Source organism: Methanoculleus sp., from assembly GCF_035363275.1.
Classification (GTDB): domain Archaea; phylum Halobacteriota; class Methanomicrobia; order Methanomicrobiales; family Methanoculleaceae; genus Methanoculleus.
This window is the reverse complement of record NZ_DAOSET010000012.1, coordinates 1-44,331: the sequence shown is the minus strand read 5'-3', so window position 1 is coordinate 44,331 and position 44,331 is coordinate 1. Positions and strand designations below refer to the sequence as shown.

The following is a 44,331-nucleotide window of genomic DNA, read 5'->3' as shown; positions in this document are numbered from 1 at the left end:
TTCGAAAATATTCGTAGGTTACGCAAACCTGATACCCCCGCGCGTGCATCATCCTTCAACGGAAGGTGATGACTATGGGGAACTGGAAACCGGCGACGGTAGTCGCCATCGGCTGCCTGGTGATCGCCGCGATCATCGGGACCGCCTTCGCGTCGGAGGACGCGGGGAGAGAAGCCTACGGAGATTTACAGAAGTTTGCATCGAACGAGGAGATAGAAGCGTTCCTGAAAGAACACGCACAGGGAGGGTGGAACGGCAGCGGCTACCCCCGGACCACCGGGGGCGTCATGCCTGAAAGCGATTACGCACCGGCACCGATGGCGACGTCCGCCCCGACCTCCTCAGCCGGCGACTACTCCACGACGAACGTGCAGGTGAAGGGCGTGGACGAGGCCGACTTCCTGAAGAACGACGGGAAGTACATCTACATCATCTCGGGCGAGAGGCTCGTGATCATCGAGGCCTTCCCTCCGGAGGATGCGAAGACCATCTCCGAGACCCGGATCGACGGGAGCCCGAAGGCGCTCTTCCTCGCCGGCGACCGCCTGGTGGTCTTTGCCACGACGACGGATGAGGAGATGACCGCCGTGGAAGGGAGCGTAACGCCGGTCCCGGTCTGGCGGACGGTGACGCATGCCTACGTCTACGACATCAGCGACCGAAAAGACCCGGAGCGGGTCCGCGACGTGACCTTCACCGGGAACTACTATGACGCCCGGATGGTCGGGGACTACGTCTACACCATCACACAGGAGCCCCCGGTCTGGGTGCGGGACAGGATCGCCCTTCCCGAGGTGAGGGGCGGCAGCGGCGAGCCGATCCAGCCCGACGTCTACCGTCCGATAAGTCCCCTGCAGAACTACGTCTTCTACACCGCAGGCGGCTTCTCGGTCCGGAACGACACGGGCGCTCCCGACGCCGAGACCTTCCTCCTCGGCTACGACACCACCCTCTTTGCGTCGCAGGAGAACCTCTACATCGGGTACCGGAACATGGGGCCGGTCTCCAGCGACGTAGTCTTCGAGGCGCCGCCGGACGGCACCGGCACCCGTGACCGGACGATCATCCACCGGTTCGCGATCGAGCGGGGAGCGATCGACTACCGGGCGATGGGCGAGGTCCCCGGGCACCTCTTAAACCAGTTCTCGCTCGACGAGTACGAGGGGAACCTCCGTGTGGCAACGACCGTCGAGGGATGGACGCGGGAAGGGTCGGTCCAGTACAACAACGTCTATGTCCTCGATCCCGCGATGAGGACCATCGGGACACTCGAACATATCGCGCCGGACGAGCGGATCTACGCCGCCCGGTTCGCCGGCGACCGGCTCTACCTGGTGACGTTCAAGCAGATCGACCCCCTCTTCGTCATCGACCTCTCGGACCCGAAGCACCCGGGCATCCTCGGTGAGCTCAAGATCCCGGGCTACTCCGACTACCTCCACCCCATTGGGACCGACCACATCATCGGTGTCGGGAAGGAGACGAGCGAGAACCAGTGGGGCGGCGTCTCGGTCGCGGGCCTCAAGGTTGCCCTCTTCGACGTCTCGGACGTGAACAAACCGGTTCAGGTCGACAGCGTCGTGATCGGGGAGGCCGGGACGGACTCTCTCGCGCTTCGCGATCACAAGGCCTTCCTCTTTATCGAGGAGAAGGGGCTCCTCGTCCTCCCGGTGAGCGAGGTCAAAAGGATCGAGAATCCCTCGTCACGGTATCCGGGCTCATATGCCACCACAACCTGGCAGGGGGCCTACATCTACCGGGTGAGCCCTGAGGAGGGGCTCACTCTCGTGGGCACGGTCGCCCATGCCGAGAGGGACGCCTCCTACGCCTGGAACTCACCCGACGCGGTAGAGCGGTCGCTCTTCATGGACGAGACCCTCTACACGATCTCAAAGAGGAGCGTCATCATGACCGATCTTGCCGACGGCAGCCGGGTGGGCGAGGTCCTCCTCCCCTACCGGTGGGAGGTCTATCCGACCCCGTACCCGGTCTGGTGACCTGGAGGGCGGTGTTCCCTCACCGCCTTGAAGATCTCCATCACGACCACGACGAGAGAGGCGAGGCCGAGCAACGTGAGCCACTCAAGCAGGGAGACCGGCTGCAACTGGAGCACGTCCTGGAGGATGGGCACATAGAGCGCGAGAATGTGGATGCCCTGTGCGGCGACGACACCGGCGATCAGGAAGTAGTTGCGGCTTATCGGGACACGGAAAGCTGAGAGGTACTCCGACCGGCAGTTGAAGACATGGAAGTTCTCAAGGAGGACCATCAGCAGGACGATCAGGTTCCGGGCCGCAAACTCGTCCCACCCGTATGAAAGAAACCAATACCAGGCACCGAGCGCGATGAGAGCGATCACCGTACCGGAGAGAAGCGTCTCCTCCAGCATCAACCGGTTGAAGATCCCCTCCTCCGGCCTCCGTGGCGGCCGGTTCATGACGCCGGGCTCGCCTCCCTCGAACGCCAGCGCTACCCCCTGAATACCGTTCGTCACCAGGTTCAGCCAGAGGAGCTGGACCGCGAGCAGCGGTAACGGCAGACCGATGAGGAGAGCGACCAGAAAGAGGAGCACCTCCGCGAATCCGGTCGAGACCAGGAGATAGACGACCTTCCGGACGTTGTCGTAGGCGTACCGGCCCTCCTCGATCCCGGCGACGATCGAGGCGAAGTCGTCGTCGGTGATGATCAGCGACGCCGTATCCTTGGCGACATCGGTCCCCGAACCCATCGCGACCCCGATGTTCGCGCTCCGGAGCGCCGGCGCGTCGTTGACCCCGTCCCCGGTGACCGCGACGAAGGCCCCGCTCTCCCGGTAGGCCTCGACGATCCGGAGTTTCTGCAGCGGCGTCACCCGGGCAAAGACCCGGGCACCCTGCACCCGGTCGACGAACTCAGAGAATGTCGCGATCTCGCCGTCTCCCAGTTCTGCGCCGGTGATCACCTCGTCGGGAGAGGCCGCGATAGCAAGCTCCCGGGCGATGGCGAGGGCCGTCGCGGGGTGGTCACCCGTCACCATCACCACATCGACCCCGGCGTCACGGCACCGCCGGATGGCATCGGGGACGTCGGGCCGGATCGGATCGATGAACCCGACCAGGCCGAGGAGTTCGAGGGGAGGCAGCTCGGGGTTCTCCGCAGAGACCGGTCCCTCTGCACGGCCACGGGCCACGGCGAGCACCCGGTATCCCCGGGAGGTGAGGCTGTCGAGGTCCTCCTGCACGCGGCCAGGGTCGAGGGGGACATTCCCTTCCTCCCCCGTGGCCATGGTCCGGCAGAACGGGAGGACCGTCTCGACAGCCCCCTTGACCGCCACCATGACTTCTTCACCCTCAGGATACCAGACGGCGGCATACCGCCGTTCGGACTCGAAGGGGATCTCGACAATGGGAGGTGCGCTCTCGCGGATATGAGCCGGATCGAGCCCCAGCTTGTAGGTGAGCGCGAGGAACGCCACGTCGATCGCGTCGCCCCGGTGAGCCCAGTCTCCTTCATCGGTCTGCTCCAGGGCGGCCTCGTTGGTTATCGTCGCAGCCCGGGCCAGACGCTCCAGGCGGCTACGGGCAGCGCCGGCTACCGGGGCGCCGTGGGTATCGAGGACCTCCCCCTCACCCACATACCCGGCGCCCATGACAGAGACCTCCTCACCCGTGGGCAGGACGACCAGACGGGCGGTCTGCTGGTTCACGGTGAGGGTGCCGGTCTTGTCGCTTGCGATCAGTGTACAGCTCCCGAGGCTCTCCACGGCCGCAAGGAACCGGACAATGACGTTCCGCCCCGCCATCCGTGACGTAGCGATCGAGAGCGCGACCGTCAGGGCGACCGGAAGCCCTTCGGGGATCGCCGAGACCGCGAGCGCGACGGCGAGGAAGAAGACCTCAAGGGGAGGGACCCCCTGGCCGAGGACGATGATCGCGAGCAGTCCGGTGGCAGCAAGGACGGCGATGCTGATCTTCCGGGAGAAATCCTCCATGCGGAGGACGAGCGGTGGTTTGCCCGTCTCCGATGCTGTGACCGTCTCGGCGATCTGCCCGATCTCGGTGTGCTGGCCCGTCGCGACCACGACCCCCCTACCGCGGCCGGTCATGACGGTGCTGCCGGCATAAAGCATACCCAGCCGGTCGCCGGGAGGGAGGGCTGCATTCACGGGATCAGGGTTCTTCCTGACCGCGTGGGACTCACCGGTCAGGAGCGATTCGTCGACGGTGAGCGATCGTGCCGTGAGGATGCGGATGTCGGCGGGGACCCGGTCGCCCGATTCCAGGGAAACGCGGTCGCCGGGGACCAGGTCCTCCGCCGGGACCGTCGCCTCGCGGCCGCCCCGCTTCACCCGTGCGTAGATCCTGAGCATCTGCTGGAGGGCCGTTGCGCTCCTCTCCGCCTTCACTTCCTGAAACGTACCAATGACGGCGTTAATCAGGATGACGATGAATATGAAGACCGCATCGGTGAAGTCGGCGAAGAGGATGGAAATGATCCCGGCCGCAAGGAGGACGTAGATGAGCGGGCTCATGAACTGGCGAAGGAAGACCTCAAAGACCGTCGGCGGCCGCTTCTGCGGGAGGGCATTCTCCCCGAAGATCTCCCGTCGCCGGGCGGCCTCGATGTCGGAGAGGCCTTCCGAAGGCGAAGCGAACCGCCCGGCCACATCATCTGTCGGGAGAGCGTGCCACGCCGTCGTCCTCGACTCGTCGGGAGAGATAGAGGGAGCCATCATTGCCGTGTTGTCACGCGTGGCCATAAAAACCATGCATCGATGCCAGCAGAATGAGATCCCCCTGCCTCACCGCAGCCCTTCCCGGGGGATGCCTGCCGGCGCGTGCTCCGGGACCCACCGCCCTTCTGCATGCGCGAGGTACAGGGCGCTGTTGACGAGGCCGATGTGGGTGTAGGCCTGCGGGAAGTTGCCGAGGAACTCCCCGGTCTCGGGGTCGAACTCTTCGGGGAAAAGGCCTACGGTGTTTGCCCGGGCCACGATCCCATCAAAGATCTCCCTCGCTTCCTCCACCCTCCCCGACAGGGCCAGCACGTCCACCAGCCAGCAGGTGCAGAGGCCGAAGGCTCCCTCCCCGCCGGGGAGGCCGTCGTCGGTGAGGTAACGGTAGACGAGGCCGTTCTTCGTCAGGTATTCGAGTGTTGCATCGATCGTCCCCTGCACGCGCTCGTCGTCGAAGGGGAGAAACTCCACGAGTGGGATGCGGAGATTGGCCGCATCCAGCGCTTTCGACCCGAACGCCTGCACGAACGAACCCACCTCGGGATCGTATCCCTCGGTGAGCACCCGTTCCCGGATGGTCTCCCGGGCCTTCTTCCACCGGTCCACGTCGCCGGAGAGGCCGTGGTGCTCCGCGAGGTAGATCGCCCGGTCGAGAGCGACCCAGACCATCACCTTCGAGTAGACGAAATGCTGTGGCGGGCCCCGGATCTCCCAGATCCCCTGGTCGGGCTCCTTCCACCTCCTGCAGGCGTAATCGGCGACGGCAGAGAGGAACCGGAGGGCTTCGGGTCCCAGGTTCACGCCCCGGCGAGCGAGCTCGTAGCCGGTTGAGACGAGCTCCCCGAAGATCTCAAGCTGCAACTGGTAGGCGGCGGCGTTCCCTACCCGGACCGGGCGCGAGCCCCGGTAGCCCTCCAGGTGCTCAAGTTCGATCTCCGTGAGATCGGCCGTTGCATCGTGCAACGCAAAAAGCACCTGCGGCTGCCGCGCTCCGGTGTGCGCCTCGGCCGTCCGCTCCATCCACTGAAGGAACTCAATCGCCTCCCGGGGGTGGCCGAGGGAGACCAGGGCCTGGGCCGTCATCGAGGCGTCGCGGACCCACGCGTAGCGGTAATCCCAGTTCCGGACCCCGCCGATCTCCTCGGGAAGGGATGTCGTGGGCGCGGCGGCGATCGCTCCCGTGTCGGCCATGGTCAGGAGTTTCAGGGTCAGTTCGGACCGGGTGACATAGGGGAGCCACTCCCCGGCCCAGCGCGGTGTCTGCGCCAGATCCTCGTAGTGCGCCCAGGTCCGCCAGACCTGGACCGTCCCGGCAAGCGCCGCTTCGGCGCGGGTGGGATCGCAGGTCATGTCCTCAAGACCCCAGCGGGTCTGAAGGAGCCTCCGGTCGCCCTTCCGCATCGTAAACCGGGCGCGAAGGGTGGCATCCCGCCTGCTCGCGTCGCTCTCGTCGCTCTCAAGACCGCAGAGAAACAGCGCCTCGCCGCCGCCGGTGGCAAGCCACCCGCCCGGGACCTCTTCTATCCACGTCTGGATCCGGGCGTAGTCGAACCGCGGCGACCATTCGACCGCCACATCCACGACACCCTCCTCGCACTCGAGGATGCGGATGATCACCGGCGGGGCATGCGACCCGCCGCGGCCGGCGATCTCTCCTGCAAGCGGCATCAGGTCGGTCACGGCAAGTCTCCCGGTGTCCGTTGTGAACCGGGTGATCAGGACGTTGGTGTCTTCGATATACCCCTGCTCGCCGGAACTTGCTCCCACGGCCGAGACTGAGAAGCGCCCGCCGCGCCCGGTATCGAGGATGGCGGCAAAGACGCTCGGGCTGTCGAGGTACGGGAAGCAGCACCAGTCGATCGAGCCGTTCCGTCCGACGAGCGCCGCCGTCCTGAGGTTGCCGATGATTCCGTAGTCTGATATGGGCAGGTAGCCGGCAGGTGCCGGACCTCCCACCGGGCGAGGTTCTCGTGGAGTGCGCATGGGGGGAGACGGGTCACCAACCTATAAAAACCTGAAGGCAGTGACCTGCAACGGCGCAGGTCACGCGTGGATCATCGTCAGCATCATCTTGAACCGCGTAACGGCGTGGACCGCGTGGGGAATCTTTGCCGGCATGATGATCAGGTCGCCCGCCTTCATGGGATACTCCCTGTCCGCGATGGTGACGAGGGTCTCCCCGTCGAGGACCTGGAGGACGGCATCGTAAGGTGCGGTATGCTCCGAGAGGCCTTCACCCGCATCGAAGGCGAAGACCGTGATGGTGCCGGCCTTCGTGTAGACGAGCATCCGGCTGACGATCGAGCCCGGCTGGTAGGCGACGAGGTCACGGGGGTCGATGACCTGTTCGGCGAGGTTTTCTTTTGCTTCAGACATACGAGTCGGTTTCTCCTGTGGTGTATTCTTTTTTGCGGCCGGTGGCAACGAACAGGCATACAGTGATTTAACCCGGAGATAACCAGGAGGTAGAATCTGCTTAATCTGCTTGCCGCTCGAACTTCTGTGAGAAGAATAATATAAAGAGCAAATGAACTGTTAATTATTGGAGGTGACATGATTGACAAAGGTACGGTTAACCATCCTGATCTGGGAAGAAGAAGGGGCGTATGTCTCCAGGTGCCAGGAACTTGAGGTCGCCAGTTGCGGCGATACGCCGGAGGAAGCTCTGGACAACATCCGTGAAGCGATCGAACTCTACCTTGAGAATGCAAAAGAACTCGGGATATTGCAGGATCTTGAGCCGATACTGAAATCACCCCGTAAGTTCACCTCGGTCATCGAGGTTGAGGCATGACAAAACTGCCTCTGATCTCTTCCGACGACGTCATAAAGAAACCGAAGGCAGCCGGATTCGACTACGCCCCCCCGTCGAGGAAAGGGAAGTCATGTAGCCCTCTATAAGATCGGGGGAGACGGAAACAAGCTGCTTGTTATCGTTCCCCGACGCGACCCTATCCCGCGAGGGACACTCCTCTCAATCCTGAAGCAGGCCCACCTTACGAAAGATGAGTTTCTTGATCTGTGAAGACCCATGAGCGCCGGGTCGTTCTCAAACGTCGAATCTATACTATCCGATATGGTAAGCCGGAAACCAGCGGAGAGGGGGCCTAGATCCCCACATTTTTTTCGCCCGGCGGCCCAAATAGTACGAGACCACCCGTGTACTATCATCTCATCCTGACCGACAACTGCAACCTCTGCTGCACCTACTGCCGGGGGAAGGCGTTCACCGTCGACCCCCCGGAGACGTGCGACATCGCCGTCGACGAAGATCTCCCGGTCGACCTCGATATCGACCTTGCCGATCTCTACCGGTTCCTTGCAAAGGACCCCGATGCCGTGCTGACCTTCTACGGCGGGGAACCTCTCCTCGCCGTCGAGCGCGTCCGCGAGATCGCCCGCGATGCCCCGGTCTCGGCCCTGATCCTCCACACGAACGGGACCCTCCTCGACCGCCTCGAGCCCGCGACCGCAAACCGGTTCGACACCATCCTGGTCTCGATCGACGGCCCCGAGGGGCTCACCGACGCTCACCGCGGGGAGGGGACGTTTGGTCGGATCACGAGAAACCTGCGGGTTCTCGCGGCAGGCGGATTTGCCGGCGAGGTGATCGCCCGGATGACCGTGACCGAGGATACCGATATCGTGGAAGCCGTCCGCTACCTCACGGCAAACGACCGTTTCCCGTTCCCGGCCGTCCACTGGCAGATGGACGCGAACTTCTGGAACGACTACCACCTGCGGGACTACGCCGCATGGGTGAAGGAGAGTTATAACCCCGGCATCCGGTCGCTCGTCGCGTTCTGGGTCGAGACGATGCGCACAGAGGGCCGGGTGCTCCGGTGGTACCCCTTCATGGACCCGGTGCAGGACATGCTGCTATCCCGGCCGAGCATGCTCCGGTGCGGGTGCGGCCACGCGAACTACAGCATCATGACCGACGGGCATATCGCCCCCTGCCCCATCATGGTCGGGATGAAGGACTATTATGTCGGACATATTGCGACCGCCGATCCCCTCCACCTCCCGGTGACGACCGTCGGAGGTCCCTGCACGGCATGCGGCATCCTCGACTTCTGCGGCGGCCGGTGCCTCTACTCGAACATCACCCGCCCCTGGCCCGACGAGGGGCGGCGGGTCGTCTGCGGGACGGTGGAGAACCTCTATTCTGCCCTCTTGGCAGCACTCCCGGAGATCCGCCGTCTCATCGACGCGGGGAGGATCCGGATGGAGGACTTCGACCACCGGAAGTACAACAGCTGCGAGATCATCCCGTGAGGGGGAGGGACGAGGAGGCCCCGGAGCGGCCGGGCCTCACTCGTTCCCGAGGTTCGCGAGAAGTTCCTCTGCCCCCTCCACCATGGCGCGGGCGGCCTTCACCTTTGCCTTCACGACGGCGTGGTTGCCCTCTTCGAGTGCCGCTTCCGCCTCCCCGTAGAGGACCTCGGCCCGGTCCGTCCGCGCCCGGGGTTTTTTGACGTCCTGCCCCTCGGCGGCCGCAATCTCGACCTCCTCCTGGACAGCGAGCAGGTCGCCGTAGAGCTCCTCCAGGAGTTCGCGCAGTTCCTCCGTCCGGGCGAGATCCTCCTCCCGTTTCTGCCGGCCGCGCTCGCGGAGAGCCTCCCGCGCCTCCTCCTGCCCCTCGATGATCGCCTGGAGCTCGTTCTCGACGTCCCTGACCGCTTCCGCGAGCACTTCCGCAAACGCCGTCCGTTCCTCATGGGATGACTCGTAGCCGTCGTATGCCCCGTAGGCCCCACCGGCCGCCGCACCGCCGATGGCGTCGCCGAGGTCCCGCTCGCCTCGCATGACGCTGCCGAGGATGCTGCCTATGCCCGCCCCGGCGATGGCGCCCATGAGCCCTTTCTTGATCTCCTTGCGTTGACGCTCGACGGTATAACTCACCCGGACGTTCTCCCGGTCGACCGCGATCTCCATACGCCCCTCCTCACCGGTATGCCGGACATCCATCATCGACGATGTATCCCCGATACTCTGGTGCGTGATCTCCGTTCCCCTGAGCGCGAGCTGCGACATCAGCCGTTCCACAAAGTCCTGGTAAAGGGACGACACTCCCTGGCCGTAGTAGACAAACGCCATAACTACCTCCGTGCAATTGTAGTCAATCTCACAGTCTGGCATAAAAACCTTACCAGATGCAGAGATAGGAAAAACCGGCATGGAACTCGCCTGCCCCGGGACGAAGGGCAACATTCATGCAGCCAGAAGGGGACAACGTTGAGAGAACCATGACGACCATCAGCCTCATCCTCTGCAGGATCGGGCTCCACCGCTGGGGCAGGAAGCGGGGATACGACGAGTACTCCTCGAACGTCATCGAGTGGGAGCAGCGGTGCGAACGGTGCGGGAAGCGGAAGCGGTGGGTCGAGACGAAGCGGGACCGGCGGCGGTGAGGGTTCAGCGGTCGGCCGGGACACCGGCATCCCGGAACCGCCAGTGACCCCCGGAGACCAGCATCTCGAACCGTGCGCCCTGCCCGGCCTCTCCTGTCTCGCGGACGACGATCCCGGTCATCGCAAGGATCTCACGCACGAGGAAGAGCCCGAGACCGGTGTTCTTCCCGAAACCTTGCAGGAATATCCTCTCTTTCTCGCCTGCCGGTATACCGGGACCGTCGTCCTCGACGGAGATGACGAGGCTCTCCTCCCGGCAGGAGCAATGGACCCTGACCGCCGGGGCCGGCCCGGCGTACCGGACCGCGTTCTCAAAGAGGTTGTAGAAGACCTTCTCGAACATGGGATCGGCGTAGACCTCAACCCCGTCCACCCCGGTCATGAGGGTGAGAACGGAGTGGAGGTTCGCGGCCGCCCGGGCCACGCACTCGCCGACGTCCTGGTACTCCGGGCCCCGGTCCCCCAGACCCGAGTAGTCCTGGGCAAATGCAATCTGGCGCTGGATAAACCCGATAGCCGTCTTCTGCCGGTCCAGGTAATCCAGGAGAACAGGATCGGTTGCCTGGTCCCGTGCCAGCCCCAGGTAGCCCTGGAGGATGGTCAGCTGGTTGAGGATATCGTGCCGGGTGATGCTGGAGAGGAGGTGCATCTTCCGGTTCACACCAATCAGAGCAGCCTCCATCAGTTTCCGGGCGGTGACGTCCCGGACGATCGCCTGGAGGCGGGGCGGGCCTTTCACGTCAACGCGGCTCACGCTCATCTCCGTATCGTAGACCTTCCCGCTTGGCGCAGTGATCCGCCACGCGAAGAACTGCGGCTGTCCCGCATACGCCGCCTTCATCTTCTCGACAGCGCTTGCCAGCGCCGGAACACCATCCGGCTGAATGGGGTTTGAGAGATCCCAGGGCCTCTTCCCGATGAGAAACTCCCGGGTGCACCGGAAAACATTGAGGGCCTTTGAATTACAGTCGGCGAACCGGTCGCCCTCAAAGATGAATATCGGGTCGTTTGCCCCCTCAAAGAGGGCGCGATAGCGTTCTTCCGAGTCTCGCAAGGCCCGGATGGCCCGCCGGCCCTCCACCGCCTGCACGATCCGGTGCTCGAGCTCGACAAACTGTGATTCAGGGTCGCCCCCTTTCTGGATGTAACCGTCGGCACCGCGGTTGAGCGCTTCCACGACAATCTCCTCGCGGCCGCGCCCGGTAAAGAGGATGAATGGAAGGTCCCCAAAACGCTGCCGGACCTCCTTCAAGAGCTCGATGCCGTCCATCTCCGGCATCAGGTAGTCGGAGACGACCGCGTCACAGGCCACCTCGTCCAGCCGGGCCAGCGCCTCCCGGCCGGAGGGCACGGTCTCGACGCTGAGCGTACCCGAATGCTCAAGAAACACCTTACTGATATCAAGGAGGGCCGGTTCGTCATCAACGTAGAGCAGGGTATATTGGCCCGTTGGCAACACCACTGGATCAATCTATACATCAAAACAACTATAAGAGTCTATTGAAACCGCATGGTTTTACAAAAAAAGGGCAATATCGAAATTCAGGGTAAATTTAGGGGTAATTCCAAGAGCGGATACCGGAGAAGTTACCGGAGCATCTCCTTCCCCGCCGAGAAAGCCTTCGCGAGCACGCCGCCGAACTCGTAGTACTCCTGCCGCATCGAGTCGTAGGCGAACGGTCTGACCTTCGCGATATCCGGCTTGCCGTCTTCACCAAGGACGCTCTCGTCCACCTTCACGTCCAGGATCTCCCCGATGAACTGGGTATGCACACCGATCTCGACCGTCTGGAGGAGCCGGCACTCGAGAACGACCGGGAACTCCCCGACGTACGGGGCGTTCACGAGATCGCCCTTCACCGGCGTCAGATTGGTCGCCGCGAACTTGTCCGTATCCCGGCCGGAGACGATGCCGAAGCAGTCCGCCTCCTTCACGTAGTCCGCCGAGGGTATGCTGATCGTGAACTCGCGCTGCTCGATGAGGTTCGCGTAGGTCTGCCGGGCTTTCTGGACCGAGACCGCGACTGCCGGGGGGCGGGACGAGCAGATGCCGCCCCATGCAGCAACCATGGCGTCCGGCCGGCCGTCGGCACCGTAGGTCCCGATGATCAGGACCGGGTGGGGATAGAGGAGTGTCCGTGGGCCGATTGATCGCTTCGTCATGGACTACGTTTCGTCTCTTGACCCGGATATACTTTTTCGGGCGGCCTGAGAGGTTGCAGGGCAACAGCCGGAATCCCGGTCACGCAACGCCCGCTGCCCCCTTCTTCTGTTCCTGCACCGAGCGGTAGAGGAAGTAGCCGACGATGCCGAACGTCGCTATCGGCGAGAGCCAGGCGGGGATGTGGAACCCGAAACTGTCCGCGAGCATGATCGTCCCCAGCACCAGGATGGAGTACATCGCTCCGTTCTTGAGGAAACAGTAACTCCGGATCTTATCGACGCCACGGACGGTCAGTTCCCTGACGACGACAGCCCCGATACCGTTCCCGATCAGGATGAGGGGGACCGAGAGGGTGAAGGCGAACGCCCCGATGACGCCATCGATCGAGAATGTCGCGTCGAGGACCTCCAGATAGGCGATCTTCGAGAGGTCCGACATCCCGGGCTGCCGGAGCCTGGCTTCCTGCACCTCGGCGTTCTGCCGGAATCCGTGGACGATGAAGAAGGCGGTCGAACCGAGCACGGCCGCAAACCCCATCATGACGTTGATCTGGAGGGCGAACCAGACGATTGCGGCAAGCAGGATCGAGACGACCGCGTAGAACCAGACGGCCTGGCGGGAGAAGATGGCCTCGCTCCGGAGCCCCCAGGTCTTCTCCTCGACAAAGAGCCAGTGGAAGAAGAGGAAGACCAGGAACGTCCCCCCGAATATCAGGAGGATCGGGGCCGATTCTTCGATCGCGGCTGTTACCGCCGGATCGCTTGAGAACGTCGCGAGCAGGGATCCGACAGGCCCAAGCGACGGGGTGGTTGCCCAGACGATCAGCCACGGCAGGAGCCCCCGGACCACGAAGACCGCAACGATCAGGCCCCATAGGAGGAACCACCTGCGGGCCTTCTCCCCCATCGTCACGAGAACGTCGGCGTTGATGATGGCATTATCGATGCTCGAGACGATCTCAAAGACTGAAAGGCCCGCTACGGTCAGAATAATCAGTAGCCAGTCCATCTCTGTGATGGAGGATCTTCTCGCCGATCGTATTTAAGGAGGAGGCCCGGCCGCCGGCACGGGTTATGTTCATATACCATACCGGCATGAGTCAGACGCCGTCAACGGAGGTTATGTTATGGGAATCGTGAAGTGCTGCCGTGAGCAGGTCGTCGCCGTCTCGCCGGATACGCCGGCGGTGGAGGTGGCGAGGATTATGGGAGAGAGGAATGTCGGAAGCGTCGTCATTGTCACCGGCGATAACCGGCCTGCCGGCATACTCACCGATCGCGACCTTGCAATCCGGGTCATGGCACAGGAGAAGAATCCCGGCGAGGTCCGGGCAGGGGATATCGTGACCCGGGACGTGGTCACGTTCCATGACAACATGGGGATCTACGAGGCCATCCAGAAGATGACCGCGGAGGGCATCCGGAGGATGCCGATCACCGACGACGCCGGGAAGTTGATCGGGATCGTCACCATGGACGATATCGTCCGCATGCTGGGCGAGGAGATGGCTTCCATCGCAAAGAACATCGAGAAGCAGAGCCCGCCCATGCAGAAAGAGAGCCCGCCCATGCCCATGTAAGGGAGGGCACCGGCATCTTTTCTTCTCCGGCCGGGGGCTCGGCGCCCCCACGCCTGTTGCCCTTTACCCGGTGGCGAAGACGATGACCTCCCCGGTCTGGTTCATCGACCCTTCCATCGCCCGGACCAGTTCCTCCCAGGTCGCGCCGGGCTCAAGACCGAGATCGAGGTCGAGCGCGTAGACCCGGAAGAGGTAGGCCTCAGTTTTTCCGGCCTCCGGGCAGGGGCCCCGGTAACCGATGGTGCCGAAGTCGTTTGTGCCCTGTACGGCGCGAACCGGCGTTTCCACAACCTTATCGGCCGTGAACCCTTCAGGGATCAGCGGGACGGCGGGGAGGTTCCAGAAGACCCACGCCACCCTTGACGGGCCTTCCTCGGGGCTCGTCGTCGCGAGGACCGCGAGCGACTTGATGTTCGGCAGGATCCCCTCGACCCGGATTGCGGGCGACCGGTTCGCTCCCCTGCAGGTGTGCTCCGGCGGGAACTCTTCAAAATCCAGTGTGACAACCAGGTTCGGCATTGTACCAGACTCCGTCGATAGCCTCTTTCGGGAAGAGAAGTATAAAAAGGGTTTGTGCGGTCACCGGGAGTACATGGCGGCGGTGTCGCCGAACTGGAGGACGTGCCCCTGCATCGCGGCGATGAGATCGTGCTTGCCCGCGCCGGGGGCGAGATCGAGCATGGCGTCGAGCCCGTAGACCTTGAAGTGATACCGGTGCGTCTCTCCCGGGGGCGGGCAGGGGCCGCGCCAGCCGATGATACCGTAATCGTTCGTCCCCTGGACGGCGTTCACCGGAGCGGTCACGATACCCTGCGGCGGAATACCCTCCGGGATCACCGGTGCCGGGGAGAGATTCCAGACGATCCAGGTCGTAAACGAGCACCCGGGTTCGAAGGGGTTCAGTGCAAAGACCGCCATCGACTGCGTCTCCGGGGCGAGTCCCCGGATCCTCAACCCGGGAGAACGGTCGGGACCGTCGCAGGTGTTCCAGATAGGGAACTCTGCAGAGTGAAGAGAGACTATCAGTTTGGTGACTTCTGCGCCCATACAGGGACTCTAGGCGGGTCCCGATAAAAAGGTTGCGAGACCGGGGATGCCTTCAGGTCCGGGTTCCGGCTCCGGGCGGGGACTCGGGCACCGTTCTCCGCCTGTAGACCGCCATCGTCTCACCGTAGCCGGTCGCGGCGCCGGCAAGTGCGTCCAGAAGCCAGGTCCTGCCGGAGCCCGGCGGGAGGTCGAGTTCCTGCGCGAGGCTCCAGACCCGGATGAAGAAGCGGTGCGACGCACCCCTCGGGGAGCAGGGGCCGGCGTAACCGGTCTTCCGGAAGTCGTTCGTCCCCTGGACGGCCGGGACCGGATGGAAGACCCGGGGCTCCGGGGGGATGCCTGCGGGAATCTCGCCGGTCGACGGGATATTCCAGGCAAGCCAGTGGGTGAACGTGCCCCGCGGTGCATCCGGGTCGTCCATGATGACCGCAAGGTAAGGTGCATCCGACCCGAGCACCCGTATCCGCGGAGAGATGTCCTCTCCGTCACAGGTGTGCTCCCGGGGAAACCGGTCGAAGTCGACCTCTATCGTCAGGTTCTGCATACCCGTCACCCCCATGGAAAGGGGTGCATAAATCTGTTGCGGCGGGCGGGATTGGACCTAGCACCGGGGCGGTCCCGTTTCGGCCGCCCTCCCGTATGCCGCCATCGCCTCCCCGGACTCCTGGATCGCGTCCATCATGGCGCGCCCGAGGTCGACTCGACTGGATCCGGGCGCGAGATCGATCGGCCCGGCGAGCCCGTAGACCCGGAAGAGGTAGCGGTGCGACTCGCCGCGCAACGGGCAGGGGCCCCGGTAACCGATGGTGCCGTAATCGTTCGTCCCCTGCATCGCACCAGCCGGTTCCTGGAGTTCTCCCGCGGCAGGCAGGTCCGGGGGGACTTCCTCTGTAGCAGGGATGTTCCAGATGAGCCAGTGGGTGAAGGTGCCCTCCGGAGCATCGATATCCTCCATGATTATCGCGAGGTAGGGCGTCCTCGCGCCGAGGATCGTGATTGCCGGCGAGGTGTCGTCACCGTCACAGGTGTGCTCCGGGGGAAAGACGCCAAACCCCAGTATCACGACGAGGGGATCCACCGCCATGCCCCCGCCCGCATCAGAAGAGCCCCATATCCCGGGCCTGGACCAGCAGTTCCTGCACCTCCTGGTCGGTGAGGTCGTGCCACCGCTCGTAGGCCTGCGCCACCGCGAAGGTGGGGCTGGTCCTGATGTTTGGGCAGACGACGAGGTCCGCCCTCCGGGCGATGAAGTTGACAGCGTGGAGGGAGCCGGTGGGGACCGCCACGACGACCTTCCGGGGCAACTCAGCCCGGGCCGCCTCGACGGCGGCGAGCATCGTATACCCGGTCGCGAGGCCGTCGTCGATCAGGATCGCGGTCCGGCCTTCAAGCCCCGGCTCCTGCCGCCCGCCGGAGAACTTCTCCAGCCGCTCCGCCACGTTCGCTTTGGCCTTCGCTATCGCGGCGCTCACCTCGGCATCCGAGAGGTGGAGCCCGGCCATGAGGCCCCGGTTCAGGAAGACCCGCCCGTCCCAGGTCACGGCGCCGAACCCGGCCTCCGGGTTCCAGGGAATCTGCACCTTGCGCACCACCGCCATCCGGAGCGGGGCCTTGAGCGCCCGGGCCACCTCAACACCCGGCGGCACCCCCCCGGCGGGGATGGCGCAGACCACCGGCCCGGCGAGCGTCTCCATCGGCGAGAGGGTCGCGGCGAGGCGCCGCCCGGCATCGGTCCGGTCCTCAAAGACGCCCAGTCGGTCCCGCATCGCTCTATCTTCACTGATCCGGCTCGACTCAAGCATAGGTCCGCCCTTACAGCGCCGGGGTATTAACGTCTTGTGGTGGACGCTCCCCCTCTCCGGGGAGCGATACCAATAACTCTCTACAGATCGATGATTAGCCGGCAGATGATGCGAAGAGAGAGTGACCGGAGGAGGCACCGGCGATGGCAACCGACGCCGTGACACTGTATACCGACGGCGCGTCACGGGGAAACCCCGGAGACGCCGCCTGGGCGTACGTGATCGTGCGGGACGGTTCCGTCGTGGCCGGCCGTTCTGAATGTATCGGAACTGCGACCAACAATGTGGCCGAGTATCACGCTGTCATCAACGGTCTTGACGCCGCCCGGGAGTTCACCGCCGGCAGGCTGACCGTCAGGTCGGACTCGGAACTGGTCGTCCGCCAGCTCACCGGCCGGTACCGCATCACCAAAGAGCACCTTGCAGCCCTTGCGGACGAAGTCCGGGGACTGATGCGCAACTTTGCGGAGGTCAGGTTCGAGAGCGTCCCGCGAGAGCACCCCTGCATCCAGGTCGCGGACCGTCTCTGCAACGAAACGCTCGATGCAAGGAGGCCGGGGCGGTAACGGTATGGCGACGATAGAATGCATCCCCATCGGCGTCGTCCGGTCGCCCTACCGGGCCCGGGGCGACGCCCCCCGCCAGGGGCGCCTCGCGGATACCGTCGCGGAGATCCGCGTCCTCGAAACCTACGCCCCGGGGCTCGAGGGGATCGAACGGAGCAGCCACCTTATCGTGCTCTACTGGCTCGACCGGGCGGAACGCGGGCTGCTCTATGCAAAGCCGCCGGGTGAGACCCGGGAACGCGGGGTCTTCTCGACGCGCTCGCCCGCCCGCCCGAACCCGATCGGGTTCGGGATCGTCGACCTGGTCCGGCGGGAGGGCGGTGTCCTGACCGTCCGGGGGCTCGACGCCCTGGACGGCACCCCGGTCCTGGACATCAAGCCCTACTCGCCCGAGATCGACTGCATCCCGGAAGCGACGGGCGGCTGGCACATCAAAAAGTAGATCGGGTCACGGGACAGGGACCGCCGCCTCCCCGATGCCGAGTTCGCGGAGTTTCTCCGGCGTCGGGCGGCCTTCCCGGTCCCATCCCCGGGCCTCGTAGTAGTCGTCGAGAAGGGGCTCTCGCTCCCAGACCTGGCCTTTCGGAGCGCCTTCAGTGAGCGGCTCCTCAAGGAGGCGCGGCGGCAGGGTGTCATCCTCCCGGGTACATCCGGCTCTCAGGTTGAAGATCTTCTGCATGTTCCAGATCCGCTCGCCGATCCGGAGCACCTCAGCGCCATCGATATCGTAGCCGGTGACCGCCGAGACCATCGCCCCGTAGTCCGCGGCGCCGAGCGGGAACGAGGTGAAGAGGCAGGCCCCCGACGAGTCGATGAAGGCCGTGAGGTCCTGGAAGATCTTCGTCCAGACCGCCTTCCCCTCACTCAAGTAGGGGTCGAGTTTCTCCGGCGACCCGAGCACCTCGGGGGCGATCATGTAGCCGTAGACATGGTCGCCGCCCCGGACCGATGTGGCGTAGGCAAGACCGTGCCCCTGCAATCCCCGGGGGTCGTAGGCAGGGAGTTCCTGGCGCTTGACGCTCATCGAGAGTTCGGGGTGCCCGTGCTTCCGGGCGAAGCGGAAGGAACCCTCGGCAAGTTCGTCGCCGATGCCGTCACGATAGGCGATCCGCCGGACCAGGTCGAGCATCCGTTCTGCGTCACCGAACCGGACTTCTTCGTCGATGTAGCCCTTCTCCGAGAGTTCCATGGCGCAGGCGATCGTCGACCCGGCAGAGATCGTATCGAGGCCGAGGTCGTTGCAGAGACTGTTCGCCTCCGAGACGGCGGCAAGGTCGTCGATCCCGCAGTCGGGACCGAAAGCCCAGATCGTCTCGTACTCCGGTCCTGCCGTCCGCTTCCCCTCGATCTCGATGTCGCGGCCGCACTGGATGACGCAGGTCTGGCACCCCATCTTACCGGAGAGGATGGTGTCGGCCATTCGCTCCCCCGAGACGTTCTCCGCTGCAGGAAAGTGAGCGGTCTGGAAATTCCGGGTCGGGAGGATGTAGTTCTCGTTGATGATGTTCACGAGGACGGCCGTCCCGAACCGGGGCAGCCCTCCGCCCGAGATGGCGTTCTCCCGGATCTTCTCCGCGATCTCTTTCTTCAGGGTGAGGAACCGGTCACGGTCGGCGACGGTAATCCGGCCGTTCCCCCGGGCGGCGACCGCTTTTACGTTCTTCGACCCCATCACGGCACCGACGCCCCCGCGGCCGGCGGCCCGGGAGGTCTCGTTGATGATGCCGGAGAACCGGACGAGGCGCTCGCCGGCGGGGCCGATGCAGGCGACGCTTGCGCCGGGGTCGCCGAGGTCTTCCTGGAGGGCCGCCGTCGTCTCGCTCGTCGTCATCCCCCACAGGGGCGAGGCATCCCGGACCTCCGCGTGCCCGTCGTCGAGGAGGAGGGAGACCGGCCGTTCCGCCCGCCCCAGGATCACGACCGCATCGTACCCGGCACGCTTCATGCTGGTGCCGAACTTCCCGCCGGAGTTCGCGCTGGTCAATGTCCCGGTCAGCGGCGATTTCGTGACGACGTCGTACCGGGAACCCAGGGGAAGGCCGCTCCCGGCAACCGGCCCGGTGGCGAAGACCAGCACGTTCTCCGGACCGAGAGGATCGATGCCCGGGTTCACCAGGTCATCGAGGATGCGGACCCCGAGGCCTCTCCCTCCGATGTATGCCCGCCTCCACTCTTCGGGAAACGGTTCCTCCATCGTCCGCTCTCTCGTGAGATCGACGTAGAGGATCTTCTCTGCGTAGCCGTTCATAGGTTATCACCATGCCCCAGGGCCCGGCCAGGGCAATAAGACTGCCGGACGACGATATCGACTCATTAACTTTCGCGTTGAGGAAATCAGATACGATCCGGGCACGCGCCCGGGAGCGATACCAATAAGGCTGGAGACCTCTATCACCCGGGGTGGAGGAAGAGGTGGCGACGATCCTGGGCGCGAACGGAGGGGGTGCCATAACGGTGAAGGTCAGGGCGTTTGCCATGCTCCGCGACATCATCCCGGCCGAGTGCAATGCGGAGATCTCCCGGGGATCGACCGTCGGCGACCTGCTCGCGTACCTCTCCGCCCGGTACCCTGGGCTCGGCGACGCCCTCTTCACCCCCACCGGGGAGATCCGGGCCTACGTCAACATCTTGAAGAACGGCAGGAACGTCCACTTCAGCGGGGGTCTTGAGGCGCCCCTTGATGACGGGGACACCGTCGCCCTCTTTCCCCCCGCCGCCGGTGGCTGAAAACGTGCCCGAAATCCAGGCTCCGGCGGCAGGACGGGACTTTCTTGCCAGCACCTATACCTTTTTGTGACGTTTACCAGTAATATATAGTAACTCCAGATTATGAGATACCCTATCACGGAGGATACTTCTGATGACTCAAACGAGCGAACCCGATAAGGAAACCTGTGCCGGCAACTGCGCCGGCTGCCCGTCTGCGACCGGATGCAGCGACCCGAGAAATGCGGATGCTCCGCGGGATCTCCCCCCGAAAGCCGATGTCAGCGTAAAGCATGTCGTCCTCGTCCTCTCCGGGAAAGGCGGAGTAGGAAAGAGCACGGTCTCGGCAAACCTCGCCTATGCTCTTGCCAACCGCGGCTATAACACGGCTCTCATCGACCTCGACATCCACGGTCCGGACATCCCGAAGATGCTCGGGATCGAGGACGCCCGTCTCCAGTCCTACGACGGGAAGATCATCGAGCCGGTCAGGGTCAGCGGCAACCTCGCGGTCATCTCGATGGCATTCCTCCTCCCGGAGCGCAACACCCCCGTCATCTGGCGTGGCCCGATGAAGATGACGGTCATCCGGCAGTTCCTGGAAGACGTCAACTGGGGCGACCTCGACTACCTGATCGTCGACCTCCCGCCCGGCACCGGCGACGAAGCCCTCACCGTCGCCCAGCTTGCCCCGAACATCGCCGGAGCGGTTATCGTCACCACCCCGCAGGACGTCGCGGTCCTCGACTCGAGCAAGGCCGCCGAGTTCATCAAGAAACTCGAACTCCGGGTGCTCGGCATCGTGGAGAACATGAGCGGGTTCGTCTGCCCCCACTGCAAGGAGGAGATCGATATCTTCGGCAAGGGCGGCGGCGAGAAAGAAGCAAAAACCCTCGGGGTGCCCTTCCTCGGGGCCATCCCGCTCGACCCCGAGATGCGCAAGGCTGCAGACGAAGGAAGGCCGTTCATCATCCGCCGTGCCGGGGGCGAGGAAAACCCGACCTGGAAGAGCTTCGACGCCATCATGGAAGCCCTGGTGAACGAGATCGAGGGATAAAGAATGGAGTACTCGCGGATCCTTGCCGGAGAGGCGGGACCCCTCCCCGCCTTCTCGAAGGTCATCGAGGCGCTCGAGAACTACGAGGAGTTCCCCTTCCTGCTCGAACCCATCTACCGTGAGGTCTCGGAACTCGAGGACGACGACCTCGACCGCTTCCGGTTCGGCCTCGTCCGCCTGCAGGTCTACGCGGACATCCACCGCTACGAGGACATGGAGGCGGCCCAGCGGATGAAGTACGTCGCGACGACACTCGAACGGATGCTCTTCGGGAGGCTCCTCCTCGAGGGCGAAGAGGCCGGCGGCAAGCAGTGCTGCTGAGCGGGACGGTTCAGCCTTTCAAGGTCACCTTCCTGGGGCATCCAGGTTCGCGACAGCACCATGAGCCGGTCGGCCAGAGGTGCTACGCCGGGACGGACGACGCGGACGCCTGGGACAATACAGGCATCGTACTTCGGAACCTGATAGATAGAGGATTTCGAATAACCCTCTACCATTTTGGCGTTCGCCAGGAATATGCGACGCCCCTCCGGGTGAGAACAGTGGTTTGATCGACCGGGCTGTCTTTCGTCCCTGACTTCCCGGAAGGTAAGGCCGTGAACCATGGTGTCCTGAAAACGATTCTTTCATCCGGTCATGTTATGCAGGATATCCACAGATTGGCTGAATTTCAACCGTTCTAATCGGATGTCCATGTGCGTAAAAATCAAGCGCATCATCAACCCGGATTCCGTAAAATATCGGAGAATATAAGATTTTACGGATTCTGGATGTGTCTGCGCATATCGATCGGGAACCCGGGCTATAATAATTAATAGTAATATTTATAGCACGGTACATGGACTTTTTGGTAAAGTAATCGACATCATGACCGATGCTACATATTGACCCGAAATAACGTGAGTGAAGGGTCAATACCTATGGATTCGAAGGGGCCTGATGTGACAGGTCGGCAGAACAACACACCTTCTGCAGAACGGTCATTGCCGGCTCCGCACAACAAAAGGGTTACAAATGGCTCAACTGGAACATATCGAAGCAATCGAAAAACGGCTCTGGAACGCGGCAGATACATTGCGGGCGAACTCGAACTACGCAAGCAACGAATATTTCCTGCCTGTTATGGGCCTGATCTTTCTGCGGCACGCATACAGCCGGTTTCTCGCGGTGAAAAAGGACGTTGAAGCCAACCTTCCCACGCGTGGCGGGAAGACCCGGGCGCTGACCAAGGAAGACTTCTCCCAGAAGAGCGCCATCTTTCTGCAGCCGAAGGCACAGTTCGACCATCTCGTTTCCCTCACCGACAGCGACGATCGCGCGAGAGCCATCATCGAGGCGATGGAGTCTATCGAGGGCGACTACGCCAACCTCCGGGGAGTTCTCCCCAGGAGCGAATACCAGGAACTGGAGAACAGTGTGCTCGGTCAGCTCCTCCGCACGCTCAACCCCGACGAACTCAGGCATGTCTCCGGGGATGTGTTCGGCCGCATCTACGAGTACTTCCTCACCCAGTTCGCCGACCAGAAAGCCCACGACGGTGGCGAGTTCTTCACGCCGGTCTCGCTGGTCTCGCTCATCGCCAACATCCTCGAACCCGAAGGCGGCACCGTCCTGGATCCGGCCTGCGGCTCGGGCGGCATGTTCGTCCAGAGCGCCCGCTTCGTCGAGCGCCGCCACGAGAACCCGGTCGATAGACTCACGTTCTACGGGCTCGAGAAGAACGCCACCACCATCCGCCTGGCGAAGATGAACCTGGCCGTCCACGGCCTCGAGGGCGATATCCAGAGGGTCATCACGTACTACGAGGATCCTCACGAGTTGCTGGGCAAGGCCGACTTTGTGATGGCCAATCCTCCGTTCAACGTCGATGAGATCGACGCGGACAGGGTCAAGAGAGATCCGCGCCTTCCTTTCGGCCTGCCGGGGGTTAACCAGAAGGGCAAGGTCTCCAACGGCAACTATGTCTGGATCAGTTACTTCTACAGTTACCTGAACGAGCACGGGCGGGCAGGCTTCGTCATGTCATCCCAGGCTTCCAGCGCCGGGCATGCAGAAGCCGGCGTCCGGCAGAAACTGATCGAGACGGGCGATGTGGAGATCATGGTTGCCATCCGCTCCAACTTCTTCTATACCCGCTCCGTGCCGTGCGAACTCTGGTTCCTCAACCGCGACAAGCCCGAGGAGTATCGTGATGCGGTGCTGATGATCGACGCGCGGAACATCTACCGCAAGGTCACCCGCAAGATCTACGACTTTTCCCCTGAGCAGGAGCAGAACCTCCTCGCGATCGTCTGGCTCTATCGCGGCCAAACCGAGAAATACCTCAATCTCGTGGCAGGCTACTGCCGGCGCATGCTGGATGAAGGGGAGGGGTGTTTCACTGCCAGGGACGATGACGGCGAAGAGATCGAGCCGCTCCCGTCTTTCATTACCTCTCTGGATGCACTGCGAGAGGCGGTTGGGCCGTTCCTCTCGACCCTTCCCGGCGACGCCCCCCACGCCGGGGCACTCAAGGAACTCGAAGATGCGATGCCTGTGTTCAAGGGCGACGTGGAGAGGTTCCAAAAAGCGGTCTCCAGGCAGCGGACGGCGTGGCAGGGGCAGAAGACCACCAACGGCGAGCTCAAGAAGGCGGTCGACCGTCTCGCTCCGCTGGCCGGGTGCAGCCGCGACCTGATCAAGCAGAGCGATCTCCTCTATAAACTCGCCTGCCGCCTCATCGAGACCTGCGAGAACGAGTGCAACGCCCGGGACAGCGACGCGTGGGTAGGCCGCGAGCTCGCCCGCGCCCGGAAAGCTGCCGACGAGGCCCGGCAGGTGGCCGTCGAGCAGCTCAAACAGGTGCGCTACTTCTGGCGGCAGGCGCACTGGCTGACCGAACGGTTCCCCGAAGCGAAACTCTGTGATGTCGCAGGGCTGGTCAAACTGGTGGACCGGGCGGAGATCGAGGCTAACGACTGGTCGCTGACACCCGGCCGTTACGTGGGCGTCGCCCCCGAGGAGGAGGACGAGAACTTCGACTTCGAGGAGGCGCTCCGCGAGATCCACGTGGAACTGGAAGACCTCAACACCGAAGCGGTGCGGCTGGCGGCGACGATCAAGAAGAACTTCGAGGAACTGGAGATATGACGGCTTCGAACCTGCCGGAGGACTACGGCTCGCTGCTTCTCGAAGTCAAAGAGCGCATTCGTGCCGGCCAGTACCAGGCGCTCAGGGCGGTCAACAAGGAACTGATCGGCCTGTACTGGGATATCGGCAGGATGATTGCCCAGAGGCAGGAGTACGAAGGGTGGGGCAGGTCGGTAGTCGAACGGCTGTCAGACGACCTTCAGCTGGAGTTTCCCGGGATCAAAGGCTTTTCAGTCCAGAACCTCTGGTATATGCGGCAGTTCTACCAGGAATACCACGACAACGAAAAACTCCAACCACTGGTTGGAGAAATCAGCTGGAGCCACAACCTCGTCATCATGTCGCGGTGTAAAGACCCACTGGAGCGCGAGTTCTACATCCGCATGACCCGCAAGTTCGGCTGGTCAAGGAGCGTGCTCGTCCACCAGATCGAGAACAGGAGTTACGAAAAGACGCTCCTCGGCCAGACCAACTTCGATAAGGCGCTCACGCCGGAACTGCGGGCGCAGGCAAAACTCGCGGTCAGGGATGAGTACACCTTCGATTTCCTGGAACTCGGAGAGGAGCACTCCGAGCGCGAGCTGGAGCGTGCCCTCATTGGCCGGGTCGAAGACTTCCTGCGGGCCATGGGCGGGCTGTTTGCGTTCGTCGGAAGCCAGTTCCGGTTGGAGGTCGAGGACAGGGAGTACTTCATCGATCTGCTGCTGTTCCACCGGCGGCTCCGCTGCCTGGTGGCCATCGAACTGAAGATCGGAGAGTTCCAGCCCGAGTTCGTCGGCAAGATGCAGTTCTACCTGGCCGCCCTCGACCACCGGGTCCGTGAGGAGGGCGAGAACCCTTCCATCGGCATCATCCTCTGCAAGGAGAAGAACCGCACCATCGTCGAGTACGCCCTGCAGTCCTCCACCTCGCCCATCGGCGTCGCCACCTACCGGACGGTCAGGGAACTGCCCCGGGAACTCCGGGACCAGCTCCCCGGCCCGGAGGAGATTGCGAGGCTGCTGGAGGATGGGGAATGAGGGGTGGTTGGTTTGACAGGAGGGTGCAACTGGCGGCAATGGGCAGGGAGAACTGTGAAGGGGTGAAGGTATGAGTACAGCCCCGAGGCGTCGACCAGGATGGCAGTCGGCAATCCTGCAGGACCTCGTCTTCTTCCAGCGTGGATATGATATCACAAAGGCGGAACAGAAGCCGGGCAACATTCCTGTGGTGTCGTCTTCTGGTGTGAATAGTTACCATTCCGAGGCAAAGGTGGACGGGCCAGGAGTGGTAATAGGTCGTAAAGGATCGCTTGGGACAGTCCATTATGTTGATGGGCCTTACTGGCCGCACGATACGACACTATGGAGCAGAGACTTCAAGGGCAATCTCCCACGATTTGTCTTTTACTTCCTGCAAACGTTGGGACTTGAGCGTTACGACGTAGGGAACTCAAATCCCACACTGAACCGGAATCATATTCACAGGCTGGACATCCTGCTGCCGGAGTATCAGATCCAGGAACGAATCGTGGAAGTGCTTTCCGCCTACGACGACCTCATCGAGAACAACCGACGGCGGATTCAGCTGCTGGAAGAGGCGGCGCGGCTGCTCTACCGGGAATGGTTTGTCAACCTCCGTTTCCCCGGCCACGAGCATGTTGCGATCAAAGACGGCGTGCCGGAGGGGTGGGAGAAGAAGACACTGGTGGAGATCGCTGCAACAAATGTCGAGAGTTATAAGGCTAGTGCATTACCTGATATAATTAATTACATCGACATATCGTCGGTAAAACAAGGTCGGATAATTAACAAGAACACAATGCCGTCCTCTGAAGCTCCAGGACGGGCACGCAGGAAAGCAAGGCCAGGGGATATAATCTGGTCCAATGTTAGACCAAATCTTCGTGCTTTTGCATTGATCCCCGATCCCGAAGAGAACGATGTTTTTTCGACAGGATTCACGGTAATATCGCCCATAACCGTTCCTTTTACGTACCTGTACTTATTTGTCACAACGGATGAGTTCGTCGGACACCTTGTAAACCATACTACAGGAGCAAGTTATCCGGCGGTACGACCAGAAGATTTTGAACGAGCGATAGTGCTTGTTCCACCAAAACAGATGCTAGAACTCTTCAATGAAAAGGCAGAGCCAATTTACAAGTTCATTTCAGTATTAGAAGAGGAGATGAAACTGCTCGCGCAGGCCCGCGACCTTCTCCTCCCCCGCCTGATGAACGGAGAGATTGCTGTATGAGTGAAACCGTCTTCACTAAAGTTGACTATGACCTCAACTCGCTGGTCAAGTACATTGAACTCGGCGAGATCGGCCTGCCTGATATTCAGCGGCCGTTTGTATGGAAAAATGCGAAGGTACGAGATCTCTTTGATTCCATGTACCGTGGCTACCCCGTGGGATATCTGCTGCTGTGGCGCAGTGGTCTAGCCGATGACCGGCCTATCGGGACGGATGTCAAGCAAAAACCGCCGCGGTTGGTGATCGTGGACGGTCAACAGCGGCTCACCTCGCTCTATGCGGTGGTCAAAGGTGTGCCCGTTGTCAGAGAAAACTATGACAGTGAGCAGATCTGCATCGCCTTCAACCCGCTGGAAGAGCGGTTTGAGGTCGTTGATGCGGCTATCCGGCGGGATAAAGCGTTTATCCCGGACATCTCACGAATATGGAGCAATGACACCGACATCTTCGAGGTGGTCGATGACTACCTTGAAGGACTGCGAACCTCGCGCGAGGTGACGGAAGAAGAAACCAAGCGCATCAAAAAGGCCATCTCAAAGTTGCAGTCATTGACGACCTTCCCTTTCACAGCATTGGAATTAGCGGCGGATATCTCCGAAGAAGATGTCTCAGACGTTTTTGTGCGCATCAATAGCAAGGGCACTCCGCTCAACCAGGCCGATTTCATCTTGACACTGATGTCCGTGTTCTGGGACGAGGGGCGGGCTGAACTGGAGCGCTTCTGCCGTGAAGCGCGTCAGCCCACCAGGGGCACGGCTTCACCGTTCAACTACTTCATCGAGCCGGACCCGGCCCAGTTGCTGCGTGTCAGTGTCGGGGTGGCGTTCAAACGTGCACGTTTGCAGTATGTATACTCTATCCTGCGGGGGAAGGATCTGGAGACAGAGCGGTTCAGCGACGAACGTCGGATAGAACAGTTTGACAGGCTCAAAGACGCTCAATCACGTGTACTCAATATCCAGTACTGGCATGATTTTTTGAACTGCATCCGGCTTGCGGGTTTCCGTAGCGACAAGATGATCAGTTCTCAGAACAACCTGCTGTTCTCATACATCCTGTACTTGATTGGCCGCACGGAGATCGGGGTTGAGGAGTTTACCCTTCGCAAGACGATCGCGCAGTGGTTCTTTATGTCAGCGGTGACCGGGCGGTACACGGGATCGCCGGAGTCAGCGCTGGAATCCGACTTGGCCCGACTGCGGGATGTAGACAGCCCTGAGATGTTCGTCAGCCGCCTTCAGAACATCTGCGACATTTCCCTGACCAACGACTTCTGGGCCACTACACTGCCAAACGACCTGGCGACATCATCACCGCGCAGTCCGTCACTGTTTGGATACTACGCCGCCCAGGTCCTGCTTGACGCTCGGGCATTGTTCTCCAATGCTCGAGTAGGGGACCTATTGGATCCGGCTACCCATGCGAGTCGCTCGGCCGTCGAACGGCATCACCTTTATCCAAAAGGTTATCTGGCTACCCTGAACGTCACAGATACGCGCGAGACCAATCAGATCGCCAACTATGCCTACGTCGAATGGGGAGATAACAATAAAATAGCAGATCGGGCCCCGGCGGGCTACCTCCCGCAGTTGAGGGCACGCTTTACCCATCCCGAACTGGCAGATATGTATCATTACCATGCCCTGCCGGAGAACTGGGAGCAGATGGATTATCATACGTTTCTTGAACAACGGCGAGAACTGATGGCGCAGATCATTCGCGAGGGTTATCAGAGGCTGGTCGTTGGAAATGAGTCGAAACCCAAGACAGAGGCGTTTGATCTGTCCTTTATAATCGATTACGGCGAATCAGAATCAGTAGAGTTCAAGGCAACCCTGCGCACCAACCTGCATACCGGTGCAACGGACACGCGGATGGAGATGGCGGTGCTGAAGACATTGGCGGGTTTCCTGAATACTGGCGGAGGCACACTAGTCATCGGCGTGCTTGACGATGGTACACCGCTGGGCCTTGGAGCCGATGGGTTCCCAAGCGAAGACAAGATGAGTCTGCACCTTGTCAACATCGTCAAGGCACGAATCAGCCCGCAGGCCTTGACAGCCATGCACATGCACTTTGAGGATTATGACGGAGAACGCGTGATGGTCATACGCTGCCAGAAGTCACCGGTCGCTGTTTTCGTGAAGGATGGCGAACACGAGCGCTTCTATGTGCGTACCGGCCCTTCCACGACCGAGTTGAAGGCGAGCGAGACTCAGGACTACATCAAGCAGAGGTTCGACAGGTGACCACTGGCGCTTACACCGAGGACACCCTCGTCCAGCAGACCACGGCCGAATACCTAGAGCAGCACCTCGGGTGGGACTCGGTGTACGCCTACAACAACGAAGACTTCGGGCCGGAGAGCCTCCTCGGCCGCTCATCCGACCGGGAAGTCGTCCTGACGCGCTACCTCCGGGAAAAACTGGTCGAGCTGAACCCCGGCCTCCCCCGCGAGGCCTACGACGACGCCGTCCGGCAGATCATCGCGACATCGGGCACACAGTCGATGGCGGCGACGAACCGCGAGAAGTACGACCTCGTCCGCGACGGTGTCCAGGTCACGTTCCGTAACGACAGGGGCGAGCGGGTGCGGCAGCGCCTCCGGGTCTTCGACTTCGCCGAACCCGAGAAGAACCACTTCCTCTGCGTGCGGGAGTTCTGGGTCCGGGGTGACCTCTATCGCCGGCGGGCCGACATCGTCGGGTTCGTCAACGGCCTGCCGCTGCTCTTCATGGAGTTGAAGAACGTCCACCGGGATATCCGGGCGGCCTACGAGCAGAACTTCAAGGACTACAAGGACACGGTGCCGCACCTCTTCCACCACAACGCCTTCGTCGTGCTCGCAAACGGCGTGGACGCGAAGATCGGTTCGGTGACCAGCCGCTTTGAGCACTTTCACGAGTGGAAACGCCTTGCAGAAGACGAACCGGGCGTGGTGGAGATGGAGACCCTGCTCAAGGGGGTCTGCGAGAAGAAGAACTTCATGGACCTCTTCGAGAACTTCATCCTCTTCGACGATCCCCTCGGCGAGCCGAAGAAGATTCTCGCCCGCAACCACCAGTTCCTCGGCGTCAACCGCGCCATCGAGGCGGTAAAGGACCGCAAGAACCGCCAGGGCAAACTCGGCGTCTTCTGGCACACCCAGGGGGCGGGCAAGAGTTACTCGATGGTGATGCTCACGCGGAAGGTTCACCGCAAACTCGGCGGGAACTACACGTTCCTCGTGCTGACCGACCGCGACGACCTGGATACGCAGATCTACAAGACGTTTGCCAGGTGCGGCGTTGTGGATAACGACCGCGACCCCTGCCGGGCGGCGAGCGGCGACCACCTCAGCCGCCTGCTCGCGGAGCACAAGTCGTACATCTTCTCGCTCGTTCAGAAGTTCAACCGGGAAGTCGAACCGGAGCAGCCCTACAGCCCGCGGGACGACGTCATCGTCATCACGGACGAGGCGCACCGGACGCAGTACGGGACCCTGGCGCTGAACATGCGCAACGCCCTCCCCAATGCCAGTTACATCGGGTTCACGGGGACCCCGCTGATGAAAGACGACGAGATCACGCGGCGGGTCTTCGGAGACTATGTCTCGACGTATGACTTCCAGCGTGCAGTCGACGATAAAGCCACGGTTCCGCTGTATTACGACGCCCGGGGCGACAAACTCGGCGTGACCGTAGGCGACCTGAACGAGCGGATCGCCGGGGTGCTCGAAGAACTGGAGATGAATGACATCGACGTGGAGCAGCGGCTGGAGCGGGAACTCAAGCGCGACTACCACATCATCACCGCCGAGAGAAGGCTCGACCAGGTAGCCCGCGACTTCGTCAAGCACTATTCGACGGCCTGGGAAACCGGCAAGGCGATGCTGGTCTGCATCGACAAGGTGACCTGCGTTCGGATGCACGGCCTTATCAGCACCTACTGGAAGAAACGCATCGCCGATCTGGAGACCGAGATCGCCCAGACAGCCGACGAGCAGGAGGAGATCTATCTGCGGCGGCAGATCGAATGGATGCGCGAGACCCGCATGGCGGTCGTGATAAGCGAAGAGCAGGGCGAGGTAGATACGTTCCGCAGGTGGGACCTGGACATCACACCGCATCGCCGTCTGATCAAGGACGGGATCGACCTGCCGGAGTTCATGCGAAAGCGGCCACAGTTTCGCAACATGCAGAGAATGGCACTCGACGATGCCTTCAAGGAAGGAGAGCACCCGTTCCGGATCGCGATCGTCTGCGCGATGTGGCTGACTGGATTCGACGTCCCGAGCCTCTCCACGCTGTATCTCGATAAGCCGCTCAAGGCGCACACGCTGATGCAGGCCATCGCCCGGGCCAACCGCGTGAACGAGGGCAAGAACAACGGCCTGATCGTGGACTACTGCGGCATCCTCAAGAATCTGCGCAAAGCCCTGGCAACATTTGCAGGAACCGGGGAGGGAAGAGAGATCGAACCCGCGAGGCCCGACGGAGAACTGCTGGCCGATCTCAGCGAGGCGACCGGGCTTGTCCGGACGTTTCTCGCCGAACGCGGCGCATCACTCGACAACATCATCTCATGGACGGGCTTTGCGCGGAACGCAGCCATCCTTGCCGCCAAGGAAGCGGTCAATGAGAACGACAAGACGCGCAAACGATTCGAAATCATGTGCCGGGCGGTCTTCACGAAGTTCAAGGCATGCATCAACGTAGAGGGGATCAACGCTCATCGAAGGGATCACGACGCAATCACCATCGTTTACCGGAGCCTGCAACAGGACCGCGACAGGGCGGATGTCTCCGAGATCATTCGCCGGCTGCACGAGGTGGTCGATGAAGCGATTGAAACCCGGTCGGATAGCGTTACTGAAGAGACCGCACCGTACGACATCAGCAAGATCGATTTCGACCGGCTCCGGCAGGAGTTCGAACGGAGCCCGGCAAAACGCACACTCGTACAGGATCTCAAACAGGCCATCGATAAACGACTCCTGCGACTCCTGCAGCAGAACCCGTTACGCACGGATCTTCAACGACACTACGAAAAGATCGTAGCCGGATACAACCGGGAGAAAGATCGAGTCACCATCGAGAAGACATTCGAGGCCCTGGTGCAGTTCATAAACCAGATGGGAGAGGAAGAAAGCCGGGCTTTTCGTGAAGGGCTTGACGAGGAGTCACTGGCCATCTTCGACCTCTTAACGAGGCCGGATCTCTCGCCCACTGAGATCCAGCGCATCAAGAACGTGGCCGTCGAACTGCTCAAAACCCTCAAAGCAGAGAAACTTCGCATCGATCACTGGCGCGACAAGGAAGCCACCCGCGACGCCGTACGGCTTGCCATCCGTGATTTCTTGTGGAGCGACTCAACGGGCCTACCTGTAGATCACTACACTGAAGACGACGTAGAGGCCAGAGCGGACGATGTATACCGTCATATATACCGTGCTTATCCTACAATCCCATCACCGTTCTACGAAAAAGAAGCAACGGCATGAACCTGGGAAAAACGCTGCTCGGATCGGACTGACCCGGCAGCCGCACTTTGCTAAAATGTTTGAGGCCGTCCTCAGGGGACAAAACATCGATTTCCCTTCGCAACCTGACGATTACTCAAACTCCGGATGTTCCATCCATCGTCCTTCGCGTTCTTCGCGTGAGGCTCTATCCTCCCAACGGTTCCGAAAAAAAAGAGTTTCAATACGTCGCCAGGTACCGCTCAAGTTCCCAGGGGTGGACTGTCGTCCGATAGGCATCCCATTCGGCCTGTGCGACGTTCGTGAGCGCCTCGACGACGTGGGAACCGAGCGCCCGGCAGATGAGGTCGTCGGCGAGCAGGGCCTGGTGGGCCTCGGCAAGGTCGGCGGGCAGCGTCTCGATCCCGGCACACCGCCGGTCATCGGTTGTCATATGGTAGATGTTTCTGTCGACCCCGGCCGGGGGCTCGATCTTCTCCCGGACGCCCTCCATCCCGGCGGTGAGCATCGCGGCGAAGGCGAGGTAGGGGTTGCAGGTGGGGTCGGGGCTGCGGAACTCGACCCGGGTGCTGTTCCCGCGCGGTGTCGGGACCCGGACCAGGGCCGAACGGTTGCCGGCGCTCCAGCTGACATAGCAGGGCGCCTCGTAGCCGGGGACGAGCCGCTTATAGGAGTTGATCGTCGGGTTCGCGACCCGGGTAATGGCCCGGGCGTGTTTGAGCAGCCCCCCGATGAAGTGCATGCAGGTCTCGGAGAGCTGCAGGGATGTGTCGGGGTCGTAGAACGCGTTCGCCCCGTCTTTTGCGAGCGAGCAGTTGGTGTGCATCCCGCTCCCGCAGATGCCGTAGATCGGCTTCGCCATGAAGGATGCGTGCAGGCCGCGCATCAGCGCCATCGTCTTGACCGCGAACTTGAAAGTGATGACGTTGTCGGCGGTGTGGAGGGCGTCGCTGTACTTGAAGTCGATCTCGTGCTGGCTCTCGGCGACCTCGTGGTGGGACGCCTCGATCTCGAACCCCATCTCCGTGAGGGCAATGATGATCTCGCGCCGGACGTCCTCGGCAAGGTCGGTGGGGGCGAGGTCGAAGTAGCCGCCGACGTCCTGGAACTGCGTCGTCGGCCGGCCGTCGAGCATCCGGAAGAGGAAGAACTCCAGTTCCGGCCCGGTGTTGAAGACGTAGCCGTCCTTCGCCGCGTCCTCCATCACCCGCCGGAGGACGTAACGCGGGTCGCCCTCGAACGGCCGGCCGCTGGCCATGTAGACATCGCAGACGAAGCGCGCCTCCGCGTTCTCCTGGAAACGCCAGGGCAGGAGAGTGTAGGTGGAGAGATCGGGTTTGAGCACCATATCGGACTCCTCGATCCGGACAAACCCCTCGATCGACGACCCGTCAAACCCGATACCACCGGTCAGCGCCTTTTCCGCCTGTTTCACAGGGATAGCGACGTTCTTGGGCATGCCCAGGAGATCGGTGAACTGCAGCCGAAGGAATTTGACATTATCCTTTTCGATGCGCTCAAGCATCGCAGAAGTGGCATCACGGGACATGTGGAAGTCTACTTCTTTCCGATGAAATAAATACCTATTGACACCAATATACCCGAGCAGAGTTCTAAAACACAGCAACAGAACGTTGCTTACCGTGGTAACCATGTGCGGCATATTTGGTGTAATGGATAAGAGGCGCCAGGTGATGGACGGTTCCGGTATCCGGCAGGCCCTCTCCATGATGAACGAGCGCGGCAGCGGCGAGGGGGCGGGGTATGTTGCCTACGGCATCTATCCCGACTACCGGGACTGTTACGCGCTCCATGTCTTCCTCGACAATACCTGCGAGAGCAAAGCGGTCGTCGACGCAACACTGGAGCAGTGGGGGGCGATCGAGCACGACGAGGCGATCCCGACCTGCAACCAGCAAAACCTCCGGACGGCCTGCACTCCCTGGCGCTACTTCTTCAGGCCGGACGCCTCCCTCGCGCCGGGAAGCGCATCGCCCGAGAAGGACGTCGTCACGAACCTCGTGATGCAGATCAACGGGTGCGTAAACGGTGCCGAGGTCGTCTCCTCCGGCAAGAACGTCGGGGTCTTCAAGGCCGGAGGATCCGGCGCGTGGCCCGAGGTCGTGGCTGACTACTACCGGATCGAGGACTACGAGGGCTACCTCTGGCTCGCGCACAACCGCTACGCGACGGCGAGCCCGGAGAAGTGGGAGCGGCCCGACCCGTTCAACCTGCACGACTGGAGCGTCGTGGAGAACGGTAAGACCACCACCTACGGGACCAACCGGCGCTACGTCGAAAGTTTCGGCTACAACTGCACGACTTCCACCGACAGCGAGGTCATCACCTACTTAATCGACCTTCTGGTGCGACGACACGGCCTCGATATCAACCTCGCCATCCGGGCCCTCGCGCCGCCCTACTGGGAGGAGATCGACCGGATGCCTGAGGCCGAGCAGAAGCTGAACCGCGCTCTCCGGTTCGCCTACGGCGCGGCGACGATGAACGGACCGTTCACTGTCGTGGCCGCGAGCCCCGACATGATGGTTGGGTTCACCGACCGGGGCAAACTCCGGCCGATGGTCGTCGGGGAGTGCGCCGACCGCCTCTTTATCGCAAGCGAAGAGTCGGCGATCCGGACCATGGAGCCGGAAGTCGAGTCGATCACGAGGCCGGCTGCGGGTGAGCCGGTGATCGGGAGGGTTGCCCCATGAGTGACTGCAACCTTGGCAGCATGCCGCTCCGGTACCGGGTCACGATCGACCGCGACCAGTGCATGGAGTGCGGGCGATGCGTCGATAACTGTTCCTATGGTGTCTTCCGGCAGGACGGCGATAAGATCCTGATCAACTCCCGGAAGTGCACCGCCTGTCACCGGTGCATCACCTACTGTCCCCGGGACGCCATCATGCTCGCAGAGCACCCCTGTGACTACCGGAGCCACCCGGTGTGGAACCAGCAGGTCAGGGAGTCGATCTACAACCAGGCCCGGACGGGGAAGATCATCCTCGCCGGGATGGGCAGCGTCGCGAACCTCCCGGTCATATTCGATCGCCTGATGCTGGACGCCTGCCAGGTCACCACGCCTCCCACCGACCCGCTCCGCGAGCCGGTCGAGCTCCGGACCTACCTCGGGAAGAAGCCGTCGAAGCTGGACTTCCGGCAGAAGGCGAACGGGGACGTCGAACTCGCCACGGAACTCACCCCGAACCTCATGATCGAGACGCCGATCCTGCTCGGTCACATGAGTTACGGTGCGATCAGCCTCAACGCCCATCTGGCAATGGCCCGGGCGGCACAAGAGGTAGGGACGTTCATGGGCACCGGGGAAGGCGGCCTGCATCCGGGTCTCTACCCCTACCAGGACCGCGTGATCGTTCAGGTCGCCTCCGGGCGGTTCGGTGTGAATATCGATTACCTGGAGCGTGGCGCCGCCATCGAGCTCAAACTCGGCCAGGGCGCAAAACCGGGCATCGGCGGGCACCTCACCGGCGAGAAGGTCAGTGCGGATGTCTCCAGAACAAGGATGATCCCGCAGGGGAGCGACGCCATCAGCCCTGCGCCGCACCATGACATCTACGGCATCGAGGACCTTCCCCAGCTCGTCCGGTCCGTCAAGGAGGCGACGGGTTGGAAGAAGCCGATCTTCGCCAAGATTGCAGCCGTCAACAACAACGCCGAGAACGTGGCGGCCGTTGCCCGTTCCGGGGTGGACGCCATCGCTATCGATGGATTCCGGGGCGGCACGGGTGCTGCGCCGCGGGTCTTCCGCGACCACGTCGGCATCCCGATCGAGGTTGCCATCGCAACCGCCGATAAGGAACTCCGCAAGCAGGGGCTCAGGAATGAGGTCTCCCTTATCGCCTGCGGCAGCATCCGCGAGAGCGCGGACGTCATGAAGGCGATCGCCCTCGGTGCGGACGCGGTCTACATCGCCACCGCAGCCCTCGCGGCGATGGGCTGCCGGGTCTGCGGGAACTGTTACCAGGGCCTCTGCCCCTGGGGGATCGCCACCCAGCGCCAGGATCTCGTGGACCGCCTGAACCCCGACGTGGCCTCAAAGCAGGTCGCAAACCTGATCCACGCCTGGACGCTCGAGATCACCGAGCTGATGGGTGCGGCCGGGATCACCAGCATCGAGAGCCTGCGGGGCAACCGCGACCGGCTTCGCGGGTATATGCTTGATGCGGGCCTTCTTGACGTCCTCGACGTCAAGCCGATAGGAGCGTGAGCAGAATGGCAAAACAGATCACAATCGATGCGAAGGGAGTGGACTGCACTTCCTTAAACCAGCAGATCCGCGAGGCCCTGAAGGACGGCGCCGACGAGGTCGTCGTCAACAACGTCCTCGGCCAGCGGTTCATCGGCGACGGTCTCCGCGGGAACGCCACTATCTGCGTTCACGGTGTTGCGGGCGGCGACCTCGCCATGTTCATGAGCGGGCCGACCGTCGTCGTCCACGGGAACGCGGAGCACGCGCCCGGCAACACGATGGATTCCGGGAAGGTAGTGATCCATGGGAGCGCCGGCGATGCGGTGGCGCACAGCATGCGGGGTGGCAAGGTCTTCGTCCGCGGGGACATCGGCTACCGGGGCGGCATCCACATGAAGCAGTACGAGACGCAGCGCCCCATACTGGTCGTCGGGGGGTCCGCGCAGATGTTCCTCGGCGAGTACATGGCTGGCGGCCTCCTGATTGTCCTCGGTCTCGACGGGGTCATGAAAGCCCGCGAGATCGGGAGCGGGATCCACGGCGGGGAGATCGTCGTCCGCGGGGACGTGGACGACACCTGCCTCGCCGCAGGGGCAAAGAAGGTGCCGCTCACCGATGAGGACCGCGCACGGATTGTCCCGGTGCTCCGGGAATTTGCAGAAGACTTCGGGTTCGATCCCGAACCGCTGGTCAACGCGGATTACACCCGGATCGTCCCTGCGAGCGCACGGCCCTTTGCCGGGAAGTATACGTGGGAGTGATAGGCATGGAGATGAAGACTTACAAAGGCCTGGACGCCGAGGTCTGGGCTACGGGCCTCTGCTCCGGGTGCGGGGCCTGCGTGGCAGTCTGTCCGGCGGATGCCCTCCGGTTCGCCCCGGGGAACACCGATGCGCCGGTGAACATTGGTTACTGCAAGGCTGAGAACGACAGCGTGCCCTGCGGGGCATGCTACGCGGCCTGTCCCCGGGTCAACCTTGCGGGGCAGGGGAAGATGCTCGGGCCATACCAGGAGATCGTTGCGGCCCGGTCGGTATTCCCGGTTGAGCGGAAGCAGAGCGGCGGCGCGGTGACGGCAATTCTGGTCAATGCCCTCGATGAGGGGTTGATCGACGCGGTCGTCACGGTGACGAGAGACCCCTGGACGATGAAGCCGTCCTCAGCGGTGATCACCTCCTCAGAGGCGCTCGTCCAGCACGCCGGGAGCCGCTACTCCTGGTGGGTGCCGCTGCTTGCCTCCTTAAAGGAGGCAGTGGTCACCCGGAAGTACCGGCGGATCGCCGTCGTCGGCGTGCCCTGTGTGGCACGGGCGACGCAGATGATCCGGACGAGCGACCACGAACTCCTCCGGCCCTACGCGAAGGCGATCCGGCTCGTAATCGGCCTCTTCTGCACGGAGACCTTCGACTACGCGAAACTGGTCGAGGGAAGGCTGCAGTCCGATCGCAAGATCGAGCCCTGGGAGATCCGTCGCCTGGACATCAAGGGTAAAATGGACGTCTACCTGCAGGACGAGCGGCAGATCTCCATCCCGCTCGCCGACCTCGAAGGGTCCGTTCGGCCCGGGTGCCACGTCTGCACCGACTTCACGGCACTGAGCGCGGATGTCTCGGCCGGGGCCGTCGGGTCGCCGGATGGCTACACGACGCTCGTCATCAGGAACGATATCGGCAAGGGGTTCGTCGACCGGGCGGTCTGGCAGGGCAAACTCTCGACCGGCGGCAGTGTCGACCTCGCCGCTGTCGAGCGTCTGGCTGCGAAGAAGGCAGAGCGCCGGGCTGAATAACTCTTTTTTTTGACGATCCGGATACCCCGGTCCCGGAGATTCGAAGAGATCCCGCCCGGTGCGTCGTCGGAGAGCGATCGGCAGCAGGCAAGAGCTCACAGATAGAAGCGGATACCGTATGAGATTTGCAAAGAAGATTCCCCCTGCAGATGAGGGATTGAGGAGACAACTACTCTCCAGCGGGTGGAAACGGATCAAAGAGCCCACAAATCTCCCGGCTGCAACGTTGCTGTCACTGCCGTTTGCCTTCATGCTCGGGGCGATCACGCTGGCGATTACGTACGGGTTAGATCCTTCACTCTATGCTTTCGTAGGAGACGGCCAGCAGTTCTCGTTCACGATCTCTTTCGATCTCTCTACCCTGTTCTTTATCCTGGCGATCCCCCTGTTAATGGGCCTTCATGAAGGTATTCACGCCGTGTTCATCCCGAACGCCCTAACCTCAGATAACGTCTTCTGGGGGATCAATGGAGTATTCGGATTTGTCTTTACCACCGAGGAGATCAGAAAAGGGCGGTTTCTCATCATCTCCGTCATGCCCTACCTGGTACTCTCGGTGATGCTGCCGTATATCCTTTCAATCCCTGGCTGGCTCAACGGCTACACGGCATTCCTCTGTTTACTCAATGCTATGGGGTCCAGTGTGGACATTTTAACTGCAGGTCTTGTAGCCGTTCAGGCCCCCAAGGGTGCCACGATCATCAACAACGGTTTCGAAACATACTACAAGGCGACCGTTCCTCCCTCACGCGCCCAGGTATGTAGGGTCTTTTAGTCCGAACCATGCCCGGATCAGGTAGATCGATCACTCCGCGATCGCGCCGTTCCGGCCTCGACCCTCTCGCATAAGGAGAGGCAGGGAGAGTTACCCCGTTCCCTGCACGGCCTGCTCTGCTGCATACCCGATCCCGGTTGCAGTGATCGGGATGATGAGGTATCGCAGCCCGATCTGGGCCATGTAGGTGCCGGCGTCCATCCCCGAGAGGGGCAGAAGGATGACGGCGTCGAGCGCCCAGTTGATCAGGAGCCACACGCCGCCGAGCAGGGCGCCTTCCCGGACGAACCGGGCATGCACGCCCCTGAAGTAGACCAGGATGAGGAAGGTGCCGAGCGCGGCGGAGAAGACCAGCAGGACCGATTTTATCAGGAAGATGTCGTAGAGCGGCTCCCCCTCGGCCGAATAGAAGGGGACCGAGATGAGGAAGGGGGTGAGCCAGGTGAGGATGCCGAAACCGATGAGCCTCACGTATTTCGCTGTGCTCATACCAGGAGAATCGTATTCCGAAGGGATATACCAATCGGAATTGCGAGAGGAGCGGGATTGGGTCGAATTAATCCCCCGTGCGATCCTGCCCTCCTACCTCCCCGTCACCCTCTTGATCCGCGCAAGCGGCGACGACCGTTCCAGGAATGCCGAGAGGAACCCGGCAAACTCCTCGTCCCAGCACTCCGCACCGATCTTCACTGTCCAGCCCTGCTTCATCGAGCGGCGGACGTGCTTGCCGAGCGCGACGTCGAAGAGCGCCTTTGACCGGAGGAGGTCGACAGCGCGGGTGAACGGGCGGGCGATCTCCACCACGTAGCGGCCGTCCTCGACGTAGGGACCGGCGAAGACCTCCTCCTGGACATACTTCGCAAGGAACTTCTCCGCGTTCTCCCGTGACCAGACCGGCGGCCCGATATGCCGGCGCATCACAGGAACCTCCCCGGCCATCAACTCGAAGAGGATCACGCACCGCTCCTTTCCCATACAAACATCGATGCGGTTGGCCGAAAATCCGCTCCGCTCCAGGAGTTCCCGGACCGACTCAGCGGATTTCCGGAGCTGGGGCACCACCGTGTCGGGCGTGTAGTCCGGCGTCGCGAAGGTCATGGAGTAGAGATGCGTCCCCCGCGCGGAGAGGAGGCGGGAGAAGACCTCACCGGTGAGCGGCGGGGAGTTCGGCCGGCAGAAGAACGTCAGCGACGGCTCCGCAAGGTAGCCGCGGGCGAGCTCGACGAACTCGAACATCCGCGAGAGCGAGAGCGCCGCCGCCACGTTCCTCTCCGGGTCGACCGGGTCGATGACGACGAGCGGGTCCTCGAACTGCTTCGTCCCGTGCCGCTCGATATCGATCGTCTCTCCCGGCTTCCAGCGGGCGGCTGCCTCGATGAGCGCGTGAAACCCGCCGTAATGGATCGTCAGGATCTCGCAGAGGTAGCCGGAGAACCCCTCGGTCATGTGGTCCGACCCGTAAACCCCGCCTGCCTTTGCAAACTGCTTGCAGAGGAGGACGTCGTCGGCGTAGCCGCCGATGTGCGCGAGAATGTAGCGGGTGTGAAACGGCGTCCTGTCCACGGCGCTCTTGATCTCGGTGGCGCTCGCTACGGCATAGCAGGGGACGAGATCGATATCGAGCGAGTTGATCGTCGCGTTGAGGTAGGGGTGCTCCGCGTACTTCTCGCGCCAGGTCGCACCGAACTCCTCCGCGATCCGGCGGGCGAGAGAGAGGCCCTGTTCCTGGAGGTCCTCGCGGGAGAGCGCGGGGTCGAAGAGCATGAAGACGTCGAGATCCCGGTCGCCCCGGACGAAGGTGTCGCGGGCGACCGAACCCACCATCATCGCCTTTGCCATTCCCGACCGCTCCACCGCCTCGATCAGGCGCTCTCCCATCGCCCGGACGTAGGCCCGCTCCTCGGGCGTGGGGCGGATCCGTCCGAGCACCTCCTCCTCGCAGGGGCACCGGCTCAAAGTGGTACCTCCGCAAGGTCCTCGTAGATGGGCCCCCGGGGCATGAGCGTGCTCTTCTTGAGCCGGATGGTCTCCACCCGGCACCTGCCGAGCGGTTCGGGGGGCAGGCATTCGACCTCCCTGCACTGTGAGGGGTGGAACTCCTTGACACGGGCAAGGGTCGCGTGGGGGCGGAAGGGGCGGGTCTCGCGGGGAAAGCCGAACGGCGCGAGGAGGTCGTCCACCTGCCGGGCGAGGGCGGCGCTCTCGCCGGTGTCCGTGACGTCGCACCAGATCACCCGCGGGCGACGCGGCGGGTTACAGACCGCATGCCCGACCGTCATCTCGAAGGGACCGGCCCTGACGGCCCGGAGCGCCTCGACGATCGGCTCGATCTGCGCCGGCTCAACCTCCCCGAGAAATTTGACCGTGATGTGGAGGTTTGCGGGGTCGACGATGGCGAGCCTGCCCTCGGACCGTGCGAGGATATCCTGGGACTGCCGGGCTCTCTCGCGGATCTCCTCCGTCAGATCGATTGCAACGAACGTCCTGACCATATCACTATACTATCGCGTCTCACCCTAGAAAATGGTGATCGTCCGGCAGAGGCGCACCCGGCAAAACCGGGCGTACAGGCAGCGGAAATGCGAACCCGGCACGAGACACCGCTTCAATGCTCACCGGCATACCGGAGCGGACACCCGGCGATGAACGGCGCCCTCACACAAAATGGCAGAGGATATATCCCTCCGGAGTCAAAGTATTACGACCAATTCTGGGGGTAATCATCATTTCCTATACGGCACAATTTATCGTTTATACACTGGAATTTTGCCCGAACTGCGAGATTCTCAAAGAGTTCCTGGCCTCCAGGGGGGTCCCCTTTACCGAGTGCGACATGGCGTCCGCCGAGGGGCTGACAGAACTCCGGATGAACGGCGTATTCGTCCAGGAAGCGCCGGTGCTGCAGAAAGACGACACATTCTATACATCCGGCGATCTCTTTGCCGGCGGCGCGCTCCGGGAAGACCTTGTCGCCGACCTGATCGCGGGGGCATGAGGTTGGCGCGCAAATCGACGCAAACGACCATATTCGGGGAGTTTGTCCCCACTTTTCCGAAGGTCCGGACCTCGCGTGGCTTCCTCCTCGACTGGAACCGGGACCGGATCGTCAGGCAGATCATCGAGGAGACCCGGCTGGTCGAGACCTTCTACGGCTACCAGGGGGCCGACGAGGAGACGGCGCAGGATATCGCCCGACGGGTCGAGAAGAAGATCCAGATGCTGGGCCTCCAATCGCTCTCCGGCCCCCTGATCCGCGAGATCGTCAACATGACGCTCCTCGAACGCGGGCTTACGTCCTACCGCAACGTCTGCACCCGGGTGGGAACCCCGGTCTTCGACGCGCACCTCATCGACGTCGGGCGGGGCTTTGAGGCCCACGACAACGCCAACCTCCAGGAGAACGCCGAGACCTCGCACAAGAAGAAGGCGGACAAGATCAGCAAGGAGCAGTACCTCCTGCAGCTCCCTCCCGAGCTTGCGGACCACCACCTCCGCGGCGATCTCCACATCCACGACCTGGAATACTTCGGGACGCGCCCGTTCTGTATTGACGGAAGCACGGTTGTGCCCCTACGGATGGAGAACCGCACCGGGAGTGTTCGCCTCGACGAACTCCCGATCGACGGCGACGATTGGCTCCCACGGGACCTCTCTGCGCTCACCCCGAAGGGCTGGAGGCAGGTCAGGAAGGTGACCCGCCGGCGGGTGAACCCGGGCGAGATGCTCCGGATCCGGGCTTCAAGCGGACGGTCGCTGCTGGTCACCGGCGAGCACCGGATACCAGTGCAGGACGGTGATCGTATGGTCATCCGCCGTGCCGACGAGGTCCGGCCCGGGGACGCCCTCTACCGGATATCCAGGACCGATGCCGTCCGCGGGGAGACGATCGACGCGATCGATCTCGTCCGGGAACTGCCGGCATCGGTGCCGGCCCACCTCCTCGAGAACGTCTACGTCCGCGGTGCCGAAGGGATCTTTAGCCACGTGGTGCAGAGCGGGCAGGCCGCTTCATACGCCGAGATCTCGCAGACCCTCGGCGTCGAGCACCAGAAGCAGTGGTATACGCGCGGGATCATGCCGGTTGCTCTCTTTAGCGCCTTCTCTTGCCACTACGGGGTCGAAGAGTATGCCGGGGTCACGATCGGCGTTGCCGGGAGCGAGCACGAACTGCCCGCCCTTCTCACGCTGACACCGGAACTCATCCGGCTTCTTGGTTTCTTCGTCGCCGAAGGCAACTACAACGCCGCCCCGGCGGCCGGGCAGTACAACCTTGCGATCACCGAGAACGTCCAGGCCCCCGCCATCCAGGCCGCGGCATGCGCCGCCCTGAACACCTACGCAACGATTGCCGGCGGCACGCCCGATACCACGAACATCTACGGCATCGAGGTGGAACATAACCGGGCCCTGCAGGTCTACTTCGGCGGGAAGGCAGGCTACCTCCTCTTCCGCTACGTCTTCGGCATCCCCGAGGGAGCGGCGGGAAAACGCCTCCCCTGGATCGTCTACCACGTAAACGACGTCCTCCTTCACGAGTTCCTCTCCGCCCTCTTTACCGGAGACGGCTCGGCATACTACCGCCCGGAGAAGTCGGACTGCATCGTCAACTATACCACCACGTCACCGGCGCTCCGGCAGGAACTCGCTCTCCTGCTCACCACGCTCGGGATCTCCCCCCACATCGTCGAACTCTACGAAGGCGATACGGAGCGGCGGACCCTCTACCGGCTCCAGTTCAACGGGCGAAAGAATATCGAGACGTTTGCCCGGTATGCCACGTTCCTCGATGAGCGGCAGGACCACATCGACGGTTTCCTCTCTGCGGTGAAGGAGACCCGGACCATGGCGCGGGAAGAGACCGTCGTCGAGGTCGCTCCGGCGGAGCCCACCGGCGAGTACGTCTACGACCTCTTCATTGACGGCGACGGGAGCGAGGAGAGCCATACGTTCTACGCATCCGACGGCCTCCTCATCCACAACTGCCAGGACTGGGACCTGCGCTACTTCTTCTACTACGGCCTGATGCCCGACGGCAACGGGACGAAGGCGTCGGTCGCCGGCCCGGCAAAAAGGGCCGAGGTAGCGGTCCTCCACGCGGTCAAGGCGCTCGGCTCCGCGCAGACGAACTTCGCCGGCGGCCAGGGCTACTACAACTTCCTGACGTTCATGGCGCCCTTCTTCGAGGGGATGGACTACGAGGAGATCAAGCAGCTGATGCAGATGTTCGTCTACGAGATGACCCAGATGATGGTCGCCCGGGGCGGCCAGGTGGTCTTCTCGTCGGTCCAGCTCTCTCCCGGCGTCCCCACCCTCTGGAAGGACAAACCCTGCGTCTACCGCGGCAAGGTCTGGGACGGAGAGCAGGCGCCGCTCCGGACCTACGGCGAGTTCGAGCGGGAGGTCCGGCTCCTCTTCAAGGCGCTGATGGAGGTGATGCTCGAGGGAGACTACTGGGGCAAGCCCTTCTCCTTCCCGAAGCCCGAGATCAGCATCGAGCCCGACTTCCTCGCCGAGAACGAGGAGTTCAACCGGGAACACCCCGACCTTCCCACCTACCACGACCTCTACCTGATGACGTTCGAGCTCGCGTCCAAGTTCGGCACCCCCTACTACGACAACCAGATTCCCGGCTACCGGGGCGCCGGGGAGGGGATCTCCTGCTACCAGTGCCTTGCAGGCG

39 protein-coding genes are annotated in these 44,331 nt (G+C 62.4%); 22 read left to right on the top strand and 17 right to left on the bottom strand.

Annotation, left to right across the window (positions count from 1 at the left end; translation table 11 throughout):
- Nucleotides 1-74 precede the first annotated feature (74 nt).
- On the top strand, nucleotides 75-1,997 hold the full coding sequence (locus PLN84_RS03970) for a beta-propeller domain-containing protein (RefSeq protein WP_292383051.1): 1,923 nt from the start codon (nucleotides 75-77) through the stop codon (nucleotides 1,995-1,997).
- Here the strand turns inward: PLN84_RS03970 and PLN84_RS03965 are convergent.
- From PLN84_RS03965 to PLN84_RS03955, 3 genes are all read right to left on the bottom strand, one after another.
- The gene (locus PLN84_RS03965; protein ID WP_292383053.1) at nucleotides 1,970-4,714 is read right to left on the bottom strand and encodes an HAD-IC family P-type ATPase; all 2,745 of its coding nucleotides are present in this window, start codon (nucleotides 4,712-4,714) and stop codon (nucleotides 1,970-1,972) included. The genes PLN84_RS03970 and PLN84_RS03965 overlap by 28 nt on opposite strands.
- Nucleotides 4,715-4,780: 66 nt before the next feature.
- Entirely contained in the window at nucleotides 4,781-6,697 is a 1,917-nt protein-coding gene (locus PLN84_RS03960; protein ID WP_292558846.1) for a glycoside hydrolase family 15 protein, read from the bottom strand.
- Between the two features lie 60 nt (nucleotides 6,698-6,757).
- Complete coding sequence (locus PLN84_RS03955; RefSeq protein WP_292383056.1) at nucleotides 6,758-7,090, bottom strand: cupin domain-containing protein; 333 nt, start codon at nucleotides 7,088-7,090, stop codon at nucleotides 6,758-6,760.
- Between the two features lie 181 nt (nucleotides 7,091-7,271).
- On the opposite strand from PLN84_RS03955, the gene PLN84_RS03950 reads away from it, so the two are divergent.
- Both PLN84_RS03950 and PLN84_RS03945 read left to right on the top strand, forming a co-directional pair.
- Nucleotides 7,272-7,508, top strand: coding sequence for a type II toxin-antitoxin system HicB family antitoxin (locus PLN84_RS03950; RefSeq protein WP_292383059.1), 237 nt, complete (start codon nucleotides 7,272-7,274; stop codon nucleotides 7,506-7,508).
- A gap of 365 nt (nucleotides 7,509-7,873) precedes the next feature.
- On the top strand, nucleotides 7,874-8,992 hold the full coding sequence (locus tag PLN84_RS03945) for a TIGR04084 family radical SAM/SPASM domain-containing protein (RefSeq protein ID WP_292558847.1): 1,119 nt from the start codon (nucleotides 7,874-7,876) through the stop codon (nucleotides 8,990-8,992).
- Nucleotides 8,993-9,028: 36 nt separating this feature from the next.
- Here the strand turns inward: PLN84_RS03945 and PLN84_RS03940 are convergent, their stop codons facing one another.
- Nucleotides 9,029-9,856, bottom strand: a complete 828-nt coding sequence (locus PLN84_RS03940; RefSeq protein ID WP_292383063.1) for a hypothetical protein — start codon at nucleotides 9,854-9,856, stop codon at nucleotides 9,029-9,031.
- 74 nt (nucleotides 9,857-9,930) lie between these two features.
- Here PLN84_RS03940 and PLN84_RS03935 point away from each other — a divergent pair, with 74 nt between their 5' ends.
- Nucleotides 9,931-10,128 carry a hypothetical protein gene (locus tag PLN84_RS03935; RefSeq protein WP_292383064.1) on the top strand — a complete coding sequence of 66 codons (198 nt, stop codon included), beginning with the start codon at nucleotides 9,931-9,933 and terminating at the stop codon, nucleotides 10,126-10,128.
- A gap of 4 nt (nucleotides 10,129-10,132) precedes the next feature.
- Here PLN84_RS03935 and PLN84_RS03930 read toward each other — a convergent pair whose 3' ends face one another.
- From PLN84_RS03930 to PLN84_RS03920, 3 genes are all read right to left on the bottom strand, one after another.
- Nucleotides 10,133-11,590: a response regulator gene (locus tag PLN84_RS03930; protein ID WP_300195380.1), complete on the bottom strand. Its 1,458-nt coding sequence runs from the start codon at nucleotides 11,588-11,590 to the stop codon at nucleotides 10,133-10,135.
- Nucleotides 11,591-11,715: 125 nt separating this feature from the next.
- Complete coding sequence (locus PLN84_RS03925) at nucleotides 11,716-12,291, bottom strand: flavin reductase family protein (protein WP_292383067.1); 576 nt, start codon at nucleotides 12,289-12,291, stop codon at nucleotides 11,716-11,718.
- Nucleotides 12,292-12,370: 79 nt separating this feature from the next.
- Complete coding sequence (locus PLN84_RS03920; RefSeq protein ID WP_292383069.1) at nucleotides 12,371-13,300, bottom strand: DUF475 domain-containing protein; 930 nt, start codon at nucleotides 13,298-13,300, stop codon at nucleotides 12,371-12,373.
- Between the two features lie 118 nt (nucleotides 13,301-13,418).
- Here PLN84_RS03920 and PLN84_RS03915 point away from each other — a divergent pair, with 118 nt between their 5' ends.
- Nucleotides 13,419-13,871, top strand: a complete 453-nt coding sequence (locus PLN84_RS03915) for a CBS domain-containing protein (protein ID WP_292383071.1) — start codon at nucleotides 13,419-13,421, stop codon at nucleotides 13,869-13,871.
- 63 nt (nucleotides 13,872-13,934) lie between these two features.
- Here the strand turns inward: PLN84_RS03915 and PLN84_RS03910 are convergent, their stop codons facing one another.
- Genes PLN84_RS03910 through PLN84_RS03890 form a run of 5 tightly spaced genes read right to left on the bottom strand, consistent with a single transcriptional unit; the run spans nucleotide 13,935 to nucleotide 16,720 of the window.
- Complete coding sequence (locus PLN84_RS03910) at nucleotides 13,935-14,390, bottom strand: YbhB/YbcL family Raf kinase inhibitor-like protein (RefSeq protein ID WP_292383072.1); 456 nt, start codon at nucleotides 14,388-14,390, stop codon at nucleotides 13,935-13,937.
- Nucleotides 14,391-14,450: 60 nt separating this feature from the next.
- Nucleotides 14,451-14,918, bottom strand: a complete 468-nt coding sequence (locus PLN84_RS03905) for a YbhB/YbcL family Raf kinase inhibitor-like protein (RefSeq protein WP_292383074.1) — start codon at nucleotides 14,916-14,918, stop codon at nucleotides 14,451-14,453.
- Nucleotides 14,919-14,970: 52 nt separating this feature from the next.
- Nucleotides 14,971-15,462 (bottom strand): YbhB/YbcL family Raf kinase inhibitor-like protein, encoded by a 492-nt coding sequence (locus tag PLN84_RS03900; RefSeq protein WP_292383076.1) that lies wholly within the window; start codon nucleotides 15,460-15,462, stop codon nucleotides 14,971-14,973.
- A 57-nt stretch (nucleotides 15,463-15,519) separates the two neighbouring features.
- Nucleotides 15,520-16,002, bottom strand: a complete 483-nt coding sequence (locus PLN84_RS03895) for a YbhB/YbcL family Raf kinase inhibitor-like protein (protein ID WP_292383077.1) — start codon at nucleotides 16,000-16,002, stop codon at nucleotides 15,520-15,522.
- Nucleotides 16,003-16,015: 13 nt separating this feature from the next.
- Nucleotides 16,016-16,720: a phosphoribosyltransferase family protein gene (locus PLN84_RS03890; RefSeq protein ID WP_292383079.1), complete on the bottom strand. Its 705-nt coding sequence runs from the start codon at nucleotides 16,718-16,720 to the stop codon at nucleotides 16,016-16,018.
- A gap of 143 nt (nucleotides 16,721-16,863) precedes the next feature.
- On the opposite strand from PLN84_RS03890, the gene PLN84_RS03885 reads away from it, so the two are divergent.
- A complete protein-coding gene (locus PLN84_RS03885; protein WP_292558848.1) occupies nucleotides 16,864-17,286 on the top strand; it encodes a ribonuclease HI family protein in 423 nt (140 codons plus the stop codon).
- A 4-nt stretch (nucleotides 17,287-17,290) separates the two neighbouring features.
- Nucleotides 17,291-17,728 carry a tRNA (N6-threonylcarbamoyladenosine(37)-N6)-methyltransferase TrmO gene (gene tsaA / locus PLN84_RS03880; protein ID WP_292383081.1) on the top strand — a complete coding sequence of 146 codons (438 nt, stop codon included), beginning with the start codon at nucleotides 17,291-17,293 and terminating at the stop codon, nucleotides 17,726-17,728.
- 6 nt (nucleotides 17,729-17,734) lie between these two features.
- Here the strand turns inward: tsaA and PLN84_RS03875 are convergent, their stop codons facing one another.
- Nucleotides 17,735-19,534 (bottom strand): aldehyde ferredoxin oxidoreductase family protein, encoded by a 1,800-nt coding sequence (locus tag PLN84_RS03875; protein WP_292383082.1) that lies wholly within the window; start codon nucleotides 19,532-19,534, stop codon nucleotides 17,735-17,737.
- A gap of 152 nt (nucleotides 19,535-19,686) precedes the next feature.
- On the opposite strand from PLN84_RS03875, the gene PLN84_RS03870 reads away from it, so the two are divergent.
- The 8 genes from PLN84_RS03870 (at nucleotide 19,687) to PLN84_RS03835 (ending at nucleotide 31,898) form a co-directional block, all read left to right on the top strand.
- Nucleotides 19,687-20,013: a ubiquitin-like small modifier protein 1 gene (locus tag PLN84_RS03870; RefSeq protein ID WP_299955020.1), complete on the top strand. Its 327-nt coding sequence runs from the start codon at nucleotides 19,687-19,689 to the stop codon at nucleotides 20,011-20,013.
- A gap of 133 nt (nucleotides 20,014-20,146) precedes the next feature.
- Nucleotides 20,147-21,049 carry an Mrp/NBP35 family ATP-binding protein gene (locus PLN84_RS03865; protein WP_292383086.1) on the top strand — a complete coding sequence of 301 codons (903 nt, stop codon included), beginning with the start codon at nucleotides 20,147-20,149 and terminating at the stop codon, nucleotides 21,047-21,049.
- Between the two features lie 3 nt (nucleotides 21,050-21,052).
- On the top strand, nucleotides 21,053-21,370 hold the full coding sequence (locus PLN84_RS03860; protein ID WP_292383088.1) for a hypothetical protein: 318 nt from the start codon (nucleotides 21,053-21,055) through the stop codon (nucleotides 21,368-21,370).
- A 693-nt stretch (nucleotides 21,371-22,063) separates the two neighbouring features.
- On the top strand, nucleotides 22,064-24,178 hold the full coding sequence (locus tag PLN84_RS03855; RefSeq protein ID WP_348531918.1) for an N-6 DNA methylase: 2,115 nt from the start codon (nucleotides 22,064-22,066) through the stop codon (nucleotides 24,176-24,178).
- Entirely contained in the window at nucleotides 24,175-25,197 is a 1,023-nt protein-coding gene (locus PLN84_RS03850) for a PDDEXK nuclease domain-containing protein (RefSeq protein WP_348531917.1), read from the top strand. The genes PLN84_RS03855 and PLN84_RS03850 overlap by 4 nt, the downstream gene beginning before the upstream one ends.
- Before the next feature lie 70 nt (nucleotides 25,198-25,267).
- Nucleotides 25,268-26,416 carry a restriction endonuclease subunit S gene (locus tag PLN84_RS03845; RefSeq protein WP_292383093.1) on the top strand — a complete coding sequence of 383 codons (1,149 nt, stop codon included), beginning with the start codon at nucleotides 25,268-25,270 and terminating at the stop codon, nucleotides 26,414-26,416.
- Nucleotides 26,413-28,665 (top strand): DUF262 domain-containing protein, encoded by a 2,253-nt coding sequence (locus tag PLN84_RS03840; RefSeq protein WP_348531916.1) that lies wholly within the window; start codon nucleotides 26,413-26,415, stop codon nucleotides 28,663-28,665. The genes PLN84_RS03845 and PLN84_RS03840 overlap by 4 nt, the downstream gene beginning before the upstream one ends.
- Complete coding sequence (locus PLN84_RS03835) at nucleotides 28,662-31,898, top strand: type I restriction endonuclease subunit R (protein ID WP_348531915.1); 3,237 nt, start codon at nucleotides 28,662-28,664, stop codon at nucleotides 31,896-31,898. Before PLN84_RS03840 ends, PLN84_RS03835 begins: the two co-directional genes overlap by 4 nt.
- 199 nt (nucleotides 31,899-32,097) lie before the next feature.
- Here the strand turns inward: PLN84_RS03835 and PLN84_RS03830 are convergent, their stop codons facing one another.
- Entirely contained in the window at nucleotides 32,098-33,426 is a 1,329-nt protein-coding gene (locus PLN84_RS03830) for a glutamine synthetase beta-grasp domain-containing protein (protein WP_292383098.1), read from the bottom strand.
- Between the two features lie 103 nt (nucleotides 33,427-33,529).
- On the opposite strand from PLN84_RS03830, the gene PLN84_RS03825 reads away from it, so the two are divergent.
- From PLN84_RS03825 to PLN84_RS03805, 5 genes are all read left to right on the top strand, one after another.
- The gene (locus tag PLN84_RS03825; protein ID WP_292559120.1) at nucleotides 33,530-34,591 is read left to right on the top strand and encodes a hypothetical protein; all 1,062 of its coding nucleotides are present in this window, start codon (nucleotides 33,530-33,532) and stop codon (nucleotides 34,589-34,591) included.
- On the top strand, nucleotides 34,588-36,108 hold the full coding sequence (locus tag PLN84_RS03820) for a glutamate synthase-related protein (protein ID WP_292559121.1): 1,521 nt from the start codon (nucleotides 34,588-34,590) through the stop codon (nucleotides 36,106-36,108). The genes PLN84_RS03825 and PLN84_RS03820 overlap by 4 nt, the downstream gene beginning before the upstream one ends.
- A 5-nt stretch (nucleotides 36,109-36,113) precedes the next feature.
- Nucleotides 36,114-36,851 (top strand): hypothetical protein, encoded by a 738-nt coding sequence (locus tag PLN84_RS03815; RefSeq protein ID WP_292383115.1) that lies wholly within the window; start codon nucleotides 36,114-36,116, stop codon nucleotides 36,849-36,851.
- A 5-nt stretch (nucleotides 36,852-36,856) separates the two neighbouring features.
- Nucleotides 36,857-37,876, top strand: coding sequence for a Coenzyme F420 hydrogenase/dehydrogenase, beta subunit C-terminal domain (locus tag PLN84_RS03810; RefSeq protein WP_292383116.1), 1,020 nt, complete (start codon nucleotides 36,857-36,859; stop codon nucleotides 37,874-37,876).
- 118 nt (nucleotides 37,877-37,994) lie between these two features.
- On the top strand, nucleotides 37,995-38,651 hold the full coding sequence (locus PLN84_RS03805; protein ID WP_292383117.1) for a DUF3267 domain-containing protein: 657 nt from the start codon (nucleotides 37,995-37,997) through the stop codon (nucleotides 38,649-38,651).
- A gap of 90 nt (nucleotides 38,652-38,741) precedes the next feature.
- On the opposite strand, the gene PLN84_RS03800 is transcribed toward PLN84_RS03805, so the two are convergent.
- The 3 genes from PLN84_RS03800 to thpR form a co-directional block, all read right to left on the bottom strand.
- Nucleotides 38,742-39,140 (bottom strand): hypothetical protein, encoded by a 399-nt coding sequence (locus PLN84_RS03800; RefSeq protein ID WP_292383118.1) that lies wholly within the window; start codon nucleotides 39,138-39,140, stop codon nucleotides 38,742-38,744.
- 93 nt (nucleotides 39,141-39,233) lie between these two features.
- Nucleotides 39,234-40,607 (bottom strand): CCA tRNA nucleotidyltransferase, encoded by a 1,374-nt coding sequence (gene cca / locus PLN84_RS03795; RefSeq protein ID WP_292383119.1) that lies wholly within the window; start codon nucleotides 40,605-40,607, stop codon nucleotides 39,234-39,236.
- Nucleotides 40,604-41,143 (bottom strand): RNA 2',3'-cyclic phosphodiesterase, encoded by a 540-nt coding sequence (gene thpR, locus PLN84_RS03790; protein ID WP_292383120.1) that lies wholly within the window; start codon nucleotides 41,141-41,143, stop codon nucleotides 40,604-40,606. The genes cca and thpR overlap by 4 nt, the downstream gene beginning before the upstream one ends.
- A 341-nt stretch (nucleotides 41,144-41,484) precedes the next feature.
- On the opposite strand from thpR, the gene PLN84_RS03785 reads away from it, so the two are divergent.
- Nucleotides 41,485-41,646 carry a hypothetical protein gene (locus PLN84_RS03785; protein ID WP_348531914.1) on the top strand — a complete coding sequence of 54 codons (162 nt, stop codon included), beginning with the start codon at nucleotides 41,485-41,487 and terminating at the stop codon, nucleotides 41,644-41,646.
- The coding region (nrdD, locus tag PLN84_RS03780) for an anaerobic ribonucleoside-triphosphate reductase (protein WP_348531913.1) at nucleotides 41,643-44,331 on the top strand (2,689 nt) is incomplete at its 3' end. The genes PLN84_RS03785 and nrdD, both read left to right, overlap by 4 nt.

Excerpts from the sequence above, each read along its gene's own strand:
- PLN84_RS03970 (WP_292383051.1), top strand. The coding sequence starts at position 75 with ATGGGGAACTGGAAACCGGCGACGGTAGTCGCCATCGGCTGCCTGGTG.
- PLN84_RS03965 (WP_292383053.1), bottom strand. The coding sequence starts at position 4,714 with ATGATGGCTCCCTCTATCTCTCCCGACGAGTCGAGGACGACGGCGTGG.
- PLN84_RS03960 (WP_292558846.1), bottom strand. The coding sequence starts at position 6,697 with ATGCGCACTCCACGAGAACCTCGCCCGGTGGGAGGTCCGGCACCTGCC.
- PLN84_RS03955 (WP_292383056.1), bottom strand. The coding sequence starts at position 7,090 with ATGTCTGAAGCAAAAGAAAACCTCGCCGAACAGGTCATCGACCCCCGT.
- PLN84_RS03940 (WP_292383063.1), bottom strand. The coding sequence starts at position 9,856 with ATGCCAGACTGTGAGATTGACTACAATTGCACGGAGGTAGTTATGGCG.
- PLN84_RS03935 (WP_292383064.1), top strand. The coding sequence starts at position 9,931 with ATGCAGCCAGAAGGGGACAACGTTGAGAGAACCATGACGACCATCAGC.
- PLN84_RS03925 (WP_292383067.1), bottom strand. The coding sequence starts at position 12,291 with ATGACGAAGCGATCAATCGGCCCACGGACACTCCTCTATCCCCACCCG.
- PLN84_RS03920 (WP_292383069.1), bottom strand. The coding sequence starts at position 13,300 with ATGGACTGGCTACTGATTATTCTGACCGTAGCGGGCCTTTCAGTCTTT.
- PLN84_RS03915 (WP_292383071.1), top strand. The coding sequence starts at position 13,419 with ATGGGAATCGTGAAGTGCTGCCGTGAGCAGGTCGTCGCCGTCTCGCCG.
- PLN84_RS03910 (WP_292383072.1), bottom strand. The coding sequence starts at position 14,390 with ATGCCGAACCTGGTTGTCACACTGGATTTTGAAGAGTTCCCGCCGGAG.
- PLN84_RS03905 (WP_292383074.1), bottom strand. The coding sequence starts at position 14,918 with ATGGGCGCAGAAGTCACCAAACTGATAGTCTCTCTTCACTCTGCAGAG.
- PLN84_RS03900 (WP_292383076.1), bottom strand. The coding sequence starts at position 15,462 with ATGCAGAACCTGACGATAGAGGTCGACTTCGACCGGTTTCCCCGGGAG.
- PLN84_RS03895 (WP_292383077.1), bottom strand. The coding sequence starts at position 16,002 with ATGGCGGTGGATCCCCTCGTCGTGATACTGGGGTTTGGCGTCTTTCCC.
- PLN84_RS03890 (WP_292383079.1), bottom strand. The coding sequence starts at position 16,720 with ATGCTTGAGTCGAGCCGGATCAGTGAAGATAGAGCGATGCGGGACCGA.
- PLN84_RS03885 (WP_292558848.1), top strand. The coding sequence starts at position 16,864 with ATGGCAACCGACGCCGTGACACTGTATACCGACGGCGCGTCACGGGGA.
- tsaA (WP_292383081.1), top strand. The coding sequence starts at position 17,291 with ATGGCGACGATAGAATGCATCCCCATCGGCGTCGTCCGGTCGCCCTAC.
- PLN84_RS03875 (WP_292383082.1), bottom strand. The coding sequence starts at position 19,534 with ATGAACGGCTACGCAGAGAAGATCCTCTACGTCGATCTCACGAGAGAG.
- PLN84_RS03865 (WP_292383086.1), top strand. The coding sequence starts at position 20,147 with ATGACTCAAACGAGCGAACCCGATAAGGAAACCTGTGCCGGCAACTGC.
- PLN84_RS03860 (WP_292383088.1), top strand. The coding sequence starts at position 21,053 with ATGGAGTACTCGCGGATCCTTGCCGGAGAGGCGGGACCCCTCCCCGCC.
- PLN84_RS03855 (WP_348531918.1), top strand. The coding sequence starts at position 22,064 with ATGGCTCAACTGGAACATATCGAAGCAATCGAAAAACGGCTCTGGAAC.
- PLN84_RS03850 (WP_348531917.1), top strand. The coding sequence starts at position 24,175 with ATGACGGCTTCGAACCTGCCGGAGGACTACGGCTCGCTGCTTCTCGAA.
- PLN84_RS03845 (WP_292383093.1), top strand. The coding sequence starts at position 25,268 with ATGAGTACAGCCCCGAGGCGTCGACCAGGATGGCAGTCGGCAATCCTG.
- PLN84_RS03840 (WP_348531916.1), top strand. The coding sequence starts at position 26,413 with ATGAGTGAAACCGTCTTCACTAAAGTTGACTATGACCTCAACTCGCTG.
- PLN84_RS03830 (WP_292383098.1), bottom strand. The coding sequence starts at position 33,426 with ATGTCCCGTGATGCCACTTCTGCGATGCTTGAGCGCATCGAAAAGGAT.
- PLN84_RS03825 (WP_292559120.1), top strand. The coding sequence starts at position 33,530 with ATGTGCGGCATATTTGGTGTAATGGATAAGAGGCGCCAGGTGATGGAC.
- PLN84_RS03820 (WP_292559121.1), top strand. The coding sequence starts at position 34,588 with ATGAGTGACTGCAACCTTGGCAGCATGCCGCTCCGGTACCGGGTCACG.
- PLN84_RS03815 (WP_292383115.1), top strand. The coding sequence starts at position 36,114 with ATGGCAAAACAGATCACAATCGATGCGAAGGGAGTGGACTGCACTTCC.
- PLN84_RS03810 (WP_292383116.1), top strand. The coding sequence starts at position 36,857 with ATGGAGATGAAGACTTACAAAGGCCTGGACGCCGAGGTCTGGGCTACG.
- PLN84_RS03805 (WP_292383117.1), top strand. The coding sequence starts at position 37,995 with ATGAGATTTGCAAAGAAGATTCCCCCTGCAGATGAGGGATTGAGGAGA.
- PLN84_RS03800 (WP_292383118.1), bottom strand. The coding sequence starts at position 39,140 with ATGAGCACAGCGAAATACGTGAGGCTCATCGGTTTCGGCATCCTCACC.
- thpR (WP_292383120.1), bottom strand. The coding sequence starts at position 41,143 with ATGGTCAGGACGTTCGTTGCAATCGATCTGACGGAGGAGATCCGCGAG.
- PLN84_RS03785 (WP_348531914.1), top strand. The coding sequence starts at position 41,485 with ATGGCGTCCGCCGAGGGGCTGACAGAACTCCGGATGAACGGCGTATTC.